This window comes from Rhodopseudomonas sp. BR0G17 (assembly GCF_010907025.1).
GTDB classification, from domain to species: Bacteria; Pseudomonadota; Alphaproteobacteria; order Rhizobiales; family Xanthobacteraceae; genus Rhodopseudomonas; species Rhodopseudomonas palustris_H.
Window position 1 is genome coordinate 1 of the sequence record NZ_QUML01000019.1, and the last position, 56,957, is coordinate 56,957.

General features: G+C 65.9%; 51 protein-coding genes (1 of these 51 running past the window's edge). 34 read left to right on the top strand and 17 right to left on the bottom strand.

Going from position 1 to position 56,957, the window contains the following annotated elements:
• The 12 genes from DY467_RS15455 to DY467_RS15510 form a co-directional block, all read left to right on the top strand.
• On the top strand, window positions 1–516 hold a 516-nt coding region (locus DY467_RS15455; RefSeq protein ID WP_205502424.1), incomplete at its 5' end, for a chemotaxis protein CheW.
• Window positions 516–986 (top strand): chemotaxis protein CheW, encoded by a 471-nt coding sequence (locus DY467_RS15460; protein WP_107342395.1) that lies wholly within the window; start codon window positions 516–518, stop codon window positions 984–986. The genes DY467_RS15455 and DY467_RS15460, both read left to right, overlap by 1 nt.
• A 60-nt stretch (window positions 987–1,046) precedes the next feature.
• Window positions 1,047–1,535, top strand: coding sequence for a chemotaxis protein CheW (locus DY467_RS15465; RefSeq protein ID WP_107342394.1), 489 nt, complete (start codon window positions 1,047–1,049; stop codon window positions 1,533–1,535).
• 66 nt (window positions 1,536–1,601) lie between these two features.
• Window positions 1,602–3,797, top strand: coding sequence for a HAMP domain-containing methyl-accepting chemotaxis protein (locus tag DY467_RS15470; protein WP_164637268.1), 2,196 nt, complete (start codon window positions 1,602–1,604; stop codon window positions 3,795–3,797).
• 162 nt (window positions 3,798–3,959) lie between these two features.
• Window positions 3,960–4,802: a CheR family methyltransferase gene (locus DY467_RS15475; RefSeq protein ID WP_107342392.1), complete on the top strand. Its 843-nt coding sequence runs from the start codon at window positions 3,960–3,962 to the stop codon at window positions 4,800–4,802.
• Between the two features lie 19 nt (window positions 4,803–4,821).
• The gene (locus tag DY467_RS15480; RefSeq protein ID WP_107346367.1) at window positions 4,822–5,913 is read left to right on the top strand and encodes a protein-glutamate methylesterase/protein-glutamine glutaminase; all 1,092 of its coding nucleotides are present in this window, start codon (window positions 4,822–4,824) and stop codon (window positions 5,911–5,913) included.
• A 4-nt stretch (window positions 5,914–5,917) separates the two neighbouring features.
• Complete coding sequence (locus DY467_RS15485; RefSeq protein ID WP_164637270.1) at window positions 5,918–7,627, top strand: methyl-accepting chemotaxis protein; 1,710 nt, start codon at window positions 5,918–5,920, stop codon at window positions 7,625–7,627.
• 174 nt (window positions 7,628–7,801) lie between these two features.
• Window positions 7,802–9,799, top strand: coding sequence for an FAD-dependent oxidoreductase (locus tag DY467_RS15490; protein ID WP_164637272.1), 1,998 nt, complete (start codon window positions 7,802–7,804; stop codon window positions 9,797–9,799).
• Between the two features lie 4 nt (window positions 9,800–9,803).
• Window positions 9,804–11,663, top strand: coding sequence for a 2Fe-2S iron-sulfur cluster binding domain-containing protein (locus DY467_RS15495; protein ID WP_164637274.1), 1,860 nt, complete (start codon window positions 9,804–9,806; stop codon window positions 11,661–11,663).
• A gap of 15 nt (window positions 11,664–11,678) precedes the next feature.
• Window positions 11,679–12,671, top strand: coding sequence for an ABC transporter substrate-binding protein (locus tag DY467_RS15500; RefSeq protein ID WP_164637276.1), 993 nt, complete (start codon window positions 11,679–11,681; stop codon window positions 12,669–12,671).
• Window positions 12,661–13,434: an ABC transporter permease gene (locus DY467_RS15505; RefSeq protein WP_164637278.1), complete on the top strand. Its 774-nt coding sequence runs from the start codon at window positions 12,661–12,663 to the stop codon at window positions 13,432–13,434. Before DY467_RS15500 ends, DY467_RS15505 begins: the two co-directional genes overlap by 11 nt.
• A gap of 26 nt (window positions 13,435–13,460) precedes the next feature.
• Window positions 13,461–14,126, top strand: a complete 666-nt coding sequence (locus DY467_RS15510) for an ABC transporter ATP-binding protein (protein WP_349627646.1) — start codon at window positions 13,461–13,463, stop codon at window positions 14,124–14,126.
• Between the two features lie 5 nt (window positions 14,127–14,131).
• Here the strand turns inward: DY467_RS15510 and DY467_RS15515 are convergent, their stop codons facing one another.
• A complete protein-coding gene (locus tag DY467_RS15515) occupies window positions 14,132–15,010 on the bottom strand; it encodes a LysR family transcriptional regulator (RefSeq protein ID WP_107353752.1) in 879 nt (292 codons plus the stop codon).
• A gap of 127 nt (window positions 15,011–15,137) precedes the next feature.
• On the opposite strand from DY467_RS15515, the gene DY467_RS15520 reads away from it, so the two are divergent.
• The 6 genes from DY467_RS15520 (at window position 15,138) to DY467_RS15545 (ending at window position 21,097) form a co-directional block, all read left to right on the top strand.
• Window positions 15,138–16,292, top strand: coding sequence for an ABC transporter ATP-binding protein (locus tag DY467_RS15520; RefSeq protein ID WP_164637281.1), 1,155 nt, complete (start codon window positions 15,138–15,140; stop codon window positions 16,290–16,292).
• Window positions 16,285–17,244 carry a carbohydrate ABC transporter permease gene (locus tag DY467_RS15525; protein WP_164637283.1) on the top strand — a complete coding sequence of 320 codons (960 nt, stop codon included), beginning with the start codon at window positions 16,285–16,287 and terminating at the stop codon, window positions 17,242–17,244. Before DY467_RS15520 ends, DY467_RS15525 begins: the two co-directional genes overlap by 8 nt.
• Window positions 17,241–18,077, top strand: a complete 837-nt coding sequence (locus DY467_RS15530; RefSeq protein ID WP_107342382.1) for a carbohydrate ABC transporter permease — start codon at window positions 17,241–17,243, stop codon at window positions 18,075–18,077. The genes DY467_RS15525 and DY467_RS15530 overlap by 4 nt, the downstream gene beginning before the upstream one ends.
• Before the next feature lie 29 nt (window positions 18,078–18,106).
• A complete protein-coding gene (locus tag DY467_RS15535; RefSeq protein ID WP_164637285.1) occupies window positions 18,107–19,387 on the top strand; it encodes an ABC transporter substrate-binding protein in 1,281 nt (426 codons plus the stop codon).
• Window positions 19,388–19,451: 64 nt separating this feature from the next.
• Window positions 19,452–20,276, top strand: a complete 825-nt coding sequence (locus DY467_RS15540; protein WP_164637287.1) for a metallophosphoesterase — start codon at window positions 19,452–19,454, stop codon at window positions 20,274–20,276.
• The gene (locus tag DY467_RS15545; protein ID WP_164637289.1) at window positions 20,273–21,097 is read left to right on the top strand and encodes a phosphodiesterase; all 825 of its coding nucleotides are present in this window, start codon (window positions 20,273–20,275) and stop codon (window positions 21,095–21,097) included. Before DY467_RS15540 ends, DY467_RS15545 begins: the two co-directional genes overlap by 4 nt.
• A 6-nt stretch (window positions 21,098–21,103) precedes the next feature.
• Here DY467_RS15545 and DY467_RS15550 read toward each other — a convergent pair whose 3' ends face one another.
• From DY467_RS15550 to rfbB, 7 genes are all read right to left on the bottom strand, one after another.
• On the bottom strand, window positions 21,104–22,744 hold the full coding sequence (locus tag DY467_RS15550; RefSeq protein ID WP_164637291.1) for a potassium channel family protein: 1,641 nt from the start codon (window positions 22,742–22,744) through the stop codon (window positions 21,104–21,106).
• Complete coding sequence (locus DY467_RS15555; protein ID WP_164637292.1) at window positions 22,737–25,016, bottom strand: ATP-binding protein; 2,280 nt, start codon at window positions 25,014–25,016, stop codon at window positions 22,737–22,739. The genes DY467_RS15550 and DY467_RS15555 overlap by 8 nt, the downstream gene beginning before the upstream one ends.
• Before the next feature lie 90 nt (window positions 25,017–25,106).
• Window positions 25,107–25,997, bottom strand: a complete 891-nt coding sequence (locus DY467_RS15560; protein WP_164637295.1) for a hypothetical protein — start codon at window positions 25,995–25,997, stop codon at window positions 25,107–25,109.
• Window positions 25,998–26,092: 95 nt separating this feature from the next.
• Window positions 26,093–26,968, bottom strand: a complete 876-nt coding sequence (rfbA, locus tag DY467_RS15565) for a glucose-1-phosphate thymidylyltransferase RfbA (protein ID WP_164637297.1) — start codon at window positions 26,966–26,968, stop codon at window positions 26,093–26,095.
• Window position 26,969: 1 nt separating this feature from the next.
• Complete coding sequence (gene rfbD, locus DY467_RS15570; protein WP_164637299.1) at window positions 26,970–27,863, bottom strand: dTDP-4-dehydrorhamnose reductase; 894 nt, start codon at window positions 27,861–27,863, stop codon at window positions 26,970–26,972.
• 4 nt (window positions 27,864–27,867) lie between these two features.
• Window positions 27,868–28,425 carry a dTDP-4-dehydrorhamnose 3,5-epimerase gene (gene rfbC / locus DY467_RS15575; protein WP_164637301.1) on the bottom strand — a complete coding sequence of 186 codons (558 nt, stop codon included), beginning with the start codon at window positions 28,423–28,425 and terminating at the stop codon, window positions 27,868–27,870.
• Between the two features lie 25 nt (window positions 28,426–28,450).
• Window positions 28,451–29,512, bottom strand: coding sequence for a dTDP-glucose 4,6-dehydratase (rfbB, locus tag DY467_RS15580; RefSeq protein WP_164637303.1), 1,062 nt, complete (start codon window positions 29,510–29,512; stop codon window positions 28,451–28,453).
• A 384-nt stretch (window positions 29,513–29,896) separates the two neighbouring features.
• Here rfbB and DY467_RS15585 point away from each other — a divergent pair, with 384 nt between their 5' ends.
• Entirely contained in the window at window positions 29,897–30,205 is a 309-nt protein-coding gene (locus DY467_RS15585) for a hypothetical protein (RefSeq protein ID WP_179906238.1), read from the top strand.
• A 126-nt stretch (window positions 30,206–30,331) separates the two neighbouring features.
• Here DY467_RS15585 and DY467_RS15590 read toward each other — a convergent pair whose 3' ends face one another.
• A complete protein-coding gene (locus DY467_RS15590; protein ID WP_164637305.1) occupies window positions 30,332–31,726 on the bottom strand; it encodes an NAD(P)/FAD-dependent oxidoreductase in 1,395 nt (464 codons plus the stop codon).
• Window positions 31,723–32,130, bottom strand: coding sequence for a nuclear transport factor 2 family protein (locus DY467_RS15595; RefSeq protein ID WP_107342369.1), 408 nt, complete (start codon window positions 32,128–32,130; stop codon window positions 31,723–31,725). Before DY467_RS15595 ends, DY467_RS15590 begins: the two co-directional genes overlap by 4 nt.
• Window positions 32,131–32,341: 211 nt before the next feature.
• Here DY467_RS15595 and DY467_RS15600 point away from each other — a divergent pair, with 211 nt between their 5' ends.
• Window positions 32,342–33,853, top strand: a complete 1,512-nt coding sequence (locus tag DY467_RS15600) for an aldehyde dehydrogenase family protein (RefSeq protein WP_164637306.1) — start codon at window positions 32,342–32,344, stop codon at window positions 33,851–33,853.
• An 8-nt stretch (window positions 33,854–33,861) separates the two neighbouring features.
• Window positions 33,862–34,650, top strand: a complete 789-nt coding sequence (locus DY467_RS15605; RefSeq protein WP_164637308.1) for a sulfite exporter TauE/SafE family protein — start codon at window positions 33,862–33,864, stop codon at window positions 34,648–34,650.
• A gap of 119 nt (window positions 34,651–34,769) precedes the next feature.
• Here the strand turns inward: DY467_RS15605 and pdxR are convergent, their stop codons facing one another.
• Complete coding sequence (pdxR, locus tag DY467_RS15610; protein WP_164637310.1) at window positions 34,770–36,311, bottom strand: MocR-like pyridoxine biosynthesis transcription factor PdxR; 1,542 nt, start codon at window positions 36,309–36,311, stop codon at window positions 34,770–34,772.
• A gap of 238 nt (window positions 36,312–36,549) precedes the next feature.
• Here pdxR and DY467_RS15615 point away from each other — a divergent pair, with 238 nt between their 5' ends.
• From DY467_RS15615 to DY467_RS15645, 7 genes are all read left to right on the top strand, one after another.
• Entirely contained in the window at window positions 36,550–38,193 is a 1,644-nt protein-coding gene (locus DY467_RS15615) for an amidohydrolase (RefSeq protein WP_164637312.1), read from the top strand.
• A complete protein-coding gene (locus tag DY467_RS15620; RefSeq protein WP_164637314.1) occupies window positions 38,190–39,146 on the top strand; it encodes a CobW family GTP-binding protein in 957 nt (318 codons plus the stop codon). Before DY467_RS15615 ends, DY467_RS15620 begins: the two co-directional genes overlap by 4 nt.
• 88 nt (window positions 39,147–39,234) lie before the next feature.
• Window positions 39,235–40,836 carry an ABC transporter substrate-binding protein gene (locus DY467_RS15625; protein WP_164637316.1) on the top strand — a complete coding sequence of 534 codons (1,602 nt, stop codon included), beginning with the start codon at window positions 39,235–39,237 and terminating at the stop codon, window positions 40,834–40,836.
• A 27-nt stretch (window positions 40,837–40,863) separates the two neighbouring features.
• Window positions 40,864–41,844: an ABC transporter permease gene (locus DY467_RS15630; RefSeq protein WP_164637318.1), complete on the top strand. Its 981-nt coding sequence runs from the start codon at window positions 40,864–40,866 to the stop codon at window positions 41,842–41,844.
• Window positions 41,841–42,749: an ABC transporter permease gene (locus tag DY467_RS15635; protein WP_164637321.1), complete on the top strand. Its 909-nt coding sequence runs from the start codon at window positions 41,841–41,843 to the stop codon at window positions 42,747–42,749. Before DY467_RS15630 ends, DY467_RS15635 begins: the two co-directional genes overlap by 4 nt.
• Window positions 42,750–42,751: 2 nt before the next feature.
• Window positions 42,752–43,750 (top strand): ABC transporter ATP-binding protein, encoded by a 999-nt coding sequence (locus tag DY467_RS15640; protein ID WP_164637323.1) that lies wholly within the window; start codon window positions 42,752–42,754, stop codon window positions 43,748–43,750.
• Window positions 43,747–44,805, top strand: a complete 1,059-nt coding sequence (locus DY467_RS15645; protein WP_164637325.1) for an ABC transporter ATP-binding protein — start codon at window positions 43,747–43,749, stop codon at window positions 44,803–44,805. The genes DY467_RS15640 and DY467_RS15645 overlap by 4 nt, the downstream gene beginning before the upstream one ends.
• Before the next feature lie 126 nt (window positions 44,806–44,931).
• Here the strand turns inward: DY467_RS15645 and DY467_RS15650 are convergent, their stop codons facing one another.
• Window positions 44,932–45,342 (bottom strand): flagellar basal body rod protein FlgC, encoded by a 411-nt coding sequence (locus DY467_RS15650; protein ID WP_164637327.1) that lies wholly within the window; start codon window positions 45,340–45,342, stop codon window positions 44,932–44,934.
• Between the two features lie 135 nt (window positions 45,343–45,477).
• Window positions 45,478–46,374 carry a PepSY domain-containing protein gene (locus DY467_RS15655; protein WP_164637329.1) on the bottom strand — a complete coding sequence of 299 codons (897 nt, stop codon included), beginning with the start codon at window positions 46,372–46,374 and terminating at the stop codon, window positions 45,478–45,480.
• A gap of 813 nt (window positions 46,375–47,187) precedes the next feature.
• Here DY467_RS15655 and DY467_RS15660 point away from each other — a divergent pair.
• The 4 genes from DY467_RS15660 to DY467_RS15675 all read left to right on the top strand — a co-directional run bounded on the left by DY467_RS15660 (window position 47,188) and on the right by DY467_RS15675 (window position 48,943).
• On the top strand, window positions 47,188–47,529 hold the full coding sequence (locus DY467_RS15660; protein ID WP_164637331.1) for a hypothetical protein: 342 nt from the start codon (window positions 47,188–47,190) through the stop codon (window positions 47,527–47,529).
• A gap of 78 nt (window positions 47,530–47,607) precedes the next feature.
• Window positions 47,608–48,012: a hypothetical protein gene (locus DY467_RS15665; RefSeq protein WP_107342357.1), complete on the top strand. Its 405-nt coding sequence runs from the start codon at window positions 47,608–47,610 to the stop codon at window positions 48,010–48,012.
• A gap of 238 nt (window positions 48,013–48,250) precedes the next feature.
• Window positions 48,251–48,592: a phasin family protein gene (locus tag DY467_RS15670; protein ID WP_107342356.1), complete on the top strand. Its 342-nt coding sequence runs from the start codon at window positions 48,251–48,253 to the stop codon at window positions 48,590–48,592.
• 132 nt (window positions 48,593–48,724) lie between these two features.
• The gene (locus DY467_RS15675) at window positions 48,725–48,943 is read left to right on the top strand and encodes a hypothetical protein (RefSeq protein ID WP_164637333.1); all 219 of its coding nucleotides are present in this window, start codon (window positions 48,725–48,727) and stop codon (window positions 48,941–48,943) included.
• A 107-nt stretch (window positions 48,944–49,050) separates the two neighbouring features.
• On the opposite strand, the gene DY467_RS15680 is transcribed toward DY467_RS15675, so the two are convergent.
• Window positions 49,051–50,739: an MFS transporter gene (locus DY467_RS15680; protein ID WP_164637335.1), complete on the bottom strand. Its 1,689-nt coding sequence runs from the start codon at window positions 50,737–50,739 to the stop codon at window positions 49,051–49,053.
• A 154-nt stretch (window positions 50,740–50,893) separates the two neighbouring features.
• Here DY467_RS15680 and DY467_RS15685 point away from each other — a divergent pair, with 154 nt between their 5' ends.
• Entirely contained in the window at window positions 50,894–52,264 is a 1,371-nt protein-coding gene (locus DY467_RS15685; protein WP_164637337.1) for a hydrolase, read from the top strand.
• 105 nt (window positions 52,265–52,369) lie between these two features.
• Here DY467_RS15685 and DY467_RS15690 read toward each other — a convergent pair whose 3' ends face one another.
• Window positions 52,370–53,170 (bottom strand): HesA/MoeB/ThiF family protein, encoded by an 801-nt coding sequence (locus DY467_RS15690; RefSeq protein ID WP_107342353.1) that lies wholly within the window; start codon window positions 53,168–53,170, stop codon window positions 52,370–52,372.
• Between the two features lie 208 nt (window positions 53,171–53,378).
• On the opposite strand from DY467_RS15690, the gene DY467_RS15695 reads away from it, so the two are divergent.
• Window positions 53,379–54,719: a serine protease gene (locus DY467_RS15695; protein ID WP_164637339.1), complete on the top strand. Its 1,341-nt coding sequence runs from the start codon at window positions 53,379–53,381 to the stop codon at window positions 54,717–54,719.
• 161 nt (window positions 54,720–54,880) lie between these two features.
• Here the strand turns inward: DY467_RS15695 and DY467_RS15700 are convergent, their stop codons facing one another.
• Both DY467_RS15700 and mutM read right to left on the bottom strand, forming a co-directional pair.
• Window positions 54,881–55,843, bottom strand: coding sequence for an IS5 family transposase (locus DY467_RS15700; protein ID WP_164637340.1), 963 nt, complete (start codon window positions 55,841–55,843; stop codon window positions 54,881–54,883).
• Between the two features lie 240 nt (window positions 55,844–56,083).
• Window positions 56,084–56,957, bottom strand: the 3' portion of a protein-coding gene (gene mutM, locus DY467_RS15705; protein ID WP_164637342.1) for a bifunctional DNA-formamidopyrimidine glycosylase/DNA-(apurinic or apyrimidinic site) lyase. 2 nt of this gene lie beyond the right edge of the window; only the last 874 of its 876 coding nucleotides appear in the window; the start codon is cut by the window's right edge — 1 of its three bases falls inside, at window position 56,957; its stop codon occupies window positions 56,084–56,086.

Here is a 56,957-nt window from a genome sequence, read left to right on the forward strand (position 1 = left end):
ATCGAGAACATGCGCGGGTCGATCGACCTGTCGACGGTCCCGGGTGACGGCACCACCGTCACGCTGCGCCTGCCGCTGACGCTGGCGATCATCGAAGGTCTGCTGATCCGCGTCGGCAGCGGCCGCTACATCATTCCGCTGTCCGCGGTCGAAGAGTGCGTCGAACTCACCGCCGAGGACGAACGCTCGCGCAGCCGCAACTTCCTCAACGTCCGCGGCAACCTCGTGCCGTTCCTGCGCCTCCGCGAAATCTTCGACGCGGACGGCGAACCGGACCAGCACCAGAAGACGATCATCATCTCGACCGGCGAGACCCGCGTCGGCTTGGTGGCCGATCAGATCATCGGCAACCACCAGACCGTCATCAAGTCACTGTCGAAGCTGCACTCCGACGTCACGATGTTCTCCGGCGCCACCATCCTGGGTGACGGAACGGCAGCGCTGATCCTCGACGTCGTGCAACTCGTCGGCCTCGCCCAAGCCCAGTCCGAAAAGCAGATCAGCGAGGCCGCCTGATGAGTAACGATCGGGTTCAAAGCGCAACCGACGGCGATGCCGACGCGATGCAGGTGGTGATGATCGGACTCGGCGACGAGAAGTTCGCGATCGACGCCGGCCTCGTCCGCGAGATCATCGATCCGATCCCGGCCACCAAGGTCGCCGGCGCAAAGGCGTTCGTGCCGGGGGTGATCAACGTCCGCGGCAACGTCATTCCGTTCGCCGATTTGCGCATCCGCTTCGGCATGCCGGTGCAAACCCACACCGCTGACAGCCGCATCGTGGTGCTCGAAGTCCGCCTCGACAACGAGGCGGTGCTGGTCGGCGTCAGTGCCGACCGCGTCTACGAAGTCACCGAGATTTCGCGCACCGACGTGCAGCAGACCCCGCGTGTCGGCATGCATTGGAAGCCGGAATACATCCGCTTCATCACCAAATGGCGCGATGAATTCGTCGTCGTGCCGAACATGGAACGGATCCTGAATTGAGCGCCCTCGGTCAGACATCCGGCAGTACGTGCCGCCAACCAGCGTTGAAGTGAGGAAGACATGGCCGAAACCGCGCAATATCTGACGCTCGGACTCGCCGGAGAGACGTTCGGAATGGCGATCCGCAACGTTCGCGAAATCCTCGATATGCGGCCGATCTCCCGGCTGCCGCACGCGCCGGAGTTCATGCTCGGCATGATCGACGTGCGCGGGACCGGCTATCCGATCCTCGACCTTCGGCTGAAGCTCGATCTGCCGGCGGTGCCGCCGACCGAGGCGACCCGCATCATCATTCTCGACGTGCCGGTCGCCGGCCGCGTCGTCGGCGTCGGCTTCGTCGCCGACTGCGTCTACGAAGTCACCGACATCGAGGAGAGCTCGCTGGAGCAGGTCCCCGACGTCGGCGGCAAGTGGAAGTCGGACTACATCGCCGGCATCGGTCGCAAGGGCGATCGCTTCGTCATCATCTTTGATCTGGCACGCCTAATGGCCGGCACCGACATGTCGGCCGGCGCTGCCGTGGCCCCTTCTAACGATCTGGCAGCCTGAGCTGCCCGGTCGCGATCTGTTGTTGCGTGAGTTTGACCGAAACCTTCGACCCTAAGGAAGCTCGAAATGAGACTAACTGTTAAAGCAAAGCTGGCCGGCGCCTTCGGTGTCGTGATCCTGCTGTCCGCCATCACCGGCGGAATCGCCTACGTCAAGCTGACGCAACTGGCTGAGACCTCGGAAGGCCTGGTGTCGCGCTCGCAGCGGATCGACAAGGCCGGCGAACTGCAGAACAACATTCTGTACCAGACCCGTGCCCAGCGAGACATCATCATCGCCTCGACCGACGCGGAGCTGCAGAAGGTCGCCGATGAGGTGAAGCAGTATCGCAAGGATGCGCTGCGCATCCGCGACGAGATCGCTGCGATCGCCACCGAGACCGGCAAGCGGATGCTCGAGAAGTTCTCGGTCGCGTACGACAAGATGAACGCGACCGAAGATCAGATCATCAAGTTCGGTACGCTCAACTCCAACAACCGCGGCGCCCAGCTCTGGACCTCGGAAGGTTTGCCGGTTGTCAAGGACTGGAACGAGGCGGTCGACAGCACGCTGGCGGAAGCCCGCAAGCTGCCGGTCTCGGCTGAGCGCGCGACGGCGCTGATTTCGATCCTGTCGATCCGTGCCGACGGTGAGGCGGTCCAGAAGAGTCTGGCGCTGTCGTTCTATGCGTCGAACCTCGAAGACCTGAACTCCACCGTCAAGGCGCTTGGCGACGCTACCGAGCGGCTGCGGTCGAGCTCGCAACAGAGCGTCGCAGCGCTGTCGGCCGTCGGGCTGTCCTCGTCGGCCATCACCAGCCAGTCCGAGCGCTTCGCCAAGATTGCCGGTCGCGTTTCCGATATCGTCAAGGAAGGCGGCAACATCCGCGCCGCGGCGCTGGCCGGAACCGAAGGCCGGGCGACCTCGACGGTCGCGATCCAGGCTGCGACCGACTACGTCAACTACGTCAAGAAGGCGATGGCCGAGATGAGCGAGCAGGCCGCGTCCGACGCTGCCAGCGCCAAGCTGCTGCTGATCAGCATCGTGATTGCGTCGCTGCTGGCCGCAGTTGCCTCCGCGCTCTGGATCGCCATCAACATCAGCCGCGGCCTGACGCAGGCAGTGGGACTCGCCAACGCCGTTGCGATCGGCGATCTCAGCAAGAAGATCGACGTCTCCAGCAACGACGAAGTCGGCGATCTGGTGAAGTCGCTGAACGCGATGACCGCCAACCTCAATGCCACCGCTAGCGTCGCCGACGAGATTGCCCGCGGCAACCTCACGATCGAAGCCAAGCGGCTGTCGGAGAAGGACACCCTGGGCATCGCGTTGGAGCAGATGGTCGAAAAGCTCCGCCAGATCGTGTCGGAAGCGCTCACCGCGGCTCAGAACGTCTCTGCCGGCAGCCAGGAACTGTCGGCCAGCGCCGAGCAGCTGTCGCAGGGCGCCACCGAGCAGGCATCGTCGGCCGAAGAAGCCTCCTCGTCGATGGAAGAGATGGCGGCGAACATCAAGCAGAACGCCGAGAACGCCAGCCAGACCGAGAAGATCGCCGCGCAGTCCGCCAAGGATGCCGAAGCCAGCGGCGCCGCCGTCGGCCGGGCCGTCGACGCGATGCAGACGATCGCCGAAAAGATCACCATCGTGCAGGAGATCGCTCGCCAGACCGACCTTCTGGCCCTCAACGCCGCGGTCGAAGCAGCCCGCGCCGGCGAACACGGCAAGGGCTTTGCGGTGGTCGCTTCGGAAGTCCGCAAGCTTGCGGAACGCAGCCAGGCGTCGGCGACCGAAATCGGCGAACTGTCCGGCGAGACCGTGAAGGTCGCGCAGGAAGCCGGCGAAATGCTCGCCAAGCTGGTGCCGGACATCAAGAAGACCTCGGAGCTGGTGCAGGAGATCTCCTCGGCCTGCCGCGAACAGGATGTCGGTTCGTCGCAGATCAACCAGGCGATCCAGCAGCTCGACAAGGTCGGTCAGCAGAACGCCAGCGCCTCCGAGCAGGTCTCTTCGACCTCGGAAGAACTCGCTTCGCAGGCCGAGCAGCTGCAGTCGACCATCGCGTTCTTCCGCATCGACCAGGACAAGTCGAAGGCGCACGGCGGGACGATCGACAAGGCCGTCAACCAGCTTCGTGCCAAGGCGGCCCATATGGCTTCGGTCGACCGCGGCACTAAGAAGCCGGCTGCCAAGCCGCAGCGTCAGCTCAAGGCCGCGGGCGGTGGTGGCTTCGCCTTCGCGCTCGGTGACGGCGAAGACGATCGCGACGCTGACTTCCAGCGCTAAGGGAGGAGCGGGGCCACGGTCCCGCGATCCCGGACGAAACAACGGTGAACGCCCCGGGTCGGGCGTTCACCTTCGAGGAACGCCGGCAGGCCGTCGTGCCGCGACGAAGCCGGTGTTGGATGCGAGACGAACGGTCGCTGGACCGAATTGACGAGTAGCTTGATGGTCCACGCCAAACGCCAGCTTTCCGACAGGCAATTCCGGTCCCTTGCCGAACTGATCGAAGACCAGGTCGGCATCAAGATGCCGAATGCCAAACGTCTGATGCTCGAAGGACGGCTGCACAAACGCGTTCGGGCGCTGAACTATTCAGGCGTCAGCGAGTATGTCGATAACCTGTTCGACAAGTCGGTGCTGGAGGATGAACTGACGCATCTGATCGATGTCGTCACCACCAACAAGACCGACTTCTTCCGCGAGCCGCAGCATTTCGACTTCCTGAGAACGGTCGCGGTGCCGGATCTCTTGAAACTGCCGAACCGCAAGTCCAACGATCTGAAGGTCTGGAGTGCGGCCTGTTCGACCGGCATGGAGGCCTACACCACCGCGATGGTGCTGGACGACATGGTGCGGGCCGGGTCGCGGTTTCAGTTCCGGATCCTCGGCACGGATATCTCGACCGCCGTGCTGCGCGTCGCCACCGCGGCGATCTACAATCGCGAAGTCACCGCGCCGGTGCCGCCACAGTTCGTCGAGCGTTACTTCCTGAGCTCGCGCGACCGCAGCCGTGATGAAGTGCGGGTGGTGCCCGAGCTGCGCCGGCTGACCAATTTCACGCGGATGAACCTGATGGACACGTCCTACCCGGTGGACCGGGACGTCGACGTCATCTTTTGCCGCAACGTGCTGATCTATTTCGATCGCGCGACCCAGCGCAAAGTCGTCGAGCAGCTGTGCTCGCATCTGCGACCGGGCGGCTACCTTCTGGTCGGCCATTCCGAGTCGATGATTCACAGCGCCCTGCCGAAGTTAAGGCAGGTTCAACCAACCGTCTTTAAACTGTAGGATGATTGGAGCGCATCAGATGGCGAAGCAGAAGATCCGGGTCCTGATCGTCGACGACTCCGCCTCGGTGCGACAGGTCCTCGGCACCATCTTGGCCGAAGACCCCGAAATCGAAGTGATCGGGACCGCGTCCGATCCGTTCGTCGCGGCCAAGCGGCTGCAGAACGAACTCCCCGACGTCATCCTGCTCGATATCGAGATGCCGCGGATGGACGGCATGACGTTCCTCCGCAAGATCATGGCGCAGCATCCGATCCCGGTGGTGATCTGCTCGTCGCTGACGCCGGAAGGCTCGGACTTGATGTTCGAAGCGTTCGAGGCCGGCGCCGTCGATATCGTGCCCAAGCCGCGGATCGATACCCGCCAGGCGCTGATGGAAAGCTCCGGCCGCCTGCGCGAAGCGATCAAGTCTGCGGCCCGCGCGCGCGTCCGGCCCCGCGCGGCTCGCAAAGTAATCGAACAGAAGCTGACGGCGGATGCGATCATCCCGCCGCCGGTCGCCGGGCGGTCGCGTCCGACCACCGAACGGATCGTCTGCATCGGCGTCTCCACCGGCGGCACCGAGGCGCTGTACGACGTGCTCGAAGTGCTGCCGCCGAACTGCCCCGGCATTCTGATCGTGCAGCACATGCCGCAGGGCTTCACCGCGGCGTTCGCCAAGCGCCTCAACGCCGGTTGCCAGATCAACGTCAAGGAAGCCGAGGACGGCGATCCGGTGCTGCCGGGCTGGGCCTACATCGCTCCCGGCGCCCGGCACATGCTGCTGGTCCGCAGCGGGCTGCGCTATCAGATCGCCATCAAGGACGGCCCGCCGGTGTCGCGGCATCGTCCCTCGGCGGACGTGCTGTTTCGATCGGCCGCCCAATATGCCGGCGCCAACGCGCTCGGCATCATCATGACCGGCATGGGTGACGACGGCGCCCGCGGCCTGCTCGAGATGCGCAAACTCGGCGCCTACACCTGCGCGCAGGACGAAGAGAGCTGCGTGGTGTTCGGCATGCCGAAGGAAGCGATCGCCTGCGGCGCTGTCGAGAAGGTGGTGTCGCTGAACCAGATCCCGCGCGAGATCATGGCCTGGCAGCAAGCCAAGCAGCCTGCCTCAGCGGATTGAAGTTGTGTCCCGATTGAAACATCCGATTGCCGACGCCGTTGCGTCGATCGAACTCGTTGCGTCGCGAATTGAGACTACCTTCGCCCAGGTCGGCGGCCAGCTCGGCGAAGGCCATGGGATCTTCCAAGGGCTCAATGAGGCTCTTACAGATCTCGCGCGTGAACTGTCTTCGGCGCAGATTGAAGGCGCATCCGGCGCGCTGCGCGACATCGCGGGCCGCCTGAAGAGCCTCGCCGACACGCTGCCGGCGGAAAGCGCTCTGCTCGATCAGCTGCGCCGCAACGTGGCCGAGGCCGGCTCGCTGCTGAAGCAATTGCTCAAGCACGTCGAGATGATCACCACGATCGCGCGCAGCGCCAAGATCGAGTCGGCCTCGCTCGAGGGTGATCGCGAAGGCTTCATCGCCTTCACCCGCGAGGCGTATGATCTCGGCAAGGCCGTGCAGTCGTCGATCGAGGCCTGCGTCAAGGATCAGCAGTTGCTCGCGGCGGCGGTGGAAACTACCTGGGGCCGGCAAAGCGAATTCGAGCGGCGCTACCGGCCGCAGCTTGGTGCCTCCGGCGGCGAATTGATGTCGGCGTTTTCCGATCTCGGCCGCCAGCGCAACGACAGCGTCGGCGTCGCCGAGCTGGCCGGCAGCAGTGCGCGCACCATCAGCGAGGTGGTTGGGCGCTCGATCATCTCGCTGCAGGCCGGCGATAGTACGCGTCAGCGCCTGGAGCATGTTTGCGCAGGCCTGCGGCGCGCCGCCGACCCGGAGCCGACCTTGGTGCCGGACATGACCGAGGTTCAGCCGCTGCCCCGGCTGCTGGTCAATCTCGAAGCGGTGCAGCTCCACGACACCCAACAGGAATTCGACGCCGGTATCGGCGACATTGTCCGGGCGCTGTCGACGATTCTGACCGAAGTCGCGACACTGGTCGAAAAGGGCCGGTCGCTGCATGGCGGCCGGGAGGGCGGTTCGGCCTCGTTCCTGTCGCGGGTGCGGCAGACTCTCGCCCAGGCCTCCAGCCTGATCGCGATGTGCGAAGACGGCGGGCGCTCGATCGACGAGGCGCTCAGCGTAGTCGAAAACACGCTGGAGAAGTTTCGCGAGGCGATCGCAAATTTGTCCGACTCGGTGGTCGATATCTCGCTGATCGGCATGAATGCCGGGCTTCGCGCCGGCCATCTCGGCGCCAAAGGCCGCGCCTTCGTGGTGATCGCGCATGAAATGAAGTTGACCGCCGACCAGATGACCGGGGCGGCGGCCCGGCTGAGGCCTCTGCTGAGCGAGATCGCCAAGGTCGGCGACGACCTTCGCAAGTCGCGAGTGAGCAGCGATCAGACCAAGCTGACCAGTATGGAGAATGCCATTCTCCAAACCCTGCACGATGTCGAGGCCGGCAACGACCGTCTCGGCGGACTGATCGGCCGGCTGATCGAGGAAGGTGCCAAGTTCGACGCGGTGATGAACGGCGCCCGCGAACAGATGACATCGCTTGCCTCCAGCGCCTCGACGCTGCCTGCGGTAGCAAAATGCCTTGAAGAAGCCGGTGGCGATCTGGGCCGGGCTTCCTTCAGCCATCAGGACGAAGCCGTGCTCGATGAGCTCTACGTCCGCTACACGATGGAGCGCGAACGCGACGTCCATCGTCAGTTTTTGCTGCCGTTTGGAATCGCTACCAAGCAGGCGGCGCCCGCCGCAACTGATTGCGATTTCGAATTGTTTTAGCGCTTAGCGCTTCTTCTTTGCTCCGCCCCGACGGCCCCGCCTTGCTAATATGACACTCTGTCCCGTCTCCCGTCGGGCCGGACTGGTTATTTCTGATCTGTGTCATCACGGTTTCAGCGCAAATCAGCCTTGATTAGCTGATCGATGCGGGCGGTGCCCTGGGGCGGGGTCGGGATGACGCAGGTAGTTTACGGAGTTTGGGACGGTGTTGCCTACGACGCACGAGCCGGCGCGGCCGAGGCGCGGGCGGCGGACTACGCGCTGGCGAACTTCGATGAGTTCGACGAAGGTAACGCGATCCGCGCCTTCATCGCCGACCGCGGGTTCTTCGTGTTCGATCCCACGATTTCGCTGGTCGATGCGTTATTCCATTACCTGAAAGCCGCGGCCGAACAATCTTGCGGTGCCTGCACACCCTGCCGGATCGGCACGGTGCTGATCCGCGATGCGCTCGATCAGATGCGCCGCGGGCTGGACGCCGCGCTGACGCTCGACGATATCGTGATGCTCGGCGAGCAGATCCGGCAGACCTCGCTGTGCGGGCTGGGGCAGACCTGCGCGGTCGCGCTGCTGGCGGCGCTGCGGGATTTTCGCGAACGGATCGAACAGGAGCTGGCACAGCACCGGCCGATCCCGGCGCAGCACGGCATGGCCTATGTGACAGCGCCGTGTATCGAGGCCTGCCCTTCCAAGGTCAACGTGCCGCGCTACATCGACTACATCCGCGACGGCAAGCCGGAGAATTCGCTCGGCGTGCTGCTGCAGAAGTACCCGATGGCCGCCACCTGCGGCCGGGTCTGCGTCCGCTATTGCGAGCAGGCCTGTCGGCGCAAATTCGTCGACGAAGCCGTCGGCATCAAGACGCTGAAGCGCTACGTCGCCGACCAGCAGAGCGGCCCACACGCGCTGAAATTCACCCGCGACATGATCCGCAAGCCACTCGCCGATGGCATGCGGGTCGCGGTGGTCGGCGCTGGCCCGGCCGGCATCTCCTGCGCCTATCACCTATTGCTGCGCGGCTATCACGTCGATGTCTTCGACAAGGCCAGCCAGGCCGGCGGCATGGCGCAGATCGGCATCCCGAGCTACCGGCTGCCCAAGGATACGCTGGCGCTGGAGACCGACATTATTGTCGACCTCGGCGGCCGGTTCCTGTTCGATCAGCGCCTCGGCCGTGACTTCTCGATCGACGATCTGTTCGCGCGCGGCTACCGCGCGGTGTTCCTCGGCCTCGGCTGTCAGCAAGGCGCCCGGCTCGGCGTTACGGGCGAAGACAATGCCCACGCCGGCTACTTCAGCGGCATCGACTTCCTGCTCAAGGTTCACGACCACGTCGACGGCATCGCCCCATTGGTGCTGAGCGGCGAAGTGGTGGTGGTCGGCGGCGGCAATGTCGCGATGGACTGCGTGCGGTCGGCGATCCGCCTCGGCGCCGACAAGGTCCACGTCGTCTATCGCCGGACCCTCGCCGACATGCCGGCCGATCCGGCCGAGATCGAAGCCGCCCGCGCCGAAGGCGTCGAGTTTCATGTCCTCAGCGCGCCCGCCGAAATCGTCACCGAGCACGGCAAGGTCACCAGCGTGGTGCTGACCAGGATGCAGGCGAGCGAGCCCGACGCTGGGGGGCGGCGCTCGGTGAAGCCGATCCCGGGCAGCGAGACGGCGATGCACTGCGACGTGCTGATCGCCGCGATCGGCCAGCAGGTCGAGGACGGTCCGCTGATCGAGAGCGACGGCATCGCGTTCGATCGCTGGCGCTGCGTCGCGACCGATCGGGTGTTGGCCACCTCGCGGCCGGGCGTGTTCGCCGGCGGCGATTGCGTCACCGGTCCGTCGACGCTGGTCTATGCGATGGCCGCCGGCCTGAAGGCGGCGCGCAACATTGATGACTGGATCCAGCGCGGCTCGGTGCGGTTCTTCAAACGGTCGCGGATGCGCAAGCTGATCGCCGACAACCATATGCTGGCCAACGAGATCGTCGAAGCGCCGGTCCGCAACGCCTACCGGGTGCACAATCCCGAAATCGATCCCGAGCTGCGCAAGCACATGTTCGGCGAGGTCGAGCAGACCATCGACGCGCGCGCCGCCTATGCGGAGACCCAGCGCTGCATGCGCTGCTATCGCGTCTATTCCGTCGTCACCAAGCACCCGATCCCGGAAGGAGCGGCTTGAAGCGATGTGCACGCCCGATCAGGCCAGCCAGTCCGCCCGCGATCCCGCCGAAGCGACGATCACGCTATCGATCAACGGCGTCGCCTGCGCTGGCTTTGCCAACGAGACCATCCTGTCCTGCGCGCGGCGCTACGACGTCTACATCCCGACGCTGTGCGAACTGGAAGACATCGATCACGCCCCCGGCGCCTGCCGGGTGTGTCTGGTCGAGATCCTGCAGGCCGGCAAGGACACGCCGCAGATCGTCACAGCCTGCAATACGCCGGTGCGTGACGGCATGGAGGTGCAGACCCGCTCCAAGAAGGCGCGCGACATGCAGCGCCTGCAGGTCGAGCTGCTGATGGCCGATCATCTGCAGGATTGCGCCACCTGCATCCGCCACGGTAGCTGCGAGCTGCAGGATCTGGCGCAGTTCGTCGGGCTGCAGCAGAACCGGTTCTTCGATCGCGAGCGGACCGAGGCGCGGCCGGTCGATCAAAGCTCGCCCGCGATGGTGCGCGATATGCGGCGCTGCGTCCGCTGCCAGCGCTGCGTCGCGATCTGCCGCTATCACCAGAAGATCGACGCGCTGGCAATCGAAGGCAGCGGGTTGGAGCGGATGGTGGCGCTGCGCGACGCCGACGGCTACCCGAATTCGGTGTGCGTCTCCTGCGGCCAATGCGTGCTGGTGTGTCCGACCGGTGCGCTCGGCGAGCGCGACGAGACCGATCGGGCGCTCGATTACATCTGCGATCCGAACGTCGTCACCGTGGTGCAGTTCGCCCCCGCCGTGCGGGTGGCGTTCGGCGAAGAATTCGGCCTGCCGGCCGGTACCAACGTCGAAGGCCAGATCATCGCCGCTTGCCGCAAGCTCGGCGTCGATGTTGTGCTCGACACCAACTTCGCGGCCGACGTGGTGATCATGGAGGAGGGCGCCGAGCTGTTGGCGCGGCTGAAACAGGGGCGGCGGCCCACCTTCACGTCGTGCTGTCCGGCCTGGATCAACTTCGCCGAGATCCACTATCCGGACGTGCTGCCGCTGCTGTCCTCGACCAAGTCACCGCAGCAGGTGCTGTCGACGATCGCCAAGAACTATCTGCCCGAACAGCTCGGCGTGCCGGCCGAGCGCATCCGGGTGATCTCGATCATGCCGTGCATCGCCAAGAAAGACGAGGCGGTGCGGCCGCAGATGGTTCACGACGGGCAGCCCGAGACCGACCTGGTGCTGACCACACGCGAATTCGCCCGTCTGCTGCGGCGCGAGGGCATCGACCTGAAGGACCTGCCGTCGTCGCAGTTCGATCGCCCGTTCCTCAGCGCTTATTCCGGCGCCGGTGCGATCTTCGGTACCACCGGCGGTGTGATGGAAGCGGCGGTGCGGACCATCTATGCGCTGGTCAACGGCCGCGAACTGGACCGGATCGAGCTGACGCAGCTTCGCGGCTTTGAAGGCCTGCGCGAGGCCGTTGTCGATCTCGGCGGCCCGGTCGGCGAGGTCAAGGTCGCGATGGTTCACGGCCTCGGCGACACGCGCCGGTTGGTGGAATCGGTGCTGAGCGGGCAAGCCAATTACGACTTCATCGAAGTGATGGCGTGCCCAGGCGGCTGCGTCGACGGCGGCGGGTCGCTGCGTTCGAAGAAGCAGTATCTGCCGCTCGCGCTGAAGCGGCGCGAAACCATCTACAATGTCGACCGCGCTGCCAAGGTCCGGCAGTCGCACAACAATCCCCAGGTGCAGGCGCTGTATCGCGAATTGCTGCAGGCGCCGAATTCCGAGATCGCGCACCGGCTGCTGCACACCCACTACGCCTCGCGCAAACGCGAGCTGCAGCATACCGTCAAGGAGATCTGGGACGATCTCACCATGAGCACGATCCTGTACTGACGGAGAGCGCAAAGGATGTCGCCGCCACAGCACCTGGTTCCCAATCGGCGCGATGTGGTGCGTGGTCTTGCGGCACTGCCGGCGCTGGGACTGACGCGGACGTTCGCCGCCGAGCCGCTGACGCTGTGGGGGATTCCGGCGACACCGTCGGCGCTGTTCGTCCGCGCCGTCGCGTCGGAGCGGCTGCAGCAGATTGCGCCCGGGATTCGCTTTCAGCTCTGGAAGAGCACCGACCAGATGCGCGCCGGGATTGCGTCGGGACAGTTCCGGCTGTTCGCGACCTCGACCTACGCGGCGGCCAATTTCTTCAATCGCGGCGCCGGAACGCGGATGCTGAACGTCGTCAGCTGGGGCGTGCTCTACGTGATGGCGCGCGATCCGGCCATCAAGTCGGTCGCCGATCTCGCCGGCCGCAGCATCCTGCTGTCGAACAAGAATGAAGCGCCAGACCTGTTGTTTCGGCTGGTGCTGCGCTGGGCCGGGCTCGATCCGGACCGCGACGTCCGCTGCGAATATGTCGGCTCACCCGGCGAGGCGGTGCCGCTGTTTCTCGCCGGCCGCAGCGACGTCGCTGTGTTGCACGAGCCTGCCGCCACCACTGCGCTGCTCCGCGCCAGGCAGGACGGCAAGCCGGTCTATCGGGTGCTGGATATCGCTGAACTCTATGGCCGCCACACCGGGCGCGGGCCCCGGATTCCGCAAGTCGGGCTCGCAGTCAGCACCGAGCTGCTGAACACTCAGCCCGACATCGTCGCCGCCGTGCAGACCGCTTGCGCTGAAGCGAGCACTTGGATCGCGGCGCATCCGCGCGAGGCCGCCGAGCTTGCTGCGCCGGCGCTCGGGCTGCCGGCCGAAGTGATCGCCGCGTCGCTGCCGCATGTCCGCCTCGACGTCGTTGCTGCGCGGCAGGCGCGTGACGACATCGAAGCGTACTTCAAAAATCTGATGGAGCTCGATCCCGGCGTCGTCGGCGGCCGGCTGCCGGACGCGGCATTCTATGCGGGCTAACGCGCGGATCTCGTGGGCCTGGAGCCTCGTCGGCATCGCGCTGTTGCTGGCGCTGTGGGAGATTGGCCATCGGGCATATGGGCCGCTGGTGCTGCCTGGGCTCGGCGACACGGCGCTGACGCTGTGGCGGATGATCCGGGCCGGGCAGGTCGGGCCGGCGCTACTCGAGACCGCCGGCAATGCCGGGCTCGGCTGGATCATCGGCGTGCTGATTGGCTCGTGTGCCGGGATGCTTGCCGGCCTGCGCGAAGAAGCGCAGCGCGCGCTGCAGCCGGTCGCGATCATTCTGCTCGGGGTGCCGGCGATCGCCTGGGTGGTGATGGCGCTGCTCTGGTTCGGCGGCCGCTGGGCGGTGGTGGTGACGGTCGCGGCCGCCACTGGGCCGATGCTGTTCGCCGCGGCGCTGGAGGGCGTCCGCAGTCTGGACGGCATGCTGGCCCGGATGGCGCGGGTGTACCAGGTGCCGCTGTCGGCGCGGCTGACCGAGGTGTACGGGCCGCAGTTACTGAGCCATCTGTTCCCCGCGCTGGTGACCACGCTGGCAATGTCCTGGAAGGTCGCGGTGATGGCCGAGCTGCTCGCCGGTGCCGGCGGGATCGGCGATGGCCTCGCCACCGCGCGCGCTCATGTCGACACCGCCGAGACGATGGTCTGGGTGGTGGTCGTGGTTGGCGTGCTGATCGTGGTCGATGCCGGCGTGTTGCAGCCGCTGCAGCGCCGGCTATGGCTATGGCGCGACGACGAGCGGAGCGGTGGCCGATGAGCGAGCCGCTGCTGCAGTTCCGCGGTGTGCGGTTCGGCTATCAGGCGCCGGTGCTGCGCGGCATCGATTTCGACATCGAGGCAGGTTCGATCACCGCGTTGATAGGGCCGTCCGGAAGCGGCAAGAGCACGCTGCTGGCGCTCGCGGCCGGACTCATCACGCCGGACGCCGGTGAGGTGCACCGCCGCAGCACGCGGCTCGGCATGGTGTTTCAGGACCCCGCGTTGCTGCCGTGGCGCAGCGCGATCGACAACGTGGCGTTTCCACTGATCGCGCTTGGCCAGCACAAGCGCGAGCGCCGCGAGCGTGCACGGGCGATGCTCGCGAACGTGGGCCTCTCTGGCGACGATGCCGGCAAATACCCGCGCCAGCTTTCCGGCGGCATGCGGCAGCGCGTGGCGCTGGCGCGCGCATTGGTGATCGAGCCGGATCTGCTCCTCTGCGACGAGCCGTTCAGCGCACTCGACGCGCTGGTCCGGGCCGAGCTGTGGCGGATCGTGCGGGACATCCATGCGCGCAGCGGCTTGACGATGCTGATCGTCACCCATGATGGCCCGGAGGCGATGCAATGCGATCGCCTCGCCATCCTGTCGGAAGGTCACATCGAGCAAGTCGGTGCGCCAGCCGAGATCCTGCGTCATCCGGCCAGCGCCGTCGTGCGAACTTTCGTGGCGGCCGCCACCGGCAACTGACCGCCTCACTCGCGCGGCGGTGAGTGCGCGCCGTTGGCGAGGAAGAACAGTTCGACCAGCCGCCCCTTTTTGCCGGACAGCGCGAAGATACACTCCGGCGACTCGGCGTCGAGTTCGGCGATCGGCACCTTGGCGATGCGGTCGACCCGGCTGGAGCCATGCTCCCACATGAAGCCGACACCGAGATGGTTGGCGACCGCCTCCAGCATGCCTTCGCGGGTGTTGACCACGATCGACGGAATCGGCCGCAGGCCAGCGGCGCGGAATGCGCGATCAACGGCGCGCTGTGTTGAGGAATCGCGGGTGCGGAACACCAGCGGATAGCGCATCAGCTCGGCGATCGAGACCTGCGGTTTCTTCTTCAGCGGGTGGGTCGGGTGGCACAGCGCCACGACGCGCTGCTCCAGGCAGATCTCGCGGCGGAAGCGCCGGTCGGCCGGCACGTCCGGCAGCACGCCGATATCGACGCGCTGATCGACCACGGCAGCGACGATCGCCGACCAGCTTCCGATTTCGATCGCGACCTGCACCTTGGGGTACATCTGCTTGAAGGTTGCGATCAGCGCCATGCCGGGCATCGAGTTACCCAGCCCGACGCGGAGTTCGCCGCCGGCCAGCTCCTCGCGCTGCGACAGGATCGACAGCGCGTCGGTCTCGACCGCTTGCATCCGGCTGGTGGCGCCGTAGAGCTGCCGGCACAGCGAGGTCGGAATCAGGTTGGCGCCGTGCCGCTCGAACAGCGTCACGCCGAACTCTCCTTCGAGTTCGCGCACCGATTGCGCCACCGCCGATTGCGTCACGCCGATCCGCCGCGCCGCGGCTGCAAAGCTGCCGGCATCGAACACGGCGTTGACGGCACGCACCCGCGCCGACGTCAGAGCCATCCCGTCCGCTTCTCCGCCTCACCAGGAAACCTGGTGAGGGTCATAAGCCAAGCTGCTGACCGTTATGTGACTGTCAGACGCTGCCCTTAACCCTGTGCCGCATCGCAACGAGGCCAGGGGACAGGTGATGGCGAAGATCGAGCTCAGCGCGATCCGCAAATCGTTCGGCGACACCGAAGTCCTCAAGGGCGTCGATCTGTCGATCCACGACGGTGAGTTCGTGTCGCTGGTCGGCCCGAGCGGATGCGGCAAGTCGACACTGCTGCGGGTGATCGCCGGGCTGGAGCCGCAGAGCTCCGGCGAAGTGAAGATCGGCGGCGTTGCGGTCGATCACGTCCGGCCGAGCGCGCGCAACCTCGCGATGGTGTTTCAATCCTACGCGCTGTATCCGCATCTATCGGTGTTCGACAACATCGCGGTGCCGCTGCGAATGAAGCGTCTGTCGGCACTGGAGCGGGCGCCGCTGCTGGGCCGGCTGATCCCGAACCGCTACCGGGTCGAACGCAGCATCCGCGCCGATGTCGAGCGCGTCGCGTCGCAGCTCGAAATCTCGCCGCTGCTGACGCGCAAGCCCGGGCAGCTCTCCGGCGGCCAGCGCCAGCGCGTAGCGGTCGGCCGCGCTTTGGTGCGCGAGCCGGTCGGCTTCCTGTTTGACGAGCCCTTGTCCAACCTCGACGCCAAGCTCCGTGTGCATATGCGCGCCGAGATCGCTCAGCTGCATCGCCGGCTCAAAGCGACTTTTGTCTACGTCACGCATGATCAGGCCGAGGCGATGACGATGTCCGGCCGGATCGCCGTGATGATCGGCGGCGAACTGGTTCAGGTCGGCACGCCGAGCGACGTCTACGACAATCCGCGCGATATCAGCGTCGCCGAATTCATCGGAAGCCCCAAGATCAACGTGCTGCCGGGTGCGGTGCAGACCGATGGCCGAATCGTGATGCTCGATCGCCTGCTGGCTGCTCGCGCCACGGCGAGCGCCGGTGCCTGCCGTGTTGCGATCCGGCCGGAGCGTCTGAGCCTCGGCGGCGGCGATCTGTCCGGCGTCGTCGTGCACGTCGAGAACATGGGGGCCGAAGCGTTCGTGCATCTCGGCTGTGACGGGCTGACCGACCCGGTGGTGATCCGGCTCGACGATCCACTGCGGCTGCCGGTGATCGGCAGCACCCAGCGGTTCGGCTTTGCGCCCGAAGCGATCCGGCTGTTCGACGCCGCCGGCAAGCGCATTGCGATCCGCACCGAAGCCGCGGTCGAGATGATCCGCGAGGTGGCTCATGTCTGAGGTCACCTTGTCCGATGCCGCCGTCTCGCTGCGCGATCTCGACGCCCCCGTGACTGCGCGCGCGTCCGCCAAGCCGCGTCGCCGTGGCCGCGGCACCGTCGCCTACGGTCTGGTCGCGCCGGCGTTCACGCTGATGCTGCTGATGCTGCTCGGTCCGCTCGCCGGCGTCATCGCGCTGTCGTTCACCGATTATCAGCTCGGTGCGCCGTCGTTCGCCTGGATCGGCCTTGCCAATTATCAGCAGCTGTTCGCCGACCGGGTGTTCTGGATCTCGCTGACCAATACGCTGACCTATGCGGTGATCGTGGTGCCGGGCTCGGTCGCGCTCGGCCTCGGCGTGGCGATGCTGATCGAGAGCGGCACGCATCTCCGTGCCTTCTATCGCACCATCTACTTCCTGCCGGTGATGGCGACCCTGATCGCAATGGCGATCGTGTGGGAGTTCATGCTGCATCCGCAGTTCGGTCTGGTGAACGGGCTGATCAAGATGGTCGGCCTCGCGCCGCATCCATGGCTGCAGGATCGCGGCACGGCGCTGTACGCGCTGTGCGCGATCGGGATCTGGCAGGCGGTCGGCTTCAACATGGTGCTGTTCCTCGCCGGGCTGATGTCGATCCCCAAGCATCTCTATGACGCCGCCGAGATCGATGGCGCCGCGAGTGCGTGGTCGCGGTTCCGGCTGGTGACGTGGCCGATGCTCGGGCCGGTGACGCTGTTCGTGGTGGTGATCACCGGCATCCGGTCGTTTCAGGTGTTCGACACCGTTCACGTCCTCACCAAGGGCGGACCGTCGAAGTCCACCGAGGTGCTAATCCACACCATGTACATGGAAGGCTTCGAGTTCTTCCGCTCCGGCTATGCCGCCGCTGTGACCGTGGTGTTTCTCGGCCTGGTGCTGCTGCTGACCTTGGTGAAGTCGCGGCTCGCCGCCAAGCAGGTGCACTACGCATGAGCGCCGCGCGACGAAGCCTGATCCGCTCGAGCTTTCGCCACGCCGCTCTAATGTTCGGCGCGGTGTTGATGCTGGCGCCGTTCGTCTGGATGCTGTCGACCGCGTCGAAGCCGCCGGACGAAATCTACTCCAGCGATCTGCATCTGATCCCGCGCCATTTCGCGCTGTGGGACAATCTCCGCACCGCGTTCGGCAAGGCCGATCTCGGCCGCTTCCTGCTCAACGGCGTGATCGTCACGGTTGCGATCTTCACCTGCCAGGTGCTGATCGCACTGCCGGCCGCCTATGCGCTTGCCAAGCTGCGCTTCATGGGGCGCAAGGCGCTGTTCGCGTTGGTGCTGTTCGGCATCCTGATCCCGCCGCAGGCGACCGCGATCCCGGTGTTCCTGCTGCTGCATCAGCTCGGCGCGCTCGACAGCTACGCGGCGCTGGTGCTGCCGTTCACCATCTCGGTGTTCGGCATCTTCCTGATGCGGCAGTTCTTCATGACCGTGCCGGACGATCTGCTCGACGCCGCGCGGATGGACGGGATGTCGGAATTCGCGATCGTCTGGCGGGTGATGCTGCCGACCGCGATCCCGGCCGTCACGGCGTTCGGCATTTTCTCGGTGGTGGCGCATTGGAACGATTATTTCTGGCCGCTGATCGTGCTCAACAGCCAGCAATACTACACGCCGCCGCTCGCGGTGGCGCATTTCCGCAATGCCGAAGCGGGCACCTCTTACGGCCCGTTGATGGCCGCGGCGCTGGTGATCATCACGCCGCTGGTGATCGCGTTCTTGCTGGCGCAGCGCCGCTTCATCGAAGGCATCACGCTGACCGGACTGAAATAACCCGCATCGACCCGAACAGGAGACTTCGCATGATGAAGAGATGGATCGCCGCAGCCGCGCTGTCGCTGGTTGCCGGCTTCGCCCACGCCCAGCAGCAGACCGAGGTGGTGCTGCAATATCCCTATCCGGAGCTGTTCACCGAAACCCACAAGCGGATCGCCGAAGAATTCGCCAAGGTGCATCCGGAGATCAAGGTGACGTTCCGGGCGCCTTACGAGTCGTACGAAGAGGCCACCCAGAAGGTGCTGCGCGAGGCGGTGACCAATCAGCCGCCGGACGTCACCTTTCAGGGTCTGAACCGCATCCGCGTGCTGGTCGACAAGACCATTCCGGCGCCGCTCGACGGCTACATCGCGGCCGAGAAGGATTTCGACAAGCAGGGCTTCCATCAGGCGATGTACGACATCGGCACCGCCAGCGGCAAAGTCTATGCGCTGCCGTTCGCGATCTCGCTGCCGATCGTCTATGTCAATCTCGACCTTGTGAAGCAGGCCGGCGGCGACGTCGACAACCTGCCGACCTCCTGGGACGGCCTGTTGGACTTGGCCAAGAAGGTCAAGGCGCTCGGCCCCGACACCAACGGCATCACCTATGCTTGGGACATCACCGGCAACTGGCTGTGGCAGGCGCCGGTGTTCGCCCGCGGTGGCTCGATGCTGAATGCGGATGAGACCAAGGTCGCGTTCGATGGCCCCGAAGGCCAGTTCGCGATGCGCACAATCGCCCGCCTGGTCACCGATGGCGGCATGCCGAACCTCGACCAGCCGTCGATGCGCGCCACCTTCGCGGCGGGCAAGACCGGCATCCATATCACCTCGACCTCGGACCTGAAGAAGACCACCGATATGATCGGCGGGAAGTTCGCGCTGAAGACCATCGCGTTCCCGGACGTGGTCAAGCCGAACGGCCGTCTGCCGGCCGGCGGCAATGTCGTGCTGATCACCGCCAAGGATAAGGCCAAGCGCGATGCCGCCTGGGAAGTGGTGAAGTTCTGGACGGGCCCGAAGGGTGCGGCGATCATGGCCGAGACCACCGGCTACATGCCGCCCAACAAGGTCGCCAATGACGTCTATCTGAAGGACTTCTACGCCAACAACCCGAACAACTACACCGCCGTCAGCCAGCTTGCGCTGCTGACCAAGTGGTACGCGTTCCCCGGCGACAACGGCCTGAAGATCACCGACGTGATCAAGGACCATCTCAACTCGATCGTCTCCGGCGCCCGCGCCAAGGAGCCGGATGAGGTGCTGGCCGACATGACCCGCGACGTCCAGAACCTGCTGCCGAAGACCGTCGGCGCAGCCAAGTAACGGACGAATCTCTCGGCGACGGAGCGCTTACCGCGCTCCGTCGCGTCACGTTCTGGAGCGGGCCATGAAACTGATCCACCTCAGCGACATCCACCTGACCACGCCGGGCGGCACGATCGGTGGCCGCAATCCGCGGCTGAATTTTGATCGGGCGCTGACCCATATCCTGCGCGACCATCACGATGCCGAGCTGATGGTGATCACCGGCGATCTGTCGGATTGGGGCGACGGCGACGACTATGACTGGCTGAAGGCGCAGCTTGACGCGTTCCCGATTCCGGTGCGGCTGTGTATCGGCAATCACGATTCCCGCGAGAATTTCCTGAGCGTGTTTCCGGACTATGCCGACGAGTACGGCCTGGTGCAGGGCATGGTCGACACCCCGGCCGGCCGTTGCCTGATGCTCGACACCGCCGAAGCCGGCACCCATGCGGGTCGCTATTGCGACACGCGCAGGGCGTGGCTGACCCGGCAACTCGCCGAACATCCCGGGCCGTTCCTGCTGTTCATGCATCACAATCCGATGCCGACGCATCTCGGCCCGATGGACCAGATCGGGCTGCTGGACGATGGCGCGTTTCGCCAGATCGTCGGCCGGCATCGCGACCGCATCCGCCACATCTTCTTCGGCCATTGCCATCTGCCGCTGGCCGGCTCGGTGGCCGGCGTGCCGGTCAGCTCGCTGCGCGGCACCAACCATGCCAGCTATCCGCTGTTCTCGGAGCGCCGGATGCTGAGCGCTTCCGACCTGCCGGAGTCCTACGGCGTGGTGTTCTTCGGCGACGACTACGTCACCGTTCACATGGTCGAGTTCGGCTACACCGGCGAGATCCGGGTCGAGGGCTCGCCCGACTACAACGCCTGGAATAGGGAGACCATGCTGCGATGAAGTTCGTCGTTCTCACCGATACGCATTTCGTCGCCCGCGGCCGTCGTATCTACGGGCTCGATCCCGCCGAGCGGCTCACCGCCGCGGTGGCGCGGATCAACCGCGAGCATCCCGACATCGCGTTCGTGATCGTCACCGGCGATCTGGCGCATTGGGGCGAGGAGCCGGCCTACGACAATCTGGCTTCGGTGCTGGCGGGATTGCGCGCGCCGACGATCCTGATGATGGGCAATCACGACAAGCGTGACGCCTTCGCCAAATTCTTCCCCGGCGTGCCGCGCGATGCGAGCGGCTTCGTGCAGACCATGCAGGTGTTCGAGGCGGCGACGATCGTCACGCTGGACACGCTGAATGAAGCCGCGCCGAACCACGAGGGGCTGTTGTGCGAGGCGCGGCTGGCGTTCCTCGAACACGCGCTGGCGGAAGCGCCGGCCGACCGGCCGCTGCTACTGTTCCAGCATCACCCGCCGTTCGACACCGGCTTGCGCTACATGGATACGATCCGGCTCGCCAATCCGGATGCGGAGTGGGAGGTGATCGCCCGCACCCGCAAGCCGGACTATCTGTTCATGGGGCACCTGCACCGGCCGATTTCCGGCGTGTGGCGCGGCATCCCGTATCACATCCAGCGCGGGCTGGCGCATCAGGTCGCGTTCGATCTGGTGGCCGAGGGCCATATCCCCGGCTCGCACGAGCCGCCGGACTACGCCCATGTCAGCGTCGAGGCCGACCGCATTGTGATCCACCAGTGCTCGTTCATGTATGACGGGCCGCTGTTCTCGCTGCACGACAGCGTCGCGCTGCACCGCGTCTCGTTCTGACGCGCCTCAGCGGCCTCCGAGCCGCCGCTGCTGTGTTGCGCCGGCGGCTGCGGAGCCGACGCACAGCAGCGTGTCGCCGGGCTGCAGCACGACATCGTCCGCGGGCGTCTCGATCGTGCTGTCGCCTCGGATCAGCCGCAGCACGATCGCCCGCCGCCGTAGCGGGTGCGCGGCGTCCTGATGCTCCGGATCGACGGAAAGCTCCGCCACCGTCGGCGGCTGTTTCAGCGCGCCGTCGCTGCCGACGAGGTTCGGTGCGTGGTCGGCGTCGAGCACCGTGCTCCAGAACTGCGGCGTGTCGTTGCCGAGCGCGGCGCGCAGCCGCTCCGACAGGGTGAACGCCCAGAACGCATCCTGGTGACGTGCGGCTTCGAGGAAGTCCGCCAGCAGCGGCGTGCGCAGCGCGGCCAGACACTGATTGGCGATGATCTCGCTTGGCACCATGGTGATGTCGGCGCCGAGCTTGGCGAACAGCATCCGGCTGCTACGCTGGTTCTGCCGGGCGATCACGAAGATCTCGGGCTTCAGCCGCCGCGCCGCCAGCGCGATCGCCAGATTCTCGGCATCATCGTCGGTACCCGCGACGACACCTGACGCATGGCCGATGCCGGCCTCGTGCAGCGCCGCAACATCGGCGCCGCGGCCGTGGACGGCGTGATGACCGTCGACCCGTGAGCCGACCGGATCGATTACCGCCGCGGTGAAGCCGCCGCGCTGCACGGCGGCCACGACTTCGCGGCCGAACCGGCCGTAGCCGCAGACGATCCAATGTCCGGGCGCCGCCGGCATCCGCGCCGGCGCGCTCGGAAACAGATAGGCGCCGGGTGCGCTGGTCAGCCAGGCGATCAGCCGGTAGACGTCCGGGGCCCGCATCGCCAGTGTCAGGTGTTCGGCGAATTCGCGGAACGGATTGATCACCCGGTGCGTGCCGAGCGAACTCATCGACGCCGCGGTCGCTTGGGTATCGGCGCGGCCGATCACCGGCAGGCCCGGCCGCAGGATCGACGCCGCGATCGCGACCGCGAGGTTGACCTCGTCGTCGTTGCACAGCGTCAGCACGCCGTTGCATTCGGGCTTCATCAGGCCGGCGGCAGTCAGGATTTCGGGCGAACGGGCATCGGCGACTAGCGCCGGCGCTTTGCCGTTCAGCCCCTCGATCTCGAGTTGCTGTACCGAGCGTTCGTCCTTGTCGATCGCGATCAGCCGGCAGCCGAGCTGGCGCAGCGCGTGCACCACGGTCATGCCGGTGTCGCCGAGCCCGCACACCAGATAGAACGGCTGATCGAGTTTCTCGACCGCGCGGCGAAACCGGCGATCGACCAGCGCCTGCTGAAACGCCTTCTCCTGAACCAGGCTGAGCAGCGAACCGAGTAGCCATGCCCAGCCGATCACCGACAGATAGATGATGATGGTGACGAAGCCGCGCTGCTCGTCGGTGAACGGGTGCGGCAGCTCGCCGAAGCCGATCGTCGTCGCCGTGTAGGTGACGAAGTAGAACGCCTCGAACAGCGTCATCCGCCACGGGCGTCCATCGGCATCGATCCCGGGGATCAGCATCAGGCCGAGTGTCGACAGCGTAAACACCAGCGCCAGCAGGATCAGCGGCGGGCGCAGCCGCGATAGTCCGAGGCGGACGATGCTACGCATCGCCGTGCTCCGCAGCGGGAGCGAGCGTGAAATAGAACGTCGAGCCCTCGCCGGGGCGGGATTGCACCCAGATCCGCCCGCCGTGATGCGCCACGATCCGGCGCGTCATCGCGAGGCCTGCACCGGCGCCGTCGGCCCGTTTCTCCGGCTGATCGACGCGGTGAAACATCTGGAAGATCAATTGCTGGTCGGCATCGGCGATCCCGACGCCGTTGTCGCGCACATAGTAGCGCGGCGGCGGACCGTCGTGGACGCCGATTTCGATCCAGCGCTCCGGCTTGTCGTTGTAGCGGATGGCGTTGCCGATCAGATTGGTGAAGACTTCGCCGATCCATTCGCGGTGGCCCTGCGCCGCGCCGAGCCGCATCGGCCGACGCACGTCGATGCGGTCTTCGGCGATCCGGCGCGCGAACGGCGCCAGGGCGTCATCGAGCACGGCGTCGAGGTCGACCGTCTCGGAGGCTGCTTCGCTGCCGCCTCGGCTGCGGTCGAGTAGCGCATCGACCAGCGTGTCCATCCGCTGCGTCAGTTTCAGGATGGTGGCGACCTGCTGGCGCCCTTCCTCATCCAGCACCTCGCCTTGGCGCCGGCGCAGCGAGGTGGTGAGATGGTGGATGCCGCGCAGATGCTCCTTGAGTTCGGCGGAGGCGACATCGGTGTAGCGGCTGAGCTCAGAATGCGATGCATCCAGCGCCCGATTGATACGCTCGATCCGTCCCTTGCGAGCCGCGACGATCTCGGCGATCGCGGTGGCGAGCCGTGAGGCGGCGTCCTTGTCGTCGTCACGCCACGGCACCGCGCGGCCCTGCACGCTCTCCTTCCACAGCGCGAAGGAGTTGCGCGGCCGCAGCCGATGCATCCCGTCGGCATCGCTGATTTCGACCGGCTTGCGCGGATCGCCGGCCCATTGCACGTCCTCGATCTGCTCGGGCCGCAGCCAGGCGATCAGCATCGGCTGGTCGGGCAGCGGCCGCACCGCCAGCGCGCCGCTCGCCTGTTTGGCGACGGCTTGCGCGGCGGAATCGATGCCCGGCCGGCGATCAGTGGCGAACACCGGCGCGGCGTGATCGAGCAGCCAGTTTGTCAGTTCGAGCAGCGGCCCGGGGGCTGGTGTGTCACCGCGGGTTGCTAAGTCGCCGCCGGACAGCACCACAATGCCGCCGGCATCGATCATCGCATTCAGCAAATCGAGCGAGCCCGACGTGCGTAACGTTGCGCCGACGTCGGCCTCGTTGGTCAGAAGGCGGGTGAGTTCATCCGCGGCTGCCTTGCGAGCGCTGATCCGTTCAAACTGCTCGGCGTCTTCCTTGGCCGACATCAGTAGCGACAGCGTGTGGGCGAGAAATTCCGCCGCCATCCGCATCTGATGCGAGATGTGGCGGGGCGCCGCATGATGCATCGCCGAGATCAGGCCCCACAGCCGGCCTTCCTTCACCAGCGGCATCACCAGCGTCGACTGCACGCCCATGTTCTTCAGATAGCCGGTGTACATCACCGAGACGCTGCGCAGGCTCGCAAAGCTCATGTCGACCGGACCGGTGACCAACGGTGAGCTGGCAGCGAGCAGCGGCACCGGCGTGTAGCCGACATCCGGCAGATGCCGCACCCAGCTCAGTGCGAAGAGCCGCCGCGCCGGCGCCGGGATGTCGGTCGCCGGATAATGCAGCCCGAGATATGGTTCGAGATCCTCGCGTCTCGCTTCGGCGATCACTTGGCCGCTGCCGTCTTCGGCAAAGCGATAGGCCATCACCCGGTCGTAGCCGGTGAAGGCGCGGATCTGCTCGACGGCGAGATCGAAGAACGGCTGCACGCCTTCGGTGGCCTGCAACGCCGCGAGGTCGGCGCGGACTTCGGAGTAAAGGTTCGAAGCTGCACCGGCGGCTTCCGATTCGGCTTTCTCGAATTCGAGGATGATCAGCCCGCCGCAGCGATGGGCGAACAGATGCCAGCCCTGGTCCGAGCCGAGGAAGGACTCGCGGGCGATGTTGACCGGTCCGCTGTCGAGCGGCATCCGGTGCAGCGAGCCGATCAGCTCGCGCCAGCCCGGCCCGAGCACGGAAGCGATCGGGGCGCCGATCACCGTTTCCGGCGGCTTGCCGATGAACGCCGCGCAATTGGCGCTGGCATGCAGCACGCGATCGGACTGCTCGTCGACCGTGAGCATTGCGCCGTGCGGCTGGATCGCTTCCGGATATTGCACCAGTTCGCGGTCGCAGCTCGACAGATCGACATTCTTGGCGGTGACGATGCCGCCGCTGTCGGCCTCACCCATCACGTCCTCGCTCGGCCTCCCGCCATCCGCTCAAGTATCTGCCCGGCGGCACAGCTTGTGATGGTGCCGTGGCGGACGCCTTGACCCGGATCAGCGCGACGGCAGGTTTCGCGCAGCTTCCAGATGCGGCGTCAGCAGGTCAACCACCACCCGGCGCTTGTCGCGCATGATTTCCGGCTCGCCCATCTGGCCGACTTCGTGCAGCCAGCTGCCGCACCATTGAAACGGCCCGTCATAGGTGGCGAGACCTTCCCGGTATGGCACGAAGCGCGACGGCGATTGCTGCAGCTTGGCAAGGTCGAGCTTGCTGTACAGCGGCCCCCAATTGCCGCCGCCGGTATCGAGGCCGAGGAACCAGTCCTGGCCGAAGTCGAGCGGCAGGTCGCGCACCGCGGAGAACCGCATCATGGTGAAGCCGGCCCATAGAAACCAGCGCTCGCTCGGGGGCTCGGTGGTGCGGACGTAACCATAGACGTCCTGGGTGGCGAGCGGCGCGAACGGATCGTCCGGCGCGGTCGGAAACAGATCGTGGTCGAGCAGTCCGAACATCTCCGGCGCGCCCGGCCGGATGATGTTGTGCCAGATCCAGTTCAGCACGATGCCGTGCGAACGGCTGCTCTTCTGCCACGGATTATCGGGTGCGCGCAGATAGGGGACGCCGTGAGTCTTAGCGATCCGTTCGATCTCGGCGGCGCGGTCGTCATCGGGCGAATTGTCGACCACGATGTAGATGGCATCGGGCACGAACAGCCGGATCAGCGGTATCTGCAGGTCGATCGCCTGCGGGTCCTGATACGCCACTGTGAACAGCGCGCGCCGGCCGGTGATCATCTTCGCCACCGCGGCGGGATCTCCCACCTTGGCGGGTTGCTGCCGATAGCGCCGGTCGATCCGATTATACCGCGCGGTCTTCAGGCCCTGCGACAGCGGGCGCAGCCGCTTCCAGTCGGCGAGGGTGTAGTCGGAGAGCTTCTTCGGCACGGCTAAGTCTCTGTTCTGGCGGGGGGGGGGGCGCGCCCGCTGTCCTCAGCAGCTTCGCTCCGCCGAGGCAAGTCCGGATACGCGGCTTGCGCCGCTCAAGGGTTCGCCGCCAGCTTGAGCAGGTAGCCGCCGTAATTGCTCTTGGCGAGCGGCTGCGCCAGACGTTCGAGCTGGCGCGCATCGATCCATCCGAACCGGAAGGCGATCTCCTCGGGGCAGCAGATCTTGAAGCCCTGGCGCTTCTCGAGCACCCGCACGAACTCGCTGGCGTCGAGCAGGCTATCGGGCGTGCCGGTGTCGAGCCAGGCGAACCCTCGGCCCATCTTCTCGACCCGCAGCTTGCCGCGTTCCAAGTAGGCACGATTGACGTCGGTGATCTCGAGCTCGCCGCGTGCGGAGGGCTTCAGTTTCGCTGCGATCTCGACGACGTCCTGGTCGTAGAAATAAAGCCCGGTCACCGCCCAGTTCGAGCGGGGCTGTGCCGGCTTCTCCTCGATCGAACGCGCGACCTGATCGGTATCGAATTCGACGACGCCATAACGCTCCGGATCGCTGACCTGATAGGCGAACACCGTGGCGCCCTCCGGATGCTGCGCGGCATTCTGCAGCAGAGGGATCAGGTCGTGGCCGTAGAACAAATTGTCGCCGAGCACTAAGGCGGAGGGCTGGCCGGCCACGAAATCGGCGCCGATGACGAAGGCCTGCGCCAGCCCTTCGGGCTTCGGCTGCTCGGCATAGCTGAACGACATGCCCCACGAGGCGCCGTCGCCAAGCAGTTGCTGGAATCGCGGCAGATCGGCCGGCGTCGAGATCACCAGGATGTCGCGGATGCCGGCCATCATCAGCGTGGCCAGCGGATAATAGATCAGCGGCTTGTCGTAGATCGGCATCAGTTGCTTCGACACCGCAGCCGTCATCGGATGCAGTCTCGTTCCGCTGCCGCCGGCCAGAATGATACCTTTGGTGATCATGTCAGTTCGCGTCCTGCGCTAGCAGCCGCTCGATACACGGCTGCAGCGATTGCCGCCAGTGCGGCAGGCGAATGCCGTGAGCGGCGGCGAGCGCCGAGCCGTCGAGCCTGGAATTCGCCGGCCGCTTGGCGGGGGTCGGATACTCCGTGGTCGGAATCGGGATCACTTTCGCGGATGGTCCGCCGGCTGCTCGTGATGCGGCGAAAATCGCTTCGGCGAACTCGGCCCAGGTGGCGGTTCCGTCCGCAGTCATGTGGAAGATGCCGCGCAAATCGGAACGTGTTGGCTCCGCCAGCAGATTCCGGACGACGCCCAGCACCCCGTCGGCGATATCGAGCGCGTTGGTCGGGGAGCCGACCTGATCGCAGACCACCCGCACCTCATCGCGCTGCCGGGCCAGGGCCAGCATGGTGCGGACGAAATTCTTGCCGAACGGGCCATATACCCAGGAGGTCCGCAACACCGCGTAATCAGCAGCTGCTTCCGCCACGGCGCGCTCGCCGGCGAGCTTGCTGGCGCCATAGACGCTGAGCGGGTTGGTCGGATCGGTTTCGCGATACGGTCGCTCGCCGGTGCCGTCGAACACGTAATCAGTCGACAACTGCACGATCGGCACACCGAGTTTCGCGGCCGCGCGCGCGACGGCGCCTGCGCCCTCCGCATTGACCGCATAAGCGAGGTCGGGCTCGCTTTCGGCCTGATCCACGGCCGTATAGGCGGCAGCATTGACGATCGCGTCCGGCTTGAGTGCGATCAATGCAGTTTCGATCTCGCTCGGGCGCGTCAGGTCAAGCTCCGGCCGGGCCAGGAGGATGATCTCGGCATTTGTGCCCGCAGCGCGCTCGTGGAGCGCCTGCGCGACCTGACCATGACGGCCGGTGACGACGATCCGCATCGCGCTACTCGAAGTAGTTCGGCAGTGATGCGAACGGTGGCAATTTCAGATCCTTGTCCGACAGCACTGCCTGACCGGCAGAGACAGGCCAACTCACGGCGAGATCGGGATCATTCCAGGCGATGCCGAGATCATGCGGCGGCGAATAGTAGTTGGTCACCTTGTAGGCTACCACCGTGTCGGGCTCGAGCGTGCAGAAGCCGTGGGCGAAGCCGATCGGAATCAGCAACTGCTTGCCGTCCTCGGCCGACAATTCCTCGGAAACCCACCGGCCAAAGGTCGGCGATGAGCGGCGCAAATCGACTGCAACGTCGAGGATGCGGCCCTTCGCGACGCGCACCAGCTTGTCCTGCGCAAACGGCGCACTCTGGAAATGCAGCCCGCGAACGGTGCCGGCTGCCGCCGAAATCGATTGGTTGTCCTGGACGAATTCGAGCGCAATGCCGTGATCGACGAAGCGCTGCCTGTTGTAGGTTTCGGAAAACGTGCCCCGCGAATCCGCGAATGCTCTCGGCGTGATAATCTTCACCGCCTCGATCGCGGTGGACGTCACTGTTAGCATGACCCTGTTGTTGCTCCGTTCGCCGTTAGACCGCCACGCCGAGGCGCTCGCCGCGGTACACGCCTGAACGGACCCGCTCCCACCACGTCCGATTGTCGAGATACCACTGCACGGTCTGACGCAGGCCGTCGTCGAAAGTGTAGCGCGCACGCCATCCGAGCTCGCGCTCGACCTTGCTGGCATCGATCGCGTAGCGGGCGTCGTGACCGGGGCGGTCGGTGACGAAGCTGATCAGCTTTGCCCGTGATCCGATCGCCGCATCGGGTGCGAGTTCGTCGAGCAGGCGGCAGATCGCCTGCACGACTTCGAGGTTGGTGCGCTCGTTGCGTCCGCCGATATTGTAGCTTTCGCCGATCTCGCCGCGCTCGGCGGCGAGCAGCAGCGCATCGGCGTGATCCTCGACGTGCAGCCAGTCGCGAACGTTGGCGCCCGTGCCGTACACCGGGATCGCTTCGCCGTGCAACGCCTTGATGATCGCCAGCGGGATCAGCTTTTCGGGGAAGTGATAGGGGCCGTAATTGTTGGAGCAGTTGGTGATCACCACCGGCAGGCCGTAGGTGTGGTGCCAGGCCCGCACCAGATGGTCCGACCCCGCCTTCGAGGCGGAGTAGGGCGATTTCGGCTGATACGGCGTGTCTTCCCGGAACAGCCCTTCGGCACCAAGCGAGCCGAACACCTCGTCGGTGGAGATGTGGTGAAAGCGGAAGCCGGACTTGCGGGCCGGCGGCAGGGAACGCCAATGCGCTAGCGCCGCCTGCAGCAGCGAATAGGTGCCGACGATGTTGGTCTGGATGAAGTCGCCGGGGCCGTCGATCGAGCGGTCGACATGGCTCTCCGCGGCAAGATGCATCACCACATCGGGCGAAAACTCCTCGAACAGTAGCCGCATGGTGCCCTGTTCGACGATGTCGGCACGGACGAACCGGAAGCGCGGATCGTCCGACACCGGCGCCAGCGAATCGAGATTGCCCGCATAGGTCAGCTTGTCGACCACCAGCACCTCGTGCCGGGTGGTCCCGATCAGCCGCCGGACCACCGCAGAGCCGATGAAGCCGGCTCCGCCGGTGACGAGAAAACGCTTTGTCATCAATATCCTGGAGCGTCGTTGCGGGCGCAATCTAGCCTTGGGCCAGAACCTTGTCATTGGCCGGTTTGGGCCGCAGATCCGCCTGAGACGGCTTCCGATGCTTACCGCCCAGGGTCTGTTCGCATCTTCACTGCGAGCTGGTCACCGATGCCCGTTCCTACCGCGGAACTTCCGTCTGTTGCGGCACGGTATGTTCACGGAAAAGTTGCCGATTTCATGGTTCCGACCGCCCATCTGATGCAAATCCGTCGCATTCGTGATTGACAATTTCTGCGTTGCGATAGACTAAAGTTTGCAGTGCCACGCCCCCTCGCTGCGGGGCCGCCGCGGGAGCCGCGAATGCTCCCGTTCAGATGGCAGCGGTCCAGGCAGAGGAGCAGCGCCTTGAGTTTCCTGAAGAAAGCCTTCTACCAAATCCCCGTCATCGGCTGGCTGGTGAAGGATGCCGCGCACGGCAGCCCGGAGGCGCCGTACTTCTTCCTTTTCAATGCCGTCGTGGTCGGCGCCGCGTTGATCTACACCTTCGGCTATCCGTTGGTGATCACCGTCGCTGTGGCCGGTGCGTTCGCCGGGATCGCCGGCCTGGTGGTGCTGACCGCTGGCGATGCTTTCGACAAGCGCGCCAAGCAGCCCGCAACCGACGTCCGCCGCGCCAAGACGGCGACGGTTCGGCCGCTCAAGAAGGCTGCCTGATCGGCATCTTGTCTCACCGGCGGCTTTCGTCGGTGCAGCTTCCGAAATTCAAAAAACCCGGCAGGTCCAACCTGCCGGGTTTTTTCATGGTCGCATCTGTTCGGTTCAGGTCTGCCCTTGCGAGATTTACGCCGCCTCGTCGCGGTAGTGATACCAGCGATACAGCATGCGCTGGCCGATCCGGCGGAACGGCGAGAAGGTGTGGGTCGGCAGCGGCGAGGTGAAGATCGGCAGATCTTGGCCCTTGAAGCGCTGTCCGGCGATCATCTGCGCCATGCGGCGCCCGGCCTGGGCCGAATACGACACGCCGTTGCCGCCATAGCCGAGTGCGTAGACCAGCTTCTGCGCCGGATCGGGCTGGAAGATTCGCGGCATCATGTCGTGGCTGACGTCGACCCAGCCCCACCACGAGTAATCAATCTCGATGCCTTGCAGCGCCGGGAATTTGCGATGCAAGCCGTCGATCAGGAGCTGCAGGTGCTTGGGATGATCGGCGTCGGCGCCGGTAATCGAGGAACGGCTGCCGATCTGGATGCGGTTGTCCGGCAGCAGCCGGTAGTAATAACGCAGGGTGCGAGTATCGGTCAGCACTAGCTTGGTCTTGAAGCCGGTGGCTTCGAGTTCGGCCGGAGTCAGCGGCCGGGTGACGATCGAGTTCGACAGGATCGGCATGCAGCGGCCGCGCAGCAGCGGCGTCAGCCCGGGCGCCGTGTAGGCGCCGGTGGCGATGCCGACCGCGCGCGCTTTCACGGTGCCGCCCGGAGTGCGGAGATAGAACGCGCCGCCGCGGTGTTCGATCTCGATCACCGGACTGCCCGGATGTACGGTGGCGCCGAGGTCGCGGGCCATCTGCTGATAGCCGAAGGCGAGTTTGGCGGGATGCACACCGGTGCCGCGGGGCTCCAGCGTCGCGCCGACCGCCTCGGCCTCGTTGACGTAGTCGCGGCGCAGCTCCTCGGCGGAGATCACCTTAGTGGGCTCGCCGAACACCTCGCTCAGCACCTTGGCTTCAGCCGCGATTTTCTCGAAGTTGCGCGGGCGATGCGCAATGTAGAGATGGCCGCCGCGCTGCGGCTCGCTGTCGATCGGGCTCTGGCGGATCAGCTCTTCGAACGTCTCGAAGCCGTCGCTGATTTCGGCGTGCAGCTTCAGAGCGATATCGCGGCCCCAACGCTCGATCCATTGCGAGCGCGTCAACCGGCCGGCGGCGTTCTGGCCCTGGCCACCGTTGCGCGTGCTGCAGCCCCAGGCAACGCGATTGGCTTCGAGCACCGCGGCCTTGATGCCATGTTCACGTGCGAGGAACACGGCGGACGCCAGGCCGGTGAAGCCGGAGCCGACGATCGCCACATCGACATCGGTGTCACGGCTGATCGGGCCGTCGTCGTCGGGCAGCGGACCGCAGGTCGCGGTCCAGTAGGTCGGCGCGTAGTCGCGGTTGCGGCCGGGACCTTCACTCACCAGCGGATCGTAATGCGGATCGTAGGCGGCGAGCGGCGGGGTCTTCACGGGCTTGTTCATGCCGATGCCCCCGCTGCCGGCAGCACCGGGCGATCCTTGCGGAAGGCGCTCTTGCTGAAGATCTTGTCGCCGCGGAAGCCGAACAGATCGACGCCCTCGGCCTCGATCTTGCCGCCGTCCTTGGTGGTGGCGCGGAAGATCCACTCGGAGATGCCGCGATCGCCGAACACGGCGTGGCGGGTGCACTCCCAGCTCACATCCGGAAACGTCGTGAAGGTCGTCTCGAACGCAGCGCGGACATCGGCGGTGCCGACGATGCGGCGACCGCAGGCCTCGGGTCCGGCCGCGGCATCGAACACGATGTCGTCGGTCATCGCGGCCATCACCGCGGCGCCGTCGTGGCGGTTGAACGCGTCGAAGAGCTGATGCAGCGTCTGCAATCGCTGAGTATCGAGATCGGACATGTCGATTCCATCGTGGTGGGCGCGCGAGCGTTTCCGTGATTGATGCGGACCCGCCGGCAGCTTCATGCAAAGCGTGTCACGAGCCGCCGCAGCTGCCTTAGAACCAGATGGCGCGGTCTCGGCGGACCAGACGCGAAGCGCTGGCGTCTGGCCCAATGGCTTGGACCGCGCTGGACCTTCGCGGCGGACGCCGGATCGCCAAGGTGATGCGATGATCAACATCGCCACCCGCATCAATCCCGCCATCGCCCCCGCCGTGACGGAGGTGATCTCGCAACTCCAAGCCCGTCACCTGATCGGCAACACACTGGTGCCGTCCGTCGGCGGAGCCACGCTCGACGTCATCGATCCTGCAACCGGGCAAGTGATCGGCAAGGCGCCGGCCGCGACCGGCGACGATGTCGCTCGCGCAGTGGAAGCGGCGTCGGCAGCATTTCCGGGATGGGCAGCGACGCCGGCGCGCCAGCGCGGCAAGCTGATAGCGGCTGCGGCGAGCGCAATCGCTGAGCGGGGCGAGATGATTGCCACCGTGCTGGCGCTCGAAACCGGCAAGGCGATCCGCACCGAATGCCGCGGCGAGGTTACGACCGCGATCGACATCACCACGATGTATGCCGGCCTCGCGTCGGAACTGAAGGGCGAGACGCTGCCGTTCGATCCGCAGATCCTCACCTACACGAGCCGCGAGCCGCTCGGCGTCGTCGCCGCGATTCTGCCGTGGAACGTGCCGTTGGTGCTGATGATGCTGAAGATCGCCCCGGCGCTGGTGGCGGGCAACACCGTGGTGGTGAAAGCCTCCGAAGAAGCGCCGTATGCGACCATCGAAATGGCCCGGCTGATGGCGAAGCTTCTGCCGGACGGCGTGCTCAACGTGATCTGCGGCACCGGCCGCGACTGCGGCGCGGCGCTGGTCGAGCATCCCGCCGTCGCCAAGGTGACCTTCACCGGCTCGCAGGCCGTCGGCGAGCTGATCTATCAGATGGCGGCGAAGAAGATCATTCCGGTCAGCCTCGAACTCGGCGGCAAGAGCCCGATGATCGTCTATCCCGACGCCGACATGACGCGCGTCATCGCCGGCGCGATCGCCGGCATGCGATTCACCCGCCAGGGCCAGAGCTGCACCGCGGCCAGCCGGATCTACGTCCACGCCTCGCTGATCGACGCTTTCGTGGCGACGCTGCGCGAGGCGGTCAGCAAGCTGAAGATCGGCGATCCGCTGGATGAAGCGACCGATATCGGCACCGTAATCTCGCAGCGGCAGAAGGCCAAGGTCGAATCCTACATAGATCTCGGCGCGCGTACCGCCGGTGCCAAGGTCGACCGCTGCGGCGAGCTGCCCGGCGCGACGCATCTGAAGGACGGCCTGTTCCTGCAGCCGACCATCATCACCGGCGTGCCGGAGGATTCGCCGCTGATGCGCGAGGAGATCTTCGGGCCGGTGGTCTGCGTGCAGCCGTGGGATGACGAGGACGATGTCATCGCCCGCGCCAACGACAGCGACTTCGGCCTCGCCGCGACGGTGTGGACCAATGATCTGCGCAGTGCGTTGCGCACCGTGCAGCGGCTCGATGCCGGCTACGTTCAGGTCAACCAGAACCTCACCATCCAGCCGAACCTCAGCTATGGCGGCTTCCGCAAATCCGGCCTCGGCAAGGAAGCGTCGCTGGAGGCGATGCTCGAGCACTTCACCAAGAAAAAGACCGTCGTCATCGATATGCGGTGACGACGGCGATGCATGAGCTGATCGCCGAGGCATCCGCAAGCTTCCTGTCGACGCTGCCATCGCCGATGGCGATCGCCGGCGTGCTGAGCGCGGTGCTGGCGGCCGCTTTGTTGCGGGGCTTCACCGGGTTCGGCTTTGCCCTCGCGGCCGTGCCGCTGATGGGCATGTTCATGGCTCCGGCCAAAGCCGTGCCGGTGGCCGTGCTGCTGCAGCTGCTCGGCGGCCTGAACGATCTTCGCCGCAACCATCGTGATGCCCACTGGGCGTCGCTACGCTGGCTGATCGTCGGCGCGGTGATCGGTTCGCCGCTCGGGGCGCTGGCGCTCAGCATCGCTCCGGCACCGGTGGCGCGGATCGTAATCGCCACCATTACGGCCGCCGCGGTGGTCGTGCTCGGCCGCGGCTTCGCCATTGAGGCGATTCCATCGCGGCCGGTGACGACCGGCGTCGGCATGCTGTGCGGCCTGTTCAACGGCCTCGCCGCGATGCCGAGCCCGCCGGCGATCGTCTACTACATGTCGGGGCCGTTTCCCGCCGTGGTGGTGCGGGCGTCGCTATTGGTGTTCTTCCTCGCCACGTCGATCGCCGGCTTCACCAGCATCGCGCTGGTGGGTCTGGCAACCGTGAATGTGTTGTGGCTGGCCGCGATGGCGTTGCCGGTGATGATGTTCGGCACCTGGATCGGCGAGCAGGGCTTCCGCCGCGGCAGCGAGCGGCTGCATCGCCATATCTCGATCGCCAGCCTCGGCGGCGTCGCCCTGCTCAGCGCCGCGAAGGGAATCTCCGAGCTGATGTGAGGGCTCCGCCTATCCCGTCATTGCGAGCGAAGCGAAGCAATCCAGTGCCGAGCACGGAGCTTCTGGATTGCTTCGTCGCTTCGCTCCTCGCAATCACGCAGCGATCCGGCGACGTCTAATCAGCCCTCGAGCTGCTGCGCCAGCACCTTGCCGAGCCGCTCGATGCCGACCTCGATGCGGTCGGTGCGGATCGACGAGAAGCCGAGCCGGAAGCAGTGCCGGCTCGCGGTCTCGTCCATCGAGAACACGGCGCCGGGCTCGATCACGACGCCCTGTTCGAGCGCAGCTTCCGCCAGAGCGGTGGCGTCGATCGAAGTCGGGCAGGTCACCCAGAAATTGGTCGAGCCTGGACCGCGTGAGAAGCTGCAGCTCGGCAGATGCTTGGGCAGCAGCTGGTCGAGCAGTTTGGCGCGTTCCAGCAGCACGCGGCCGACCTGGGCGAGATGCGCCCGATAGTGGCCGAGGCCGATGAACAGCGCGGCGACGCGCTGATTGTTGAGCGGAGGATGCCGCAGCATCAGCCGGCGCAGCGCGCGCAGTTCGCGGATCACCGGGGCGGGCGCGACGACGTAGCCGAGCCGCAAACCGGGGGCCAGCGCCTTCGACAGGCTGCCGACATAGAGCACGTTGCTGGCGCGATCGAGGCTCTTCAGCGGCGGCAGCGTCGCCGTCTCCGGCATCAGCTCGCCTTCGTAATCGTCTTCCACTACCACCACATCGCCGCCCGCGGCGGCTTTCAACAATTCGACGCGGCGGGGCAGCGGCATCGTCACGGCGGTGGGGCACTGATGACTGGCGGTGACATAGGCCAGCGCGCAGCTCTGGAACGTCGCGTCCGGCACCAGCCCTTCGCCATCGACGGAAAGCGGCACCACGTTGGGCGTCAGCATCCGGAAGATATTGCGGGCGTCCGGATAGCCCGGCTCTTCGATGCCGACCTTGGTCTGGCCGTTGATGAACAGCGTCGCGATCAGATACAGCGCGTGCTGCGCGCCGATCGTCATCATGATCTCGTCGGCGCGGGCGTGGATGCCGCGGCGCGGCAGCACCTGTAGCTGCAATTGCTCGATCAGCGCCGGATCGTCGCCGTCGATCAGGTCGCGGGCCCAGTTGTTGATTTCCGGAACGCTGAGTGCTGCGCGGGCGCTTTCGCGCCAGTCGTTGGTCGGAAACAGACTCGGATCGAACTGACCGAAGATGAACGGATAGGGATGCGTCTGCCAGTCGAGCGGCTTGACGATGTTGCGATGCGCCGACGGCCTCACCGCGAAGCGATCGGCCCAGTGTTCGTCGCCGCGGCTGGTGACCTCGGCGAGGCCGGGCGTTTCGGTGGCGAATTTCTTCGGCAGGCCGGCGACGAAGTAACCGCTGCGCTGCCGCGAGACTAGAAAGTTCTGATCAACGAGCTGCTCATAAGCGATCACCACAGTGTTACGTGACACCTTCAGCACGGTGGCGAGATCGCGGCTGGACGGCATCTTCATGCCGAGCGGCAGCCGGCCATCCTCGATCGCCGTCACGATGATCTGGCGAATTTGCAATTGCAGGAAAGAGCCGCCGCGGTTGAGGCCGCGAAACAACGCGCCCCAGAATAACTCGTCTTTGCCTAATGCGGCGGCATCTGAAGAGGCAATTGCACCGCCGTTAGGCGTGCGTGCCACAGTGGACTCCCGGAATGTGAGCTGTGCTAGCTTTCCCAAGACGCGATACCCTGACTGACACGACGACGCGAAACGGCTGTCATTGCGAGAATGAAGCTTTTACAAACCGTCTGCAAGAAGCGAGCCATGGGAGGCGGCAGCTGGCGCGTAGCCCTGGCTCCATTCGTGCTCGGCATCTGGCGCTAGTGCCACGGGGACGATCGCTTCACGCTCGCAATCGCAAGCCTGGAGACTAAGCGTGCCGTCCGACACCGTCGTTTATTCCGCCCGCAAGATTATCACCATGAACCCGTCGCGGCCGAGCGCGACGCATGTTGCGGTGCGAGACGGGCGGATCGTTGCGACCGGCAGTGCCGACGAGCTGATGGTAAGCGGCGCGCGGCTCGATACCGGCTTCGCCGACAAGGTGTTGATGCCCGGCTTCGTCGAAGGCCACAGCCACATCATGGAAGGCCTGATGTGGAAGCAGCCTTATGTGGGCGCGTTCGACCGCCGTTCGCCGGAAGGCAAAGTAGTGGCCGGTGTCCCGGACATCGAGGCGATCGTGGCGCGGCTGCAGCAGGCCGAAGCCGCGCTGCCCGACGATGGTTCGCCGCTCTACGCCTGGGGTTTCGATCCGCTGCATATCGGCGGCAAGATGCTGACTCGGCAGGATCTCGACCGGGTGTCGACCAAGCGCCCGGTCCTCGTCGTCCACGCCTCGTTCCATATCAACAATGTCAACACGCTGACGCTCGAGCGCGCCGAGCTGCTGCATGCCACCAACATTTCGGGCGTCGTCGCCGGCGCCGACGGCCTGGCGAGCGGCGAGCTGCAGGGCATTCCGGCGCGGATGCGGCTGTTCCGTGCGCTCGGCCACAATCCGCTCGCTGGTACCATCACCGAGGCGGACGTGCGGCGCTATGCGGCATCGTGCTGCGTGCAGGGCGTCACCACGATTACCGACCTGCATAACGACCTCGCCGATCCGACCATCGAAGTCTATCGCAGTGCGACCAGTCAGGCTGATTTCGGCGTTCGCTTGGTGCCGGCGCTGGCCGCGGTCTCGCATACGCCCGAACAGGCGATCGCCAAGTTGGAAACGCTGCGCGGCCACGCCAGCGACAAGCTGCATTACGGCATCGTCAAGCTGGTGGTCGATGGCTCGATCCAGGGCTTCACCGCACGGCTGCGCTGGCCCGGCTATCACAACGGTGCCGCCAACGGCCTGTGGTACATCGCGCCCGAAGAGCTGCCGCGGCTGGTCGAAGCTTATCACCGCGCCGGCGTGCAGCTTCACATTCACACCAACGGCGACGAGGCCACCGAAGTGGCGCTCGATGCGATCGAGGCCGCGCAGATCGTCGCGCCTCGTCCCGATCATCGCCACACCTTACAGCATTGCCAGATGGCCAGCGCCGCGCAGTTCCGGCGGATGAAGAATCTCGGCGTTTGCGCCAATCTGTTCGCCAACCACCTGTACTACTGGGGCGATGCGCACTACGAGCTGACGATGGGGCCGGAGCGTGCAGCGCGGCTCGACGCGACCGGGACCGCCCAGCGGATCGGGGTGCCGTTCGCGATCCACTCCGACGCACCGGTGACGCCGCTGGCGCCGCTGTTCACCGCATGGTGTGCGGTCAATCGCGTGTCGTCGAGCGGGCGTGTGCTGGGCCGGGATACCGAAGCACTCACCACCGAGCAGGCGCTTGCTGCAATCACCATCGGCGCAGCCTATACTTTGAAGATGGATCATCTGGTCGGCAGCATCGAAACCGGCAAATATGCCGACTTCGTCGTGCTCGATGAGGATCCGCTGGCCGTTCCGCCGGAGCGGCTGAAGGAGATCGCGGTCTGGGGCACCGTGATCGGCGGCATGATCAAGGAGGCGCCCCGCGCATGACGGCAGCATCCGCGACCATTTCAGTCACGGTGATCGGCGGCTTTCTCGGCGCGGGCAAAACCACCTTCGTCAACCATCTGCTACGCAGCGGCGGCCCTCGGACGGCCGTGCTGGTCAATGATTTCGGCGAAGTCAATGTCGACGCGACGCTGATCCAGAGTCACGACGGCACCACGATGACGCTGACCAACGGCTGTATCTGCTGCAGCATCGGCACCAGCTTCATCGACACGATGTGCCAGGTCCTCGACGCCGCGGTGCCGTTCGAGCGAATCGTGATCGAAGCCTCCGGTGTCGGCGATCCATGGAAGATCGCGGAGATTGCGCTGATCGAACCGTCGTTGCGGCTCGATCGGGTGATCGTGTTGGCCGACGCCAGCCGGATTGCGCAGCTGATCGACGATTCCAAGGTCGGCGACACCGTGCGCGGCCAGTTTGAGCGCTGCGACATTGTCCTCGTGAACAAGACCGATCTGGTGACTGCAGAAGCTCTGGCCGCCGCGCGTGCCGCGGTGCGCGGCCTGCGCCCGGACGTGCGCATTGTCGACACCGCGCAAGGCGCGATGCCGACGCTGGCGGAGCTAGAGACGGTTGCGTCGTCGAGCGGTTTCCGGGCCGACGCGGTAGATGCCGCGGCGATCGATCACGGCGCCACCTTCAAGAGCTGGGCGTATCGCCGCGCCGGCCGGTTCGACCGTGCCCGGCTCGCCTGTGCGGTCGACAAGTTGCCGCCGCAGCTGTTGCGGCTGAAGGGCTCGTGCCGCCTCGCCGGCGAAGACGACGTCAAAGTGTTTCAGATGGTCGAGAGCGTCTGGAGCCTGTCGCCGGCCGATGCCGGACCGGCCGAGCCCGGCATCGTGCTGGTCGGCGTCGGCACCGCCGATCTGCCGCCGCCGTCCGAACTCGACGCGATCCTCGACCGCGCTTTGGCGCCGGCCGGAGCGCTGTCGTGACGCCCGCCCTGCCAGTTTCTCCCCGCGAAAGCCACGCGGCTTTCCACGTCCTGCCTCGCCATCCTTTCTTGCAGCGGAGTTCTGACCGATGATGTTGACGAAGCGATCCTTTGTAGTCGGAGCCCTCGGCGGCATTGCGCTGATGGGTCTGCCGCTCGAAACCAAAGCGGAAGGTGCGGGGAGCGGCGGAACGCTGGTGATCGGTTCGACCCAGGTGCCGCGGCATTTCAACGGCGCCGTCCAGTCCGGTATCGCCACCGCGCTGCCGAGCACGCAGATTTTCGCCAGCCCGCTGCGCTACGACGACAAGTGGAATCCGCAGCCTTATCTGGCCGAGTCCTGGGACGTCTCGAAGGACGGGCTGACGGTGACGCTGAAGCTGGTCAAGAACGCCACCTTCCATGATGGCAAGCCGGTGACCTCCGAGGACGTCGCGTTCTCGATCATGACCATCAAGGCCAACCATCCGTTCAAGACGATGCTGGCGGCAGTCGAGAGCGTCGATACGCCGGATCCGCACACGGCGGTGATCAAGCTGACGCATCCGCATCCGGCGCTGCTGCTGGCGATGTCGCCGGCGCTGATGCCGATCCTGCCGAAGCACGTCTATGGCGACGGCCAGGACGTCAAATCACATCCGGCCAACCTGAAGCCGATCGGCTCCGGTCCCTACAAGCTCACCGAATACAAGCAGGGCGATTACTACACGCTGGAGAAGTTCGACAAATTCTTCATTCCGGGTCGGCCGAAGCTCGACAAGATCGTGGTGCGGCTGATTTCGGATCCGAACGCCCTGATGGTGTCAGCCGAGCGCGGCGACGTTCATATGGTGCCCTACTTCACCGGCGTGCGCGACATCGAGCGGCTGGAGAAGGCGCCGAACGTCCTCGTCACCGACAAGGGCTTTGCCGGCATCGGTGCGCTCAACTGGCTTGCCTTCAATACCAAGAAGAAGCCGCTCGACGACGTGCGGGTCCGTCAGGCGATCGGCTATGCGGCCAATCGCGAGTTCATCGTCAAGAAGCTGATGGGCGGCAAAGCCTTGCCGTCGACCGGACCGATCGCGCCGGGCTCGCCGCTGGAAGAGAAGAACGTCGAGCAGTACAAATTCGACATCGCCAAGGCCAACAAGCTGCTCGACGAGGCCGGGCTCAAGCCGGATGGCTCCGGCGTGCGCACCACGCTGACGATCGACTACATCCCCGGCAATGACGAGCAGCAGCGCAACGTCGCCGAATATCTGCGTTCGGCGCTGAAGCGGGTCGGGATCAATCTCGAAGTCCGTGCCGCGCCCGACTTCCCGACCTGGGCCCAGCGCGTCGCCAATTTCGACTTCGACATGACGATGGACACGGTGTTCAACTGGGGCGACCCGGTGATCGGCGTCGACCGGACCTATCTCAGCTCGAACATCCGCAAGGGCATCATCTGGTCGAACACCCAGCAATACGCCAATCCGAAGGTCGACGAGATCCTCGGCCAAGCCGCCCAGGAAAGCTCGCCGGACAAGCGCAAGGCGCTGTATTCGGAGTTCCAGAAGATCGTCGTCGAAGACGCGCCGATCTTCTACATCAACGCCACTCCGTACCACACCTCGTTCGCCAAGGGACTCGGCAACCTGCCGACCACGGTGTGGGGCGTCGCCTCGCCGCTCGATGAGCTGTACTGGGCGGCTCCGCCGAAGAACTGATCCGCAATCTCGACCGACGAAGCATCAATGGCTCTCCTCACCCATCTGTTCGGAAAACTCGCCAACGCCGTCGCGCTGCTGCTGGCGGTGCTGGTGATGAATTTCTGCCTGATCCATCTTGCACCGGGCGATCCGGTGCAGGTGATCGCCGGCGAGATGGGTGGGGCGTCGCCCGAGGTGATCGCGGCGCTCCGGGCAAAATACGGCCTCGACCACAGCCTGCTCGAACAGCTGTTCACGTATCTCGGCAAGGTAGCGCATGGCGACTTCGGCTATTCCTACTACTTCAACCAACCGGTGCTCGGCCTGATCCTGCAGCGGCTGCCGGCGACGCTGTATCTTGCGGCTGCCTCGCTGGTGGTGGCGGTGCTGATCGGCACGGTGCTCGGCGTGATCAGCGCGCGGCGGCCGAACGGTTTGCTCAGCCACGGCGTCACCGTGCTGTCGCTCGCCGGCCACGCGGCGCCGATCTTCTGGACCGGCCTGTTGCTTCTGCTGCTGTTCGGCTCGGTGTGGCCGATCCTGCCGGTCAACGGCATGACCGACGTGGTCAATCCGAAAACCGGCTTCGCGTACGCGGCCGACGTCGCCAAGCATCTGGTGCTGCCGTCGATCACGCTGGGGCTGGTGTTCGTCGCGCAATATTCGCGGCTCGCCCGCGTCAACATGATCGACGTGCTGTCGGCGGACTACATCCGCACCGCGCGCGCCAAGGGGCTGCCGGAGCGGGTGGTGCTGGTCAAGCACGCGCTGCGCAACACGCTGATCCCGATCGTCACCGTGATTGGCCTGCAGTTCGGCAATCTGTTCGCCGGCGCGGTGTTGGTGGAGACGGTGTATTCCTGGCCGGGCATGGGGCGGCTGGTGTTCGACTCGATCCTGCGCCGCGACTACCCGACGCTGATGGGCGTACTGTTCTTCTCCGCCGTGATGGTGATCGCGGCCAATATCCTCACCGACTTGGTGTACCGCCTGATCGATCCCCGCATCCGCGCAGGTGCCCGATGAGCACGATGGAGTCTTCGCTCGCGATGGCACAGAAGCCCGTTCCCAGCGTCAGCAAAGTGCCGAAGGCGGTGTCGCCGGCCCGGGCTGCGCTGCGCCAGTTCATGAAGAGCCCGTCCGGCGTCGCCGGCGCGATCCTGCTCTTGTTGCTGCTCGCCGGCACCGCGCTCGGTCCGTGGCTGTATCCGGTCGACCCGCTCGATATCGTCGGGCTGCCGTTTGCCGCGCCCGCGGCCGATGCTCCGCTCGGCACCGACTATCTCGGCCGCGACGTGCTGGCCGGGCTGATCTATGGCGGCCGCGCCACGCTGACGGTGGGCGCGGTGGCGGCGCTGATTACGATCGTGATCGGCGTCACCGTCGGGGCGCTCGCCGGCTTCTTCGGCCGCTGGGTCGACGCGCTCCTGGTCAAGATCGCCGAGTTCTTCCAGGTGCTGCCGCCGCTGCTGTTCGCGATGGTGCTGGTGACGCTGTTCGGTCCGAAGCTGTCGACCATCACGCTGGCGATCGGCGCCGTGAGCTGGACCTCGGCGGCGCGGCTGACGCGCGCCGAATTCATGCGGCTGCGAGATCTGGATTTCATCAAGGCCTCTCGCGCCGCCGGCGCCGGCAGTCTGCATCTGATCCTGCGGGTGGTGCTGCCGAACGCGCTGCCGCCGATCATCGTGTCGGCGACGCTCGCGATCGGCACTGCGATCCTGTTCGAGGGTGGCCTCAGCTTCCTCGGCCTCGGCGATCCCAACACCATGAGCTGGGGCCTGATGATCGGCCAGAACCGCAACTACGTGCTCGATGCCTGGTGGGCGGTGACGTTCCCCGGCGCCGCGATCTTCCTCGCCGTGCTTGCGGTCAGCCTAGTCGGCGACGGCGTCAACGATGCGGTCAATCCGCGGCTGCGGCGGAGGTGATGATGGCGCCGGTCCTGTCGGTCGAGAATCTCAGCGTCAGCATGACCAATCGCGACGGCGATCTGGTGCCGGTGCTGGAGAATCTCTCCTTCACCCTCGATAAGGCGCGCACCGTCGCGCTGGTCGGCGAGTCCGGCTGCGGCAAGAGCATGACGGCGCTGGCGATTATGCGGCTGCTGCCGGAAGGCTTCGTGGTCACCGGCGGGCGCATCATGCTCGACGGCGAAGATCTGCTCACCGCGCGACCGAAGCGGATGCGCGCGCTGCGGGGCGACGCGATGTCGATGGTGTTTCAGGAGCCGATGACGGCGCTGAACCCGCTGTACACCGTCGGCGATCAGATTGCCGAGGTGCTGTATTATCACCGCCGGCTCAGCCGCAAAGACGCTGCCGAGCAGGCCGTGCAGTTCCTCAAAGCTGTGCAGATCCCGGCCGCCGAGCAGCGCGCCAAGGCCTATCCGCATCAGATGTCCGGCGGCATGCGGCAGCGGGTGATGATCGCGATGGCACTCGCCTGCCGGCCGAAGCTCTTGATCGCCGACGAGCCGACCACTGCGCTCGACGTCACCGTGCAGGCGCAGATTTTCGACCTGCTCGCCCAGCTCCAGGACGAGACCGAAGCCGCGATCGTGCTGATCACCCACGATCTCGGCGCGGTCGCCGAACTCGCCGACGACATCGCCGTGCTCTATGCCGGTCGCTGCATCGAGACCGGACCGGCGCATGAGATCGCGGCGCGGCCGCGCCATCCCTATACGCGCGGTCTGCTCGGCTGCGTCCCGCATCTCACTGTCGGCGTCGCCAAGCCGGAGCAGTGGATCGATCTCGGCGAAATTCCCGGCATGGTGCCGGCGCTCGGCAATCGCGGGCCGGATTGCGCGTTCCTGGCGCGCTGCGCCGATGCCTCGGAGGCATGCCGGTCGCGGCCGCAGCCGCCGCTCGGGGCGATCGCGGCCGGGCATGCGGTGTCGTGCTGGCGTGCCGAGGAGATCGCCGCATGATGATCCACGAAGATCTGCGCCCCGCCGACGGCGATCCCTATCTGCTCGACGTCAACGACCTTGTGGTGCACTTCCGCACCGGCCGTAAGCGGCTGTGGGCCAAGCCGTCGTTCGTTCACGCGGTCGACGGCGTCAGCTTCCGCGTCAAACGAGGCACCACCTTCGGCATCGTCGGCGAAAGCGGCTCAGGAAAATCGACCACCGCGCAGGCGATCATGCGGCTGGTGCAGGCGACCTCGGGGCAGGTGGTGTTTCGCGGCGAAGACATCATGCCGCTCACCGGCGAGCCGCTGCGCAAGGCGCGCAAGCATCTGCAGATCGTGTTCCAGGACCCGTTCTCGGCGCTCGATCCGCGGCGCAGGGCCGGCGACCAGATCCGCGAGCCGCTCGATCTGCTCGAGATCGGCAGCCGCAGCGAGCGCGACGCGCGCGTGCGCAAGCTGCTCGCCGAAGTCGGCCTGCCGCCGGAAGCCGCCGATCTGTTTCCGCATCAGTTCTCCGGCGGCCAGCGCCAGCGGCTGTGCATCGCCCGCGCCTTGGCGCCGGAGCCCGAGCTGATCGTCTGCGACGAGGCGGTGTCGGCGCTCGACGTCGCGATCCAGGCGCAGATCCTGAACCTCTTGAAGAAGCTGCAGCGCGAGCGCGGCCTCACCTACATCTTCATCTCGCACGACCTCGGCGTCATTCAGCAGTTCTGCGACGAAATCGCCGTGATGTATCTCGGCAAGATCGCCGAACAGGCGCCCGCCTCGGCGCTGTTCACCGAGCCGCGCCATCCCTACACGTGGTCGCTGGTGTCGGCCGCGGTGCCGCCCGGTCCGCTACGCGATGAACTGAAGGACAAGTATCTGGTCAAGGGCGAGCCGCCGTCGCCGGTCGATCCGCCGCCCGGCTGCCGCTTCGCGCAGCGCTGCCCGTTCGCCGAGGCGCGCTGCCGGGCGGAGTTGCCCTTCCTCGACGCCGCAGGCCATGAGCATTACGTCGCCTGTCACCGCAAGGACGAGATCGGCATCCCGGATTTCGCCCCGCGCGCGGCGAGCGGGCCGATCGGTTAGTTCACTTGGCGGCGATTGCCGTTCGCGGAATATCAATCACCGTGATTGCGGGGAGTGCAGCGACAAAAAAATCCAGTCCCGTGCGCTGAGCTGGATTGCTTCGCTTCGCTCGCAATGACGGAACGGCTACACCTTGGCGTCGAGCAGCGCCTTGCTCATGTCGCGGTCCGCCTTCAGCGAGGCGAGGTTGGCGGTGTAGCTGTATTTGGCGACCATCTGGCCGATGAACTCCTGCGCCAGGTCGACGTTCGGCGCCGCCACCATGCCGTCAGCATTGGCGAACGGCGCTTGCGGGTCGGACACCGGGACGGTGGCGGGCGAGGTCGTGCTCAGGCTGGTCTGAGTGCCGCCGGTCGATGTGTCGGTTTGATTGACCTGCAGCGGTCTGTAAGCCTGCGGCGCACCGGCCGGGACAGTGCCGTCGGCGCCGGGCAGCGCGCCGGTCGATTGCTGATTGGCGATGTTGCTGGCCGACACTTCGACCCGGCGGGTCGCTGCTTTCAGGCCGGAGACGGCAATCGACGAGATGCTGGACATGGACGCGCTCGTTGCGGCGGACAGGTGCGGGCAGAAGACGCCCGCACCTTGCAACGATCCGTGCACAGCTTGGGTGCAAATTGAACGATCCGGCTAAAGCTGTCTTAATACTGCCGGGGCGTCACGCGGATTGCGTCAGGCCGGCTGCCTCGCCGGCCGCTGCTGGCGCCGCCGCAGCTTGCGGCGGGTCCAAAGCCAAACGCCGGTGACCAGCAGGCCGAGTAGTACCACCGAGGTGATGACGTTGAGCGTGCCGGACAGCCACGTCGACCAATTACCTTCGTGCAGCAGCCGCGGCCAGTTGCGCGGCAGCGGCGTGACGCCATCCGGCGCGAAGGTGTAGGCACGCAGCTCGCCATATTCGTAGATCCGCGCCATCATCCGTCCGCCGCGATTAGCGATCATCGCCAGGTGCGACACGTCGTGCGATTGCGCGATCTGCTGAACCGCGTCGGTCAGCTTGATGGTCATGCGGGCCGGCGGTGGGCCGCTGGAGAACGTCAGGCCGAACGCCATGCACAGCGCGGTGAGGGGGCTGAGCAGCAACAGCGGCAGCGTGAACCACGCCGCGCCCTTGTGCCAGCCGGCGAGGCTGTTGCGCAGCCGCGGCAGCCCCATCAGCACGCCGATCGTCATCAGCACCGTCATGGCGATGGTCGAGGCGATCACCAGCCACTCGTAGCCGAGCAGGCGCTCATGGGTGCGCCGCGCCCATAGCAGCAGGTCGCCGGTGGAATCGCTGGCGGCTGCGGCTTCGCCGGTTGCGAGGTCGATCGGTGGTGCATTGACCCCGAGCAGGCGCATCTGCTGGCCGGTGGCATTGATCGCGAGCCCGCGCGCCTGGCCCTGCGGATCGTAGCGTTCGATCAGGCCGGTAAGGCGAGCAGCATCGAGCGTTCCGGCCGGCAAGCCGCGGCCTTGCAGCATCGGCTCGACCGACAGAATGAGTCCGGTGACGATGATGGCGAGCAGCGGCAGCGCGAACACCAGACTGGTCCAGCGATGCAGTTTGAGGAGCAATGCATTATTCATGATGGAACTTCACGGTTGCGACCAGCGGCGAGCAACATGCGGATGCCGTCGTTGATCAGGCTTAAACGTCGCCGGCGGCGTCTGGCATCGGCTCTGCTGCCTTCGTCCGTCTCTTCAGGACCGGCGGAGAGCCTCGATGTCGCGGCGAGTGCTCCGACCTGCTCATGAGGCGGATGGAGCGCAGCGTGTTGTAAGCCCCTGAACCTATCGATTCGCTGACAGATTTTGCAGAGCATCAAGCCTTTGGTGCTGCTCGAATTCTCGCGCCAAGGCCGCATAGTCGCTTCTTGCACCGGATGATGCCGGCAGCGGTGGTCCGATCGAGCGAAGTGATTCGGGGCACGCAGCCCTCGTGACGTTCTTGTCCGGGAAATGCCGAATCACCGGCGCATTGCGGACTACGGCGGTGGCCAGCGATGCTCTTCCTTCGTCGTCAGGCGTCCTGCCCAAATGCGCGCAAGCTGGCGTGCGTCGCGTTGCTGCCGCTCCGGCGAGATCGCGATGGCAGATTCGAATATCCTCCGGAACGGCCGGCCTGTCCGGCAAATCACCAACTCGCGCAAACTGATGAGCGACGGTAACATCGTTGCAAGCAGTCGGTCGTGACGGGCCGCGCTGGATGGTGAGCCGCCGTGACCGGCGTGTCGCCGACGCGCGTTGTGGTGACGATCGCGCTGTGCCGACGTCATCCTTAGTAGCGGTTGCTCTGTCCTTAAGCGTGCTGAAACTTGCGCCTGTTGAAATTCCGGGGCGTTGATAACATGCTGCAGTTGCAAACCGTCTGGTGACAATTCCAACAGGTATGGAGGTAGTATGCGCTCCTCATCGATGATCTTCCTCGGTGCCATCGCGTTCGTTGCCGCGCTGTCGGTGGTGAACCAGGTCGGTGTGCCTCATCCGGCCCTGATCGAACCCGCCGTCGCCGCCACGCCGGTCGCGCCGCCGGTCAGTGCTTTCCGCACCGTGACGTCGTCGACCTGCTCGTCCAACGGCTGCCCGACCGCGTGTGAGGCGGATGAAGCGCTGATCTCCGCGATCTGCATCGGTCCGAGCAGCGCCAAGTTCAGCGACAACCTTTCTCTGGAGAACGGGCAGATGACCGCGAGCTGCGGCCCGAGCTCCTCCACCATCGTGGTGTCCTGCGCCCGCAAGTAACGCAGGCAGTTCGCTTCTGGGAGCCGGCGGCTGATCCAAGCACCCGCGGGCTCCCGTCAGTCTCAAAGGTTCTCTCCGATGCAAAACTGGTTCATCGCACTCGCCGTCGCAGTGCTGCTGCTCATCGGCTTCGCCGCCGGACCGATGTCCGTGGTCGTCGCCTTCCTGGCATTCTGGGTCACGCTGTATCTGGTGTGGGCCCGCGACCTCGGCTTCAAGGACACCTGGTCGCGCTACGGCCTGCAGCGCGTGAAGCCGCCGTTCTGGGCGGCGGAGAACAAGGTCTGGTTCTTCCCGATCTTCGACGACCGCGCCAAGGTGGTGAAGGCCGCCGCGGTGCCGCTGCTGATCATCGCGCTCAGCCTGATGCTGCCGACCTCGGTGGTGCGGATCGGCACGCTCTTGGTGCTGGCCTGGTACTGCCTGGAGATCTACCGGTCGCAGAAGGGCCTGGATCAGCTCGACCGCGCGCGCTTCAACTAATTCGGCGCAGCGCCGTTTCGGCGGCGCGCGCCCACGACGAAATCGGCAACGGCGGGTGTGGCCAGCTCCACGCCCGCCGTTCGCGCGTCGGCGGTTAGGCATCTTTAAATGCTCCGCAGTTAGTACTGGACGGCGCTGCAGATTTTGCGATCATTGTCGCGCGTGAATGGCATGCACAGGGCTCCGGCCGTGCGGCCATCTGGTGCTTAAGTAGCCGGAGAGCCTCGAGGAGATCGCGATGGCAGACAAGAACTCGTCCGACGTCATCCTGAACGTGATGACCAAGAACCTCGAGCAGGCGCGCGGCGCGATGACCAACTACCTCGAGTTCATCAGCAAGAGCATGTCGGTGGTGCCGATGGGCCAGAGCAGCCAGGCCACCACGCTGAAGGGCTATGTCGATCGCAACGTCCAGGCGACGTTCGATTTCTCGCAAGCGCTCCTCCATGCCAAGGACTTTCAGGACGTGGTTCGGATCCAGACCGAATTCCTGCAGACACAATTCCGCGTTCTCACCGACCAGGCCAAGGACGTCGTCGAGATGACCAAGCCGACCGTCATCGTTCCGAACGATGGTTAGAAGGCGTTGTCCGCCGCAGCCGGTCTGACAGCGGCGTAGCGGTCGTCACTTGCGACGGCCGCTACGGGAACGGTTGCGCACACATCGCATTGATGCAGCTGAACAGGCTCAGCTCTGATTTGGACACCAAGCATGTTGAAGATCGTCGGTCCGCTCCTTAGCCTCACCCTGATCGCCGGCGCCGCGCAGGCGCAGGAACGCCGCCCCGATCCTGGCTGCGGCCGGGATGTGTCGCGTCTGTGCCGGGCGGTGATGAACGAGTCCGACGGGGCGATTCTGAACTGCCTGCAGCAGCATCGCGCCAAGCTCAGCGCCAAATGCGCCAAGGTTCTGACTGACAACGGTCAGTAACAGGTCGATTTACTCTCGTCATCCGTCCCTGCCCGCGCCTGTTGCGGACCGGAATAGCCAAGACGCGACCGACCATGACGCCGGACGAATCGACCGCGAGATCAACCCTATGTCGAACCGCCGCTAACGCCGGCGACCGGCAGCACCTCGGTCGCGGTGGTGCGATCAGGCGATTCCTCTTTCCAGCGCACCGAGCCGAACGGCCGCTCCAGCATGCGCCGCACCCGCACCGGCTCCGGTCCGCGATGAAACGCGATCGCGCGCCGGTGTAGCGCACGGTCGTCCTGGGTCGAACGGCTGCGCTGGCGCAGATAATCGAGCCAGGTCGGGCAGTGGTAGCGCTCGGTCCATAATTCCGGATCTGCAACGTCGCGGGCGATCGACCAGCCATAGGCGCCGTTGCGCTGGCGGCTGAGCTGCACTTCCTGCATCACGTTGTGAAACGCGCGCGCTTCGTCGGCGTCGACCCGGTAGTCGATTTCGATCACCACCGGACCGCTGCGCGACGTCAGCGCCAGTTTCACTTCCGGATCGTCCAGAAGCTCGGCATCCTCAGTGCGGGTGCCGACCGGCGGCATCGGCAGCAGGAAGGCGAGCACTGGAGAAGCCAGCATCGCCAGCCCCGACAGCAGCATCGATGGCGCGACGCCGGACAGATCAGCGACATGGCCCCAGCCCCAGCTGCCGATCGCGATGCCGCCGGAGATCGACGCCTGGAATGCCGCGAGCGAACGTCCCGCCACCCAGCGCGGTGCCGACAGTTGAACGCCGATGTTGAACAGCGCGATCGCCAGCATCCACACCGCGCCGGCGACGACGAGGGCTGCTGCGGTGAGCAGCGGCGAGCGGCTGATCGCGATCACCGCCATCGCCACGCCCATGATCATCGCGCACAGCCGAACCGCGGCTTCACTGCTTAGGCGCTGCCGTGCAATCCCGACATTGAGTGCGCCGATCACTGCGCCGATGCCGAACGCGCCGAGCAGCAGCCCGTAGGTCTCGGCGCCGCTGTGCAGCAGGTCGCGCGCCACCAGCGGCATCAAGGCCAGCACCGAGCTGCCGGCGATGCCGGTCACCAGCGTGCGGGTCAGCACGATGCGGATCGCCGGCGAGTTGGTGATGTAACGCACGCCCGAGACGATCGCGCGGTTCAGCCGCTCCGGCGGCAGCCGCGGTGGCTCGCTCTCCCGCCGCCACAGCAGCAGCACGATCAATAGCGGCAGGTACAGCACCGCATTGGCGGCGAATGCCGCCACCGCGCCGGCAGCCGCCACCACGATGCCGCCGACCGCCGGGCCGAAGCTGCGCGCGATATTGTAGCTGATGCCGTTCAGTGCGACCGCGGCCGGCAGCGTTTCGGCCGGCACCTGCTCGGACACCGAGGCCTGCCAGGACGGCCCGAACAGCGCCATGCCGGTGCCGATCACGAAGCAGAACAGCAGCAGGGTGTTGGGTGTCACCAGTCCGAGATGCGCCAGCGCCGCCAGTGTCGTCGCGCCGGCGAGGCCGATGCCGAGTGCGGCCAGGGCCACTAGGCGGCGGTCGTACATGTCGGCGATCGCGCCGGCCGGCATTGCCACCAGCATGATCGGCAGCATCAGGGCGGTCTGCACCAGCGCCACCTTGTCGGCGGACGCAGTCATCTGCGTCATCGCCCAGGCGGCACCGACGCCGTTGATCATCAGGCCGAGATTGGACAGCAGGCTTGCCAGCCAGATCCGCCGGAACAGTGCGTGCCGCAGCGGCGCCGCGATCCCGTCGCCGGAAAACAGCCCGCGCTTCGCCGTGCCCGCCATCTGGGTCTGACCCTCCGCCGTCCTCACCGCCCCGCCGATTCAACGGCGCTGGAAACAGTGATGCCTGCGAAGCGCTCGCACTGTCCAGAGCCAACGGCGCTGGAGCGCCGGACCACGGACTGTTACGGTCGAAAAAACCGATGGAGGAGACGCGATGCAGACCACTCGGCGCAGCCTGCTGAAGGTGTTCGGAGCGCTGCCCGTGGTGCTTGGTGGCGCACCGCTCGCGGCGCTGGCGCAAAGCGAAGCGACTGCGGTACCGGCGGAAGTTCCGCCGATCCTGTTCGTACATGGCAATGGCGACCACGCCGCATTGTGGATCGCTCAAATCTGGCGGATGGAGTCCAACGGCGTCGCCCGCGGCCGGCTGGCTGCGCTGAATTTCACAGATCCGTTGGCGCGTAGCGACGACGGTGTGGCGCAGGATCATCGCTCATCGACCAACGACCAGCGTCGCGAATTGGCCGCAGCGATCGCCGACCTCAAGCGTCGCACCGGCGCAGCCAAAGTCGCGCTGGTGGCGAGTTCGCGCGGCGGCAACGCGGTGCGCAACGTGATCAAGAATAGCGGCGCCGCCGACGTGTCCCATGCGGTGCTGTGTGGCACTCCGAACCACGGCGTCTACGCTTGGGATTCCGGCCTCGGCAACGAGTTCAATGGCAAAGGCCCGTTTCTGAGCGGCCTCAACGCCGGCGACAGCGAGGTCACTCCCGGCGTCGCGTTCCTCACCTTGCGCAGCGATGGCATGGACAAATACGCGCAAGCTGACGGCCGCTTCGTCGGCAAGCCGGGTACGCCAACCGGCGTCACCGCGGTGGGGCCGGAGCTGAAGGGCGCCACTAACCTGGTGCTCGGCGCGCTCGACCATCGCGAGACCGCGTTCCATTCGCGCGCCTTCGCCGAGATCTACAAATTCATTGCCGGCCGCGAGCCGGAACGGATCGCGGTCGCGCCCGAAGTGGCGGTGCAGCTCAGCGGCCTCGTCACCGGGACGCCCGGCGGTGTGCCGACCAACCGGCCGGTGGCGGATGCGCGGGTCGAGGTCTATCGCGTCGACCCCGACAGCGGGAAACGGATCGGCGCGGCGCTGTTCGACGGCCGCAGTGGCCCCGACGGGCGCTGGGGCCCGGTCGACACCCAGCCGCCCTGGCCGCTGGAATTCGTGCTTACCCAGCCCGGCGAGATGACCACCCACATCTATCGTTCACCGTTCCCGCGCTCGTCGGACGTGGTGCATCTGCGCGCGATGAAGCCGGCCGCCAAGCCGCAGGACGGCACCGGCGCGGTGGTGATGCTGTCGCGGCCGCGCGGTTACTTCGGCCTGCCGCGCGACATCGTGATCCTCGACGGCAAGCAGCCGACCGACGTCAAGCCGGGTGTGCCGACGGACTCGGTGACCACGGCGATCGTGCCGTCTGGGGAAGTCGGTCGCGCCGTGATCGGCCTGTTCAATGAGGAGCGCATCGTCGCCCGGGCGTGGCCGCTCGCCGAGAACCGCATCACCGTCGCCGAGCTGACCTATTAGCGCGGCGGTTCGCGCTTGCGCCAGTTTTTGCGGGCCCTCACCCCAACCCTCTCGCGCTTGCGGGAAAAGGGGAGGGCGCTCCGAGCAGGGGAGCTCTTCAGCGGGTCAAACGTGCCCGCTTAAATCCGTGATCGTCGGCGCATCGCCATTCAGGGGATTTTGGGGGTCGCGGCTGTAGCGCAGCGTCTCGAACCGCATCGCGCGGGCGTCGATCATCACCAGCCGGCCGACCAAGCCTTCGCCGAAGCCGACGATCTCGCGGATCGCCTCCAGCGCCATCATTGAGCCGAGCACACCGGCGAGCGCGCCCATCACCCCTGCCTCCTCGCAGCTCGGCACGGTGCCGGCCGGCGGCGGTTCGGGAAACAGGCAGCGATAGGTCGGGTTGGGCTCGCCCGCGGCGTTGCGTTCGTGGGCGCGAATCGTCGTCAGCGATCCGTCGAACTGGCCGAGCGCCGCGGTGATCAGCGGCTTCTTGGCCAGATAGCAGGCGTCCGACACCAGATAGCGCGTCGCGAAATTGTCGGAGCCATCGAGCACCAGATCGCAGCCGCCGATCAACGCCAGCGCATTGGAGCCGTCGAGCCGCACCCGGTGCTGCACCACGCGGACGTTGGGATTGAGCGCGAGGATCCGGCTGGCCGCACTGTCAGCCTTGCGGGCGCCGATGTCGGGCGTTGCGTGGATCACCTGGCGCTGCAGATTCGACAGCGTGACGATGTCGTCGTCGACGATGTCGAGCGTACCGATTCCGGCCGCGGCCAGATACATCAGCACCGGCGCGCCGAGTCCGCCAGCGCCGACCACTAGCACCCGCGCACCCTTCAGCGCCGCCTGCCCGGGGCCGCCGACATCGCGCAGCACGATGTGGCGGGCGTAGCGTTCCAGTTCCTCGGCACTCAGCATGATCGGATGGTATCCTTCACTTCCACGGCCAGACCGGCATCGTCATCTTGAAGACGCGCATCCGGCTCATCCTTTCCTGCGGTCGAAGGTGCGATTTCCGGCAGGCGAGACATTGTGCGCGCTGCCGCGCGTCGAACCGGCGCAGCGTTGGCGCCGACCAAGCGGTTGTGGTTATTTGCGCATGGCGCAACGTTGCTCGGGAATTGTCATGAGATCGATGCTGGCTGCAACCCTGATCGTCGCCGGTGCCGCCACTCTGGCGGCGCATGGCGCAAACGCCGCGCCAAAGCAAACCGCGGCCGCACCGCCGGCAGCGCAGACACCTGCGGAGACGGCCAAAACGCTGGCGCAGGGCGAGCGCCAGGCGATTCAATCCGATCTCGCCTGGACCGGCGACTACAATGGCCTGATCAATGGCGAGGTGTCCGATCGGATGATCGCCGCGATCAAGCAATTCCAGACCAATCAGGGGCACAAGCCGACCGGTGTGCTCAATCCGCAGGAACGCGGGCAGCTCGCCGAGGCGGCGCGCAAGCTGCAGGCCAGCGTCGGCTGGAAGCTGGTTTCCGATCCGGTCACCGGCGCGCGCGTCGGCGTACCGACCCGGCTGGTGCCGCAACAGGCTTCCGACGCCAATGGCACGCGCTGGAGTTCCGCCACCGGGACGATCCAGATCGCGTTGTCGCGGCGTAAGGAAGCTGACGTCTCGATCGTCAAGCTCGCCGATCAGGAGAAAAAAGAGCCTGGCCGCAAGATCGAATACAGCGCGATCAAACCGGACTTCTTCGTGCTGTCGGGGACCCAGAACCAGAAGAAGTTCTATATCCGCGGCAGCTTCAAGGATGCCGAGGTCCGCATCCTCACCGTGCTGTACGACCAGGCCACCGAAGGCACGATGCAGCCGGTCGTGGTCGCCATGTCGAGCGCCTACAATCCGTTTCCGGGCGGCGTCCAGGCCGGCCCACCGCCGCGCAAGAAGGTCGAATATTCGACCGGCACGATCGTCGGCGCCGATGGCGCGATCCTGGCCGATCGCGAGGCGGTCGAGGGCTGCCTGTCGATCGTTGTTGCGGGTTACGGTCCTGCCGATCTGGCCGATCGCAGCAAAGAGCACGAGCTGGCGTTGCTGCGGATCTACGGCGCGTCCGAGCTCAAGCCGCTGCCGATTGGCAGCGGCGCAGCCAAGGCCGGAGCGGTCGAGATCACAGGCGTCGCCGATCCGCAGAGCCAGGGCGGCGGCGCTGCCGTCACCACCGTCAAGGCGCAGCTCACCGTTGCCGTCACCACCGGCGGGTTGGTAGTAACGCCGCCGCCGAGCCTCGGCTTTTCCGGCGCACCGGCACGCGATGCGGACGGGCGTTTCGCGGGGCTGACGACACTGCGTCTGCCACTGGTCGCAGGAGTAGCGGATGGCGCTGCGGCGCAGGCGACGCTGATCACCGCCGACACCGTCGGCAGCTATCTCACCGGCGTCGGCGTAAAGCCGGCCGAAGGCACCACCAAGGATCCCAAAGCGAGCGTCGTTCGCGTGATCTGCGTGCGGAAGTAATCCCCGCGGACTCACTGCCTGGGTCGCCCTCACCCCAGCCCTCTCCCGCAAGCGAGACCTCTGCGAAACTCATTGATTTGGCGAGTTGGCGGCTGGAGGGGTGATGGCGTGATGCGATTTGGCTACGAGCGGCGGTTTCGGCCGCCGTGGCCGGTGATTGGTCAGCGGATGGCGGCTGCGGTTCGCATGTTGTAGGCGATCGAGATCAGATCGAGGTGGAATGCGTTGGCGCTGATGCCGGCGTAGCGCATGCGGGTGAAGCCGTAGCGGCCTTTGAGTTGCGAGAAGGTCCGTTCGATCGCCTGCCTCACGCGCCCGATCAGCTTGTTGCGCACCGCTTGCCATCGCGGCAGCGCCTTCTGGTGCTTGTTGCGACGATGCTGGATGCGATCCTTGATGCCACGGGCTTTGAGGGCTTGGCGGCGCGCACGCTTCTCGTAGGCCTTGTCGGCATAGACCGCCTTCTCGTCGCCGAGGACGAGATCGTCGGCGACTTCGCTCTCATACGTCTTCGCCCCGGTCAGTTTGCGGGCCCGGATCAGCCCCGATCCCTGATCGATCGCGATGTGCGCCTTGTAGCCGAAGAACAGCTGGCGCTTGGGGCCCTGCCTTGTCCAGTTGGCTTCCGGATCGTGTGACGAGCGGCTCTCGACCTCGCGCGGGGTCGATCCCGAGGTAGGCGTCCGCCCTGAACTTTGAACCAGGGTTGCGTCGATCAAAGTCCCTGTCTTCAAGACATATCCAGCCGCTTCGAGCTGCCGGAGAACTTCCTGAAACAGGGCGTCTCCCAGGCCGACTTGCTGCAAGGCATTGCGAAACCGGCACAGCGTCGTCTCGTCGGGTGTCTGCGCATCCAGCGCGAAACCGCAGAAGCGCCGAAACGAAACTCGGTCGAGCAGGGCCTCTTCGAGACCGGGGTCGGACAGTCCGTACCACTGCTGCAGCAACAAGGCTTTGAACATTGCCAGCGGCTCGTAGGGCGGCCGACCGGTCTCGCCCGGCCGCACCTTGCGGATCAGGACGGCAAGACGGCCCCAATCGATCAGGCCCGAAATGCGCTCCAGCCGCTCGTTGCGCCCAAAGCCCGCCGGCAGCAAAGCCTCAATGAAACTGTCCTGCGCCATCCCGTTCACCTCCGCCTAAGCGCAAGTGAATCACATCTGGATAGAACAGTCAGGTTTTGCAGAGGTCTCGCAAGCGGGAGAGGGAGCGCGTTGTGCCTGGGGCAGCTCATCGATCCCCTTTGGCGCCCGAGGTGATCCACCACATCGCCCTGCCTGCGGCCGGACTCCCTCTCCCGCTTGCGGGAGAGGGTTGGGGTGAGGGCGACGCGAGCACGTCCGAAGTGATTGATTGAATTCCCTTCACTTCTGGCACTTCGGACACCAGAACGTCGACCGGCCGTTCTGCACGAAGCGCTGCACCGTGCCGCCGCAGCTCGGGCACGGCTCGCCTTCGCGGTCGTAAACCTTGAACGCGTGCTGGAAGTAACCGAGCTCGCCGCTGGTCTGGCGGTGGTCGCGCAACGACGAGCCGCCGGCTTTGATCGCTTCGCCCAGCACCTCGCGGATCGCCTCGGTCAACCGCACCGCGTGGTCGGTCGGTTCTTCCTTGCGGTTGGCCAGCGTCGAGGCTTTGCGCTTTGGTGACAGGTGCGCGCGAAACAGCGCCTCGCAGACATAGATGTTGCCGAGCCCGGCAACCACGCGCTGATCGAGCAACGCGGCCTTCAGGCTGGTCTGTTTGCCGGCGCAGGCCTTCGCCAGCAGGCTGGCGTCGAACGCATTGCCGAGCGGCTCGGGGCCGAGGCCCTTCAGGTGCGGCTCGGTTTCGATCTCGCTGCGCGGAAACACCTTCATGAAGCCGAACCGGCGCGGATCGTTGAACACGACGCGGGCGCCGGACGCCATTTCGAACACCACGTGGTCGTGGGTGCGGTTCTCGCTTCTCGGATAGTGAAACTCGCCCGGCGTGGTCTCGCCATCGGCCTCGATCACCCGGAACGAGCCGGACATCCCGAGATGCATCAGCAGCACGTCGCCGCTCGACAGGTCCGCCAGCAGATATTTGGCACGCCGGCCGAGGCCAGTGACGGTCTGGCCGGTGAGCCGGGCGATGAAGTCCTTCTGCAGCGGAAACCGCAGGTTCTCCCGGTGCGCCACCGCGCGGTCGATCCGAAAGCCCTCCATCGCCGGCTGCAGCCCGCGGCGGACGGTTTCGACTTCGGGGAGTTCGGGC

What these genes read in the sequence shown, in the direction of transcription:
- DY467_RS15460 (WP_107342395.1), top strand. Translation starts at nt 516, where the DNA reads ATGAGTAACGATCGGGTTCAAAGCGCAACCGACGGCGATGCCGACGCG.
- DY467_RS15465 (WP_107342394.1), top strand. Translation starts at nt 1,047, where the DNA reads ATGGCCGAAACCGCGCAATATCTGACGCTCGGACTCGCCGGAGAGACG.
- DY467_RS15470 (WP_164637268.1), top strand. Translation starts at nt 1,602, where the DNA reads ATGAGACTAACTGTTAAAGCAAAGCTGGCCGGCGCCTTCGGTGTCGTG.
- DY467_RS15475 (WP_107342392.1), top strand. Translation starts at nt 3,960, where the DNA reads ATGGTCCACGCCAAACGCCAGCTTTCCGACAGGCAATTCCGGTCCCTT.
- DY467_RS15480 (WP_107346367.1), top strand. Translation starts at nt 4,822, where the DNA reads ATGGCGAAGCAGAAGATCCGGGTCCTGATCGTCGACGACTCCGCCTCG.
- DY467_RS15490 (WP_164637272.1), top strand. Translation starts at nt 7,802, where the DNA reads ATGACGCAGGTAGTTTACGGAGTTTGGGACGGTGTTGCCTACGACGCA.
- DY467_RS15495 (WP_164637274.1), top strand. Translation starts at nt 9,804, where the DNA reads ATGTGCACGCCCGATCAGGCCAGCCAGTCCGCCCGCGATCCCGCCGAA.
- DY467_RS15500 (WP_164637276.1), top strand. Translation starts at nt 11,679, where the DNA reads ATGTCGCCGCCACAGCACCTGGTTCCCAATCGGCGCGATGTGGTGCGT.
- DY467_RS15505 (WP_164637278.1), top strand. Translation starts at nt 12,661, where the DNA reads ATGCGGGCTAACGCGCGGATCTCGTGGGCCTGGAGCCTCGTCGGCATC.
- DY467_RS15515 (WP_107353752.1), bottom strand. Translation starts at nt 15,010, where the DNA reads ATGGCTCTGACGTCGGCGCGGGTGCGTGCCGTCAACGCCGTGTTCGAT.
- DY467_RS15520 (WP_164637281.1), top strand. Translation starts at nt 15,138, where the DNA reads ATGGCGAAGATCGAGCTCAGCGCGATCCGCAAATCGTTCGGCGACACC.
- DY467_RS15525 (WP_164637283.1), top strand. Translation starts at nt 16,285, where the DNA reads ATGTCTGAGGTCACCTTGTCCGATGCCGCCGTCTCGCTGCGCGATCTC.
- DY467_RS15530 (WP_107342382.1), top strand. Translation starts at nt 17,241, where the DNA reads ATGAGCGCCGCGCGACGAAGCCTGATCCGCTCGAGCTTTCGCCACGCC.
- DY467_RS15535 (WP_164637285.1), top strand. Translation starts at nt 18,107, where the DNA reads ATGATGAAGAGATGGATCGCCGCAGCCGCGCTGTCGCTGGTTGCCGGC.
- DY467_RS15540 (WP_164637287.1), top strand. Translation starts at nt 19,452, where the DNA reads ATGAAACTGATCCACCTCAGCGACATCCACCTGACCACGCCGGGCGGC.
- DY467_RS15545 (WP_164637289.1), top strand. Translation starts at nt 20,273, where the DNA reads ATGAAGTTCGTCGTTCTCACCGATACGCATTTCGTCGCCCGCGGCCGT.
- DY467_RS15550 (WP_164637291.1), bottom strand. Translation starts at nt 22,744, where the DNA reads ATGCGTAGCATCGTCCGCCTCGGACTATCGCGGCTGCGCCCGCCGCTG.
- DY467_RS15555 (WP_164637292.1), bottom strand. Translation starts at nt 25,016, where the DNA reads ATGGGTGAGGCCGACAGCGGCGGCATCGTCACCGCCAAGAATGTCGAT.
- rfbA (WP_164637297.1), bottom strand. Translation starts at nt 26,968, where the DNA reads ATGATCACCAAAGGTATCATTCTGGCCGGCGGCAGCGGAACGAGACTG.
- rfbD (WP_164637299.1), bottom strand. Translation starts at nt 27,863, where the DNA reads ATGCGGATCGTCGTCACCGGCCGTCATGGTCAGGTCGCGCAGGCGCTC.
- rfbC (WP_164637301.1), bottom strand. Translation starts at nt 28,425, where the DNA reads ATGCTAACAGTGACGTCCACCGCGATCGAGGCGGTGAAGATTATCACG.
- rfbB (WP_164637303.1), bottom strand. Translation starts at nt 29,512, where the DNA reads ATGACAAAGCGTTTTCTCGTCACCGGCGGAGCCGGCTTCATCGGCTCT.
- DY467_RS15590 (WP_164637305.1), bottom strand. Translation starts at nt 31,726, where the DNA reads ATGAACAAGCCCGTGAAGACCCCGCCGCTCGCCGCCTACGATCCGCAT.
- DY467_RS15595 (WP_107342369.1), bottom strand. Translation starts at nt 32,130, where the DNA reads ATGTCCGATCTCGATACTCAGCGATTGCAGACGCTGCATCAGCTCTTC.
- DY467_RS15600 (WP_164637306.1), top strand. Translation starts at nt 32,342, where the DNA reads ATGATCAACATCGCCACCCGCATCAATCCCGCCATCGCCCCCGCCGTG.
- DY467_RS15605 (WP_164637308.1), top strand. Translation starts at nt 33,862, where the DNA reads ATGCATGAGCTGATCGCCGAGGCATCCGCAAGCTTCCTGTCGACGCTG.
- DY467_RS15620 (WP_164637314.1), top strand. Translation starts at nt 38,190, where the DNA reads ATGACGGCAGCATCCGCGACCATTTCAGTCACGGTGATCGGCGGCTTT.
- DY467_RS15625 (WP_164637316.1), top strand. Translation starts at nt 39,235, where the DNA reads ATGATGTTGACGAAGCGATCCTTTGTAGTCGGAGCCCTCGGCGGCATT.
- DY467_RS15630 (WP_164637318.1), top strand. Translation starts at nt 40,864, where the DNA reads ATGGCTCTCCTCACCCATCTGTTCGGAAAACTCGCCAACGCCGTCGCG.
- DY467_RS15635 (WP_164637321.1), top strand. Translation starts at nt 41,841, where the DNA reads ATGAGCACGATGGAGTCTTCGCTCGCGATGGCACAGAAGCCCGTTCCC.
- DY467_RS15640 (WP_164637323.1), top strand. Translation starts at nt 42,752, where the DNA reads ATGGCGCCGGTCCTGTCGGTCGAGAATCTCAGCGTCAGCATGACCAAT.
- DY467_RS15645 (WP_164637325.1), top strand. Translation starts at nt 43,747, where the DNA reads ATGATGATCCACGAAGATCTGCGCCCCGCCGACGGCGATCCCTATCTG.
- DY467_RS15650 (WP_164637327.1), bottom strand. Translation starts at nt 45,342, where the DNA reads ATGTCCAGCATCTCGTCGATTGCCGTCTCCGGCCTGAAAGCAGCGACC.
- DY467_RS15655 (WP_164637329.1), bottom strand. Translation starts at nt 46,374, where the DNA reads ATGAATAATGCATTGCTCCTCAAACTGCATCGCTGGACCAGTCTGGTG.
- DY467_RS15660 (WP_164637331.1), top strand. Translation starts at nt 47,188, where the DNA reads ATGCGCTCCTCATCGATGATCTTCCTCGGTGCCATCGCGTTCGTTGCC.
- DY467_RS15665 (WP_107342357.1), top strand. Translation starts at nt 47,608, where the DNA reads ATGCAAAACTGGTTCATCGCACTCGCCGTCGCAGTGCTGCTGCTCATC.
- DY467_RS15670 (WP_107342356.1), top strand. Translation starts at nt 48,251, where the DNA reads ATGGCAGACAAGAACTCGTCCGACGTCATCCTGAACGTGATGACCAAG.
- DY467_RS15675 (WP_164637333.1), top strand. Translation starts at nt 48,725, where the DNA reads ATGTTGAAGATCGTCGGTCCGCTCCTTAGCCTCACCCTGATCGCCGGC.
- DY467_RS15680 (WP_164637335.1), bottom strand. Translation starts at nt 50,739, where the DNA reads ATGGCGGGCACGGCGAAGCGCGGGCTGTTTTCCGGCGACGGGATCGCG.
- DY467_RS15685 (WP_164637337.1), top strand. Translation starts at nt 50,894, where the DNA reads ATGCAGACCACTCGGCGCAGCCTGCTGAAGGTGTTCGGAGCGCTGCCC.
- DY467_RS15690 (WP_107342353.1), bottom strand. Translation starts at nt 53,170, where the DNA reads ATGCTGAGTGCCGAGGAACTGGAACGCTACGCCCGCCACATCGTGCTG.
- DY467_RS15695 (WP_164637339.1), top strand. Translation starts at nt 53,379, where the DNA reads ATGAGATCGATGCTGGCTGCAACCCTGATCGTCGCCGGTGCCGCCACT.
- DY467_RS15700 (WP_164637340.1), bottom strand. Translation starts at nt 55,843, where the DNA reads ATGGCGCAGGACAGTTTCATTGAGGCTTTGCTGCCGGCGGGCTTTGGG.